The following is a 48,810-nucleotide window of genomic DNA, read 5'->3' on the forward strand; positions in this document are numbered from 1 at the left end:
AGTGGCCGTGACCTAAATAACGGATATGTACTCGGTCTGATCCAAGATACTGGCCAGCCCTGAGGCCGCCATCGGGGGCAAGCCCCCTCCCACATTTGTTTTGTGCCCTCTCGCTTAACTCCTACACTCCCTAATCATGTGGCATCACGCCACGGGCTTTGCTGTGCGCGCCATTGACCCGCATCAAGACAAACGGCATCGGGCCGACGCTTGACAACCCAAGGTCGTAAACGTATGTTTCAAACACCTGTTTGACCGCCATCATCCTTTCACGCGGTTGCTCATCCCAGATACATCAGCAGAGGTTTATCGCTATGCCTGACTACAAGGCCCCCTTGCGTGATATTCGCTTCGTTCGTGACGAACTGCTCGGTTATGAAGCGCACTATCAGAGCCTGCCGGCTTGCCAGGACGCTACCCCGGACATGGTTGACGCCATTCTCGAAGAAGGCGCCAAGTTCTGTGAGCAAGTGCTGGCGCCGCTGAACCGCGTGGGTGACATCGAAGGGTGTACCTGGAGCGAGTCAGGCGTTAAAACCCCTGCCGGTTTCAAAGAAGCCTACAAACAGTTCGTCGAAGGCGGCTGGCCAAGCCTGGCCCATGACGTGGAGCACGGTGGACAAGGCCTGCCGGAGTCCCTGGGCCTTGCCGTGAGTGAAATGGTCGGCGAAGCCAACTGGTCGTGGGGCATGTACCCAGGCCTGTCCCACGGCGCGATGAACACTATTTCCGAGCACGGCACGCCGGAGCAGCAAGAGGCCTACCTGACCAAGCTGGTGTCGGGCGAGTGGACCGGCACCATGTGCCTGACCGAGCCGCACTGCGGCACCGACCTGGGCATGCTGCGCACCAAGGCCGAACCTCAGGCTGACGGTTCCTACAAAGTCTCCGGCACCAAGATCTTCATCTCGGCCGGTGAGCACGACATGGCCGACAACATCGTCCACATCGTGCTGGCGCGCCTGCCGGATGCACCGGCCGGTACCAAGGGTATCTCGCTGTTTATCGTGCCCAAATTCCTGCCCAACGCCGATGGCTCGATCGGTGAGCGCAACGCGGTGACCTGTGGCTCCCTGGAGCACAAGATGGGCATCCACGGCAACGCCACCTGCGTGATGAACTTCGACGCGGCCACCGGTTACCTGATCGGCCCGGCGAACAAAGGCCTGAATTGCATGTTCACCTTCATGAACACCGCTCGCCTGGGGACCGCGCTGCAAGGCCTGGCCCACGCCGAGATCGGTTTCCAGGGTGGCCTGAAATATGCGCGTGACCGCCTGCAAATGCGTTCCCTGACCGGCCCGAAAGCGCCGGAAAAAGCCGCCGACCCGATCATCGTGCACCCTGACGTGCGCCGCATGCTGCTGACCATGAAAGCCTTTGCTGAAGGCAACCGTGCGATGGTGTACTTCACCGCCAAGCAAGTGGACATCGTCAAGTACGGCACCGATGACGAAGCCAAGAAACAGGCCGATGGCCTGCTGGCCTTCATGACCCCGATCGCCAAGGCGTTCATGACCGAAGTCGGTTTCGAGTCTGCCAACCACGGCGTACAGATCTACGGCGGTCACGGCTTCATCGCCGAGTGGGGCATGGAGCAGAACGTTCGCGACAGCCGCATTTCGATGCTGTACGAAGGCACCACCGGTATCCAGGCCCTGGACCTGCTCGGCCGTAAAGTGCTGATGACCCAGGGCGAAGCGCTCAAGGGTTTCACCAAGATCGTGCACAAGTTCTGCCAGGCCAACGAAGGCAACGAAGCCGTCAAGGAATTCGTTGCACCGCTGGCGGCGCTGAACAAAGAGTGGGGCGAGTTGACCATGAAGGTCGGCATGGCCGCGATGAAAGACCGTGAAGAAGTCGGTGCCGCCTCGGTGGACTACCTGATGTACTCCGGCTACGCATGCCTGGCTTACTTCTGGGCCGACATGGCGCGCCTGGCTGCCGAGAAACTGGCCGCCGGCACCAGCGAAGAGGCGTTCTACACCGCCAAGCTGCAGACCGCGCGCTTCTACTTCCAGCGCATCCTGCCGCGTACCCGCACCCATGTAGCGACCATGCTGTCGGGCGCCAAAAACCTGATGGACATGAAAGAAGAAGACTTCGGCCTGGCTTACTAAGCCTTACCGGGTTCAGAAAAACCGCTTCCTTCCGGGGAAGCGGTTTTTTTTGTGTGTGCGAAGGCCGCTGACCAAGCATTGAAATGCGGTGAATGTGGGAGGGGGCTTGCTCCCGATTGCAGTGTGACAGCCGCCAAATCGTGTAGCTGACATACCGCAATCGGGAGCAAGCCCCTCCCCACATGCGTTCTGTGCCGATCCGAAAAATGCGCGCTGACGCTAAGGCTTTAATGAAGCGTGCCGTTACAGTGATGGCAATGTGATACAGGTCGGACGGGTTGTGTTTAACTGGCTGTGTAGAAGCACCATGCCATTACTTTTTGCGGGTCGGAGTTCTACCCTTGTTACGCGTGTCCGCTGTGCGGTTCAGTCATTTCCTACCCTCGTTGCTGCTGTTGATGGCTGGGCTCTCGGCTGCTTATCTCAAGGACCTCAACGTTTTCTTCACCTCGCTGTTCAACGTGCTGCCGACCCTGGTGCTGTTGCTCGGCGGAGCGTACTGCGCGGTGTATCGGCGCCAGCGTGAGTTGTTCCTGATGGTCACGGTGTACGTCGTCTATTTCCTGCTGGACACCCAGACCGATTTCTACCGCGACAATGGTCGCGTGCGCGAAGACGCCGCCGTCGTGTTTCACCTGTGCTGCCTGCTGCTGCCGTTGCTGTTCAGCGTGTACGCGCTGTGGCAGGAAAAGACTCACCTGTTCCGTGACTTCGTCGCACGTTGCGCGGTGCTGTTGGCCGTCGGCAGCGTGGCGTTTGCGCTGGAGCAACGTTACCCACAGGGCGTGCTGGACTGGCTGGCCGAGATTCGCTGGCCGGCGCTGCATGGCGCGTGGATGAGCTTGATCCAGCTTTCATACCCGATGTTTCTGATTGGCTTTATCACCCTGGCCGCCCAGTACTGGTATCAGCCGCGCCCGCTGCACGCTGCGCAATTGGTGGGGTTGCTGGGGATGTTCTGGATGCTGCCGCAAACCTTCATCCTGCCGTTTACGCTCAACATCATGTGCAGCCAGGTGATGCTGATGATCGCTGCCGGTGTGGCGCATGAGGCGTATCAAATGGCCTTTCGCGATGAGCTGACCGGCTTGCCGGGCCGCCGCGCCCTGAACGAACGCATGCAGCGGCTGGGGCGCAACTATGTGTTGGCGATGAGCGATGTGGACCACTTCAAGCGTTTCAACGATACCCACGGCCATGACGTGGGCGACCAGGTGTTGCGCCTGGTGGCGAGCAAACTGTCCAAGGTCAGCGGCGGCGGGCGCGCCTACCGTTACGGCGGTGAAGAGTTCGCCGTGGTGTTTGCCGGCAAGAGCCTGGATGAATGCCTGCCGCACCTGGAGGCGATCCGCGAAAGCATAGCCACCTATGCGATCAAGTTGCGCAACCCGGACCGCCCCAATGACGACCATCAAGGTCGCCAGCGTCGGGCCGCCAGTGGTGCGTCCAGTGTGTCGGTGACGGTCAGCATCGGCGTGGCCGAGCGTCAGGCCGAGCAGCGTAGTCCTGAAGAAGTGCTCAAGTGCGCCGATCAGGCGCTCTATGCCGCCAAGGGCGCCGGGCGCAATTGCGTGATCGCGGCCGGGCAGAACCGTCGCGGCGCCGTGCGCATGGAAAACGCTGCCGGTTGAGTAATGGCGCTGTATTCAGCAGCGCTACAGTGATTGTTCGCGGCGTTGGCCGGCAGTAGGTTGAGTCTATCTGCCGCCGGAGACATCGCCATGCCTGAGTACAAAGCTCCCCTGCGCGACATGCGCTTTCTGATCGATAACGTGTTCGATTTCCATGGTCACTACGCGGCCCTGGGCGCGACGGACGCCAGCCCCGACATGGTCAGTGCGATTCTCGAAGAAGGCGCGAAGTTCTGCGAAAACGTCCTCGCGCCGCTCAATCGCAGCGGCGACGAGGAGGGCTGCCATTTCGACAATGGCGTCGTGACCACACCCAAGGGCTTCAAGCAAGCCTTCGCCCAGTACGTCGAAGGCGGCTGGCACGGCGTGGCAGCGGACCCGGCCTACGGCGGCCAGGGGTTGCCGCAGTCCCTCGGGCTGGTGCTGAGCGAGATGATCGGCTCCAGCAATACGTCCTGGGGCATGTACCCGGGCCTGACTCACGGCGCAATGTCGGCGATCCACGCCCACGGCACCGACGAACAGAAAGCCACGTACCTGCACAAACTCACCGCCGGCGAGTGGACCGGCACCATGTGCCTGACCGAGGCCCACTGCGGCACCGACCTGGGTTTGATCAAGACCCGCGCGGTTCCCCAGGCCGATGGCAGTTATGCACTCACCGGCAGCAAGATCTTCATCTCGGCCGGTGAGCACGACATGAGTGCCAATATCATCCATCTGGTGCTGGCCAAGCTGCCGGATGCACCGGCGGGGACCAAAGGCATCTCGTTGTTCATCGTGCCCAAGTTTCATGCCGATTCCGGCGAACGCAACGCCGTGCAGTGCGGCTCCATCGAACACAAGATGGGCATCAAGGCTTCGGCCACCTGTGTGCTGAACTTCGACGGCGCCAGGGGTTTCCTGATTGGCGAAGCCAACAAAGGCCTCAACTGCATGTTCACCATGATGAACCACGCACGCCTGGGCACCGGGATGCAGGGGCTGTGCAATGGCGAGGCAAGCTTTCAGGGCGCGATCAAATATGCCGGGGAGCGCCTGCAAATGCGCTCGCTGACCGGCGCCAAGGCCCCGGACAAACCCGCCGACCCGATCATCGTGCATGCCGATGTACGCCGCATGTTGCTGACCATGAAAGCCTTCAACGAAGGCAATCGTGCGCTGACCTACTTCACCGCCCAGTTGCTCGATACCGCGCACCTGAGCAGCGACGCCTGCCAGCGCCAGGAGGCCGAGGACCTGTTGGCCTTCCTCACGCCGATCTGCAAAGCCTTCATGACCGAAACCGGGCTGGAGGTGACCAACCACGGTATGCAGGTGTTCGGCGGCCATGGCTATATTCGCGAGTGGGGCATGGAGCAACTGGCGCGTGATGCGCGGATTGCGCCGATCTACGAAGGCACCAACGGCATCCAGGCGCTCGATCTGCTGGGGCGCAAGGTGCTGGGCAGCCAGGGCAAGTTGCTGCGCGGCTTTACCAGAATCGTGCATAAGTTCTGCGCCGCCCATGCCGAGCATGCGCAACTCAAGGCCCATGTCGAACAGCTCAACCAGTTGAACCAGCAATGGGGTGAGCTGACGTTGAAGGTCGGTACGGCAGCGATGAGCAATCCCGACGAAGTGGGAGCGGCGGCCATGGACTACCTGATGTACAGCGGCTACATCATCCTCGCCTACCTGTGGTTGCGCATGGCGATTGCGGCGCAGGCGCACGACGACCCAGGGTTTGCCCAGGCCAAGCAGGCCACGTGTGACTTTTATTTCAAGCGCCTGTTACCGCGCACCACGATGCACAGGGCTGCCGTGGAGGCGGGCAGCGAATGCCTGATGAGCCTGCCGGCGCAGGCATTCGCATTGTAAACGTGCGGCAACAGCCTGGTTCGTGACTTACAAATACTTGTCGGTCACGAACGGACCCTATGTGTCTTAAACGTTGTTCGGGTACACTCGGAGCCTGTAAAACCGATCCTATCGAATCACTTTTCACGTTCTCACGAGGTTTGCCATGGCTGATTACAAAGCGCCGTTGCGTGATATGCGCTTCGTCCTCAACGAAGTTTTTGACGTCGCCACCACCTGGGCGCAGTTGCCTGCCCTGGCAGACACGGTTGACGCCGAAACCGTTGAAGCCATCCTCGAAGAGGCCGGCAAGGTCACCGCCAAGTCCATCGCGCCGTTAAGCCGTGGCGGCGATGAGCAAGGCTGCCGCTGGGTGGACAGTGTCGTCAGCACGCCGGACGGTTTCCCACAGGCTTACGCGACCTATGCCGAAGGCGGCTGGGTGGGCGTCGGCGGCGACCCGGCGTACGGCGGCATGGGCATGCCCAAGGCGGTGTCGGCGCAGGTCGAGGAGATGATCAATTCGTCCAGCCTGGCGTTCGGCCTGTACCCGATGTTGACCTCGGGCGCTTGCGTGTCGATCAATACCCACGCCAGCGACGAACTCAAGGCCACCTACCTGCCGAAGATGTATTCCGGCGAATGGGCCGGTTCCATGTGCCTGACCGAAGCCCATGCCGGTACCGACCTGGGCATGATTCGCACCAAGGCCGAGCCGCAGGCGGATGGTTCCTACAAAGTCAGCGGCACCAAGATTTTCATTACCGGCGGTGAACACGACCTGACCGAAAACATCATCCACCTGGTGTTGGCCAAGCTTCCTGACGCACCGGCGGGGCCCAAGGGCATCTCGCTGTTCCTGGTCCCCAAGTTCATGGTGAATGCCGACGGCAGCCTCGGTGCCCGCAACCCGGTGACCTGCGGCTCGATCGAACACAAGATGGGCATCCAGGCCTCCGCGACGTGCGTGATGAACTTCGACGAAGCCGTCGGCTACCTCGTCGGTGAGCCCGACCGTGGCTTGGCGGCGATGTTCACCATGATGAACTACGAGCGCCTGGGGGTAGGTATCCAGGGCCTGGCTTCCGGCGAGCGCTCCTATCAGAACGCGATTGAATATGCCCGCGATCGGGTGCAGAGCCGTTCGCCATTGGGCGCCCAAGCCAAGGATAAACCGGCCGATCCGATCATCGTGCACCCGGACGTGCGCCGCATGCTGCTGACCATGAAAGCGGCGAACGAGGGCGGTCGTGCGTTCTCCACCTATGTGGCCACGCAGTTGGACATCGCCAAGTTCAGCGAAGACGCTGCTGCCCGTGAGCGCGCCGACAACCTGGTGGCGCTGCTGACGCCGGTCGCCAAGGCGTTTCTCAGCGACCTGGGCCTGGAAACCACCGTGCTCGGCCAGCAAGTGTTCGGTGGCCACGGCTACATTCGCGAGTGGGGTCAGGAGCAATTGGTGCGTGACGTGCGCATTACCCAGATCTACGAAGGCACCAATGGTATCCAGGCACTGGATTTGATGGGCCGCAAGATTGTCGGCAGCGGCGGTGCGTTCTACACCTTGTTCGCCGATGAGATCCGCCAGTTCATCGCCAGTGCCGGCGCGCAACTGGGCGAGTTCACCCGCCCGCTCGGCGCGGCGGTGGACAGCCTGGATGAATTGACCGCCTGGGTGCTGGACCGTGCCAAAACCAATCCGAATGAAATCGGCGCGGCATCGGTGGAATACCTGCACGCGTTTGGTTACATGGCGTATGCCTATATGTGGGCACGCATGGCCAAGGCCGCGTTGGGCAAAGAGACCGAAGACGATTTCTATGCCAGCAAGCTGGGCACGGCGCGCTTTTACTTTGCGCGCCTGTTGCCGCGTATTCATTCGTTGAGCGCGTCGGTGAAAGCCGGTAGCGAGTCGCTGTTCCTGATGGATGAAGCACTGTTCTAGGGGCGAAGCGTGCGTGTAAGCAATCTCTTACATGACGTGCTGCTAATCGTCCTCTATCGCCAAATTGGATCCACGGATAATCTACTTCACATGGACGTCGCGCAGGAAGCGCAAAGCAACAACACGGACACGTAGGATTCTGCCAGGATGGCGGAGTGAAATGGATGTCAGGGAAACAGTCTGCAAAGCCCCGCTTCGGCGGGGTTTTCTTTTGCCCGCGAAAAAGTCAGGCGCCTGCCTGCGGGGCATTCATCACGTCTTCGAGCAACGTGCGCAGCAACGCCACCGTCGCTTGCTGGCGCTGCACGTCACGGCACACCAAACCGACTTTCAACGGCACCCTGGGTTCGCTCAAGGGTTTCCACAGCAGCGACTGGCTGTTGTGTTCGTCCTGGGAACGCCCCGGCAACACAGTGGCCAACTGCGTATGAGGCAGGCTGTCGAGAATCCCCGCCATGGTATTGAGCTCGGCCTGCACCTGCGGGCGTCGGCCCAGGTTGGCCAACTGACCCTGCCAGATCTGCCGTACCTGGAATTCCTCCCCCAGCAGCAACATCGGCAACTCCGCTGCCTGTTTCAGCGAGACCTTCTTGAATTCCCGCAAGGGATGTTGCTCAGGGATGACCACCTTCAATTCATCCTCGTACAACAACACGCCATGCAGGCCCGGTTGGCGGGGTGGCAGGTAGCTGATGCCGATGTCCAGCGAGCCGTTGAGCAGCCGCCGCTCGATCTCAAGCCCGGTCAATTCGTAGATCTGCACGACCAGGTGCGGTTGAGCCTTGCGCACCCGCTCGAGCATTTGCGGCACCAGGCTGGTGTGCACGGTTTGCAGCACACCGATGGCCAAGGTGCGCATCGCCTGGCCCTTGAAGTTACGCAACGCCTCCACGGCTTGCTGCATGCCGTCGATCAGGGGCAAGGCGTGGTTGTACAGCGTGTGTGCGGCGAGTGTGGGGAGCAGGCGCTTGCTGCTGCGTTCGAACAGACTCACGTCGAGGTTCTGCTCCAGTTGGCGAACCTGCTGCGACAAGGCTGGCTGGGAGATCGACAGACGCTCTGCGGCACGCCCTACGTGGCCTTCCTCATACACCGCGACGAAATAACGCAGTTGCTTGAAATCCATAAGATTTGCTTATCGAAAAAGCTGGAAAATCGAAATGGCCGTTGGCCTCCGAGCGGCCTAGTCTAGCGCCTATTCGCAGGGCTTACAGGGCCGAATCGGGCAATGACTCACGTTTTTGGTAATGGCGTTTACATAGGCAAGACAAAACACCGCGTCGCGCTATTGGTGCCCGACACCTACCCAGGTGCGGTTGCTATCGGGGCTGAACTGTGAACCTGTTCCGGCGTCCGGCGCCCAGTCTTGACGACCTGGTACTTCATGCTCCGCCTGATGATTTTCCCAGCCAATGCCTGATGCCCACTGTCGCGCGTCCCTGCGAAGTGTTTGTCCAGGGTCAAGGCGCCTGGCTTTCGGACAGTAACGGCCGTGCCTACCTCGATTTCAGCCAGGGCTGCGGCGCCAACAGCCTCGGCCACAGCCCACAAGCGGTGCGCGACGCCATCACCGAACAGATGCAAACCGTGATTAACCCGGGCATGGGCTTGTACAACCGGGCGCAGCTCGACCTGGTTGATCGCCTGTGCCATCACACCGGCAGCGATCAGGCCTACCTGCTCAACAGCGGTGCCCAGGCCTGCGAAGCCGCAATCAAACTGGCGCGCAAATGGGGCCAACTGCATCGCGGCGGCGCTTATCACATCATTACGGTGAGCAACGGCTGCCACGGCCAGAGTTTCGCCGCGATGTCGGCTTCGGCCGTTGCCTGGGAAAACCGTTTCGAGCCGCAATTGCCGGGTTTCAGTCATGTACCTTTCAACGATCTGCCGGCTTTGCACGCCGCCGTCGATGCGCATACCGTCGCCATCATGCTGGAGCCGATCCAAAGCGCCGCCGGTGTCATCCCTGCGACCGAACACTACCTCAAGGGCGTCGAACGTCTGTGCCGCGAACTGGGCATCCTGCTGATTCTCGATGAAGTGCAAACCGGGATCGGCCGCTGCGGCAGCCTGCTCGCCGAGCAGCAATATGGCATTCGCGCCGACATCATTGCCCTCGGCAAAGGCCTGGGGGGTGGCGTGCCCTTGGCGGCGCTACTGGCACGCGGCACCGCCTGTTGCTTCGAAACGGGCGAGCTGGACGGTACCCATCACGGCAATGCGCTGATGGCCGCAGCGGGGATCGCGGTGCTCGATGCCGTGTTGACCGACGACTTTCTCGAATACGTACGCGAATCCGGCCTCTACCTGGCAGAAGGCCTCGCCCGCCTGGCCTACCGTTACGAGCATGGGCAACTGCGCGGCAACGGACTGATATGGGGCCTGACGCTGTCGGACGATTGCGCGGCTGCGGTGGTAAAGGCCGCGCTGCACGAAGGCCTGATCCTCACGGCTGCGCAGCCGGATTGTCTGCGTTTCACCCCCGCCCTGAACATCAGCAAGAACCACATTGACGAAATGCTCCTGCGCCTGGCCCGTGCCTTCTCTCGGGTACGCACCGCCCAACTGCAATGCCGCAAGGGCATTGCCGTCTGACCCCATTTCCTGAACCGTCTCGCGGGATACGCGGCGCCTCCAGCCTGATTCTTTTGGCTGGGGGCGTTTTTTTGCGTGGGTAATTTTTGGACTGAAAAGGTTGCTTGTGCGTCGTCGGAAACAATGGCTTTTTAGCGGGCTTCGGCAAGGAATGTCGATGGGGGCGCCCAACGCCCTCTTCTAATCTATACCACTGAGTGGTATGTTTTCGAGAAGGATTTTCATGAAGCTCAGATTGTTCAAAACTCGGAATTTTGCGAAAGCAGCCAGCAAAGCTTGGATAAGCGATTCTGAGCTAAAAGAAGCATTCAGCGATTTACTGAACGGGCAGGCTGAAAATTTGGGCGGCGGCGTTTGGAAGAAGCGGCTGAACCAAAATCGCCATCGCTCCATTGTCCTGGCTAAAGGCAGGCACTACTGGGTCTACCAATTGCTGTTCGCCAAGCAGAGTCAGAGCAATATCAGTCAGCGTGAACTGGATGGCTTTCGGTTGCTTGCCAAGCTCTACGAAGACTTAAACCATGTCCAGATTCAGCAATTGCTGGATTTAAAAGAGTTTGTGGAGATACATCATGACCAGGAAATATAAAAGTGAGGCGCTTGAGTCTATTCACCAGTCCGCCGAAGCGCTTTATACAATTGGCGCCATCAGCAAAACCACGCTTCGTGAGTTCGACGAAACGTGTCTGGCAACGGTGCCTGCACATATGCCAGCCGAGCAGATCAAACACTTGCGTGAAAGCAGCCACGTCAGCCAGCCCGTGTTCGCGCGCTACCTGAACACCAGCGCATCGACTGTTAAGCAGTGGGAGTCCGGCGAAAAACAACCCAGCGGCATGGCGCTCAAGTTGTTGAGCATTGTTCAAAAGCATGGCCTGCAGATTCTGGCATGAGATGGCCCAATGCCAGAAACCACTGAACCCTCACGAAGCGCCAATGTCGATTAGCTACACGGCTCACACGAGCCGATTTTCTGGAGCTGACCCATGGACATCATTCGTATCATCATCGCCATTCTGCTGCCGCCACTGGGTGTGTTCCTGCAAGTAGGATTTGGCGGCGCATTCTGGCTGAACATCCTGCTGACCCTGTGCGGTTACTTCCCCGGCATCATTCACGCCGTGTACATCATCGCCAAGCGCTGAGGCCCTCAGCCTTTTGCGATGAGGCGTGAATTGCGCTCATTGCGAAACGCCAGCTGTTCAATGGTCTGGGTGGCATGTTCGGCTTCTTCCCGCGCTTGCAGGATAATGCCGTGCTGCTCGGACTTGCTGCACACCGGGTCTGCGTTACTCGCATCCCCGGTGAGCATGAAAGCCTGGCAGCGGCAGCCGCCGAAGTCCTTTTCCTTCTCATCGCATGAACGGCACGGCTCGGGCATCCAGTCGTAGCCGCGAAAGCGGTTGAACCCGAACGAGTCGTACCAGATGTGCTGCATGCTGTGGTCGCGCACATTGGGAAACTGCACCGGCATCTGTCGGGCACCATGACAGGGCAGGGCGGTACCGTCCGGCGTGACTGTCAGGAAAATACTGCCCCAGCCATTCATGCAGGCTTTCGGGCGTTCTTCGTAGTAATCCGGCGTGACAAAAATCAACTTGCACGGGTGGCCTTCGGCTTCGAGCCTGGCGCGGTATTCGTTGGTGATGCGTTCGGCGCGCACCAGTTGTTTCCGGGTCGGCAATAACCCCACACGGTTGAGCTGTGCCCAGCCGTAGAACTGGCAAGTGGCAAGCTCGACAAAGTCCGCCTCGAGCGCGATGCACAGCTCGATAATGCGGTCGATCTTGTCGATGTTATGCCGATGGGTGACGAAGTTCAGCACCATGGGATAACCGTGGGCTTTCACCGCGCGGGCCATTTCCAGCTTTTGCGCGAAGGCTTTCTTCGAACCGGCCAGCAGGTTGTTGACCTGTTCGTCGCTGGCCTGGAAGCTGATCTGGATATGGTCCAGGCCGGCCTTTTTGAAGTCGCTGATCTTCTGTTCGGTCAGGCCGATGCCGGAGGTGATCAGGTTGGTGTAGAAACCCAGCTTGCGTGCTTCACCGATCAACTCGGCCAGGTCCTGGCGCACCAGCGGTTCACCGCCGGAAAACCCAAGCTGCGCGGCGCCCATCTCGCGGGCCTCGCGAAATACCTTGATCCACTGTTCGGTGCTCAACTCCTTGCCCTGCTCGGCAAAATCCAGCGGGTTGGAACAGTACGGGCACTGCAGCGGGCAGCGGTAAGTCAGCTCGGCGAGCAGCCAGAGCGGCAGGCCGATAGCGGGTTTTTCAGGCAAGGGTAATCCAGTGCTCGGCACGGGCGACCTCCATGAATTGCTCGATGTCATCACCGAGTTCCGGCACGCCGGGGAATTGCTGGTCCAGCTCGGCGATGATGGCGGCCACGTCGCGCTCGCCGTCAATCAGTCCACCAATCAGCGCGGCGCTGTCGTTGAGCTTGATCATGCCTTCCGGGTAGAGCAGCACATGGCCTTTCTGTGCGGGCTCGTACTGATAGCGATAACCCGGGCGCCAGGTCGGTTTTTTGCTGCGATCAAAACTCATAGGGTGATCCCTTTATGCCAGACCCGCTCTGCGGTCACGCTGTGGTATGGCGGGCGGTTCAGTTCGTAGGCCATGCTCATGGCGTCGAGCATGCTCCACAGGATGTCCAGTTTGAACTGGAGAATTTCGAGCATGCGCTCCTGGCCTTCACGGGTGGTGTAGTGCTGCAGGGTGATCGCCAACCCGTGTTCCACATCGCGACGGGCCTGGCCCAGCCGGGTGCGGAAATATTCATAGCCGGCCGGGTCGATCCACGGGTAATGCTGCGGCCAGCTGTCGAGGCGCGACTGGTGGATCTGCGGCGCGAACAGTTCGGTCAACGAACTGCTGGCGGCCTCTTGCCAACTGGCACGGCGGGCGAAGTTGACGTAGGCATCTACCGCAAAACGTACGCCGGGCAGCACCAGTTCCTGGGAGCGCAGTTGGTCGGGATCGAGGCCGACGGCCTGGCCCAGGCGCAGCCAGGCTTCGATGCCGCCGTCTTCTCCGGGCGCGCCATCGTGATCGAGCAGGCGCTGGATCCATTCACGGCGGATTTCCCGGTCCGGGCAGTTGGCCAGGATCGCGGCGTCCTTCAGGGGAATGTTCACCTGATAGTAGAAGCGGTTGGCGACCCAGCCCTGGATCTGTTCGCGGGTGGCGCGGCCGTCGTACATCGCCACATGGTACGGGTGGTGGATGTGGTAGAAGGCACCTTTGGCGCGCAGGGCCTGTTCGAATGCTTCAGGGGTCATCGGTGTATCAGTCATCTGAGGTCTCCTACAACTCAATGCTCATGCCGTCGTAGGCTACTTCGACATTGCGCCGCACCAGCTCGGCTCGCTCGGGGGAGTCTTCATCGAGGATCGGGTTGGTGTTGTTGATGTGGATAAGCACTTTGCGCTGCTTTGGCAACTGCTCCAGCACTTCGAGCATACCGCCAGGACCGTTCTGCGCCAGGTGACCCATTTCGCGGCCGGTGCGAGTGCCGACGCCACGGCGCTGCATTTCGTCGTCGTCCCACATCGTGCCGTCCACCAGCAGGCAGTCGCTGCCGGCCATGATCTCCAGCAGCGGCGCGTCGACCTTGCCCAGGCCTGGGGCGTAGAACAGTTTGCCGCCGGTGCGCAGGTCTTCGACGATCAGGCCGATGTTGTCGCCCGGGTGCGGGTCGAAGCGATGCGGCGAATAAGGCGGCGCCGCGCTGCGCAGCGGCAGCGGGGTGAAGCGCAGGTTGGGGCACGCGTTGATGGTGAAGCTGGCGTCCAGCTCGATACGGTTCCAGGCCAGGCCGCCGTTCCAGTGAGTGAGCATGGTGAACAGCGGGAAGCCGGTACTCAGGTCTTCATGGACCATATCGGTGCACCACACCTGGTGCGGACAGCCCTCGCGCAGGCTCAGCAGGCCGGTGGTGTGATCGATCTGGCTGTCCATCAGGATGATCGCGCCGATGCCGGTGTCACGCAGGGCGCGGCCCGGTTGCATCGGCGCAAACCCCTGCAACTGCGCGCGGATGTCCGGCGACGCATTGCACAGCACCCAGTTCACACCATCGTCGGAAATCGCAATGGACGACTGGGTACGCGCCTGGGCCCGCAGGCTGCCATCACGAAAACCTGCGCAGTTCACGCAGTTGCAGTTCCACTGCGGGAAGCCACCGCCGGCGGCGGAACCTAGAATCTGGACAAACATGGTCGCTCCATCAGCAAAGCTCAAAACAAAAACGCCCCGGGCGAACCGAGGCGTTGTAGTACCCAGCGAATTAACGGCTGGCGAAGTACATGGTGACTTCGAAACCGATGCGCAGATCGGTGTAGGCAGGTTTGGACCAGGTCATATTCATACTCCTATCAAGGGATGGGGATGTTCACTACCAAGTAGTACATATAGTCCACCTCCCATGGGAGATGTTCAGATATTGCGTGTGAATATTACGCAATTCTTTTCGAGTTAGCGCTGTCTTGAAAGAAAAAGCCTGTTGCAGGGTTGGCAACGATCAATCGGCCGAGTGCCACGCCCCTCGGGCGCACGGCCCGTTGGCGAGGCAACGCCAGCCGCCTGTGGCGTCGTTCAGCTGTTGAGCGGCGCGCTGTACATCTTCCCGTGAGCGGGTTTGTATCAAATCTTGTAATTGCTCCAGGTAGTCCGATGGGCGGCCCGCCAGGTGTGCGTGCCACAGCAAATCGGCGGCTTGGGTGATAGGCAGTGACTGGACCGTGAATTGCTGCGCCAGCGCCTCGTTACCCATGTCGGTGCTGCGCTCGATCAATGACGGCAGTTGTGCCAGAAAGGTCTGCACCTGTTCGACGATTTCATCCAGGGAAGCGCTGGGCGACTGCACGCCGAACAGCAAGCCGGTTTGCCCATTGAGCTGTCGGATGCCGCTGAAAACCGCGTAGCCGATTTTTAGTTCAACGCGCAGGCGCTGATAGAACGGCCCTTGAAGCAGATGACCGAGCAAGCGCCAGGCGGCTTCATCGCTCAGGGCCTGGGTGAGTGTCGGGCAGAACAGCAACAGCGCTGCTTCGCCGGAATCGGTGTTTATCTCGTGCCAGAGACGCTGGCCCTGAAGATTTTCAGGCGGATACTGAAGCGGTGCAGGCTGCCCAGGCAGTCGTGCCGAGGCGGTTTTGATGGCCGCTTCACAGGCTGCCGGTAAACCTGCGCCCAGCCCATGCCAACGCGCGGTGGCCCATGGGTCTGGCGTCGCCTGCGGCGTTGGCTGAACACCGGCACAGCAACCGGGCAATGCCTTGAGCAGTTCGCGGATGGCGATCATCGGTGCCGAGGGCGGTGGCGGCAGATGTTCATCGGCAGTGGTCAAGCAGTGCGCCAGCGCTTCGAGCACGGCGGGCATGGGTTCGTGGACGCCAAGCATTTTTACCTGCCAGTCATTGGCGATGGTTTCGAAACACAACTCGACACCCGCCTGAGCGGCACGCTCGCGCAGCGGCTGCAACAGGTTTTCCAGACCGGCAGGCACGCCGCAGTCAAATCGCCAGCGCAGGTACAGTGCGCCTTCGTCAGTGTCATTGGCCGAGGCCTGGCTGAAGGTCAGCGCCGACAGGTCCCGTCGTCCCCGTGAGCGATCCTGGGCGAATGTACGCAAGCCACGGTGGGCGCTGGTTTGGCCGCGAATCAAGCCGGCCCGCTCTTCTTTGACGGGCGGGCGCAGAAACGGGTTATTTGGTGGAAGCTGCCACCCGCGCGTGGCAGGCCGCAGATGCAAGGCGTCGAGCATGGCCCTGAGGGCTGCGAGGCTTTGCTCCGATAAATCTTCGGTGTCGTTGCGTGCCAGCGCCAGGGCGCCCTGGACCTGCTGCTGGCGCGCACTGAGCAAGGCGAACTCTTCGCGTAACGGCGTCCAGTCGCTGTGTGCGAAAAAACTCAGCCAGTCGTACAACAGCGCCTCGATCTGTGTGGTCGAGTCGCTTTGGCTGTCGAGGGTAAAGTCGATATCCAGCACGGCCTGTCCGGCAAAGTGATACCGCACCGAGGCGTGCACTGCCGTTGCCAGGCGTCGATCCTTGAGTTCAGCGAGCAAGCCGCCCGGCGCCGCACTGTTGAGCCAGGTACAGAGAAACGCCAGCGCTTCGCGCGGTGCATCACAGGTGATGACCTGGTGCAGATGATGATCGGCAACGTGCTGATAGCCCCGCGTTTGCCCGGCCATCAGCGCCGGTGGCGCAGCCTGGGGATGCAGCGGGCCAGGGCTCAACTGCGTACTGAATTGCTGCGCCAGCGCTTCCAGGTCTTCCTGGGATTGCGGGCCGGCCAGGCTCAATGTCATCTGCCCGCTCTGATAGAAGCGCTGATGAAATTCGCGCAGCGCCTGCTGAAAGGTCTCACGTTCCACTGGCAGGCTGTCGCGATTGCCCGCATGAAAGCCGCGCAGCGGATGATCAGAGGCCAGGCCCTTTAGCAAGGCTACCTGTTGCTGCGCCTTGGCATCCTGAGACCAGGCCACGAACTCCGCATGCAGCACTTCGCGCTCGCGCAGTTGGTCGTCAATGGCCAGGCGAGGGTGCGTCAGCATGTCGGCCAAGCGCACCAGCCCTTCGTCGAAGGTCGACACCGGCAGCTCGAAAAAGAACTCGGTGACGCGCTCCCGGGTACTGGCATTCACTTGCCCGCCATGGCGCTGCACGTAGGCCATCAGCCCTTCGCCTGCGGGAAAACGCTCAGTTCCCAGAAACAACAAGTGCTCCAGAAAATGCGCCAGCCCCGGCCATGCCAACGGCGCGTCATGACTGCCCGCCGCCACGCGTAAAACGGCGGCGCAGCGCTTCAAGCGCGGCGCAGGGCGCAGGCAGAGGTGCAGGCCATTGGCCAAAGTCAGGTGCAGAGGGTGAGGGTGAACCGGCGCAGGCATGGGCACTTCCGAAACGGGGCAAGTGCCTATGCTAGCAAACCCGGTGGGTCAGGGCTTGTGCAGTGCGCCGTAAAGCTCGGGGCGACGGTCCTGCAAGTAGTGATTGGCGGCGCGGGCGTCGAGGATCGCTTGCCGCTCCAGCGTGCCGACGATCAACGTTTCATCCAGGCCCGCCTGGGCGATGCGCTGACCATCGGGCGCGGCAATGCTGCTTTGGCCGCAGTAGTGAATATCACCCTCGTGCCCGCAGTAATTGGCGTAGGCCACGAAACACTGGTTCTCGAACGCCCGCGCCCGCACGGTGACGTCGGCGACAAAGTCGAACGGCACCATATTGGCGGTGGGCACCAGGATCAACTCGGCACCGGCCAGGGCCAGGCGGCGCGTGTTTTCCGGGAACTCCAGGTCGTAGCAAATCAGGAAACCCAGCTTCCAGCCGTTCAATTCCACCAACGGGAAGTCGTCGTCACCGGCGCTGAACATCGAATGGTCCAGATCGCCAAACAGATGCGTCTTGCGGTAGTTGCACAGGCGTGTGCCATGGGCGTCGATCAACTGCACGGCGTTGTAGACCTGGCCATCCTCGGTCCGCTCCGGATAACCGTACAGAATCGCCAACCCGGCACTTTGCGCGATGTCGGCAATGGTTTGGGCAGACTCGCCATTCTGAGCCTCGGCCAAGGCGCCTGCTGCCTCGGCGCCAATGTTGTAGCCCGTGAGGAACATCTCCGGCAACACGAGCACATCGGCTCCCGCTGCTTCGTGCGCCAGTTGCCGCAGACGTGTGAGATTTCCGGCGACATCCAGCGGCAGTGGCGGGCATTGGTACAGGGCGACACGCATGTCAGGCTCCTTATTCGGGCAGGGCGATGGGCCCAATCTCGTCAAACACATCGCCGGGCCCCGGGTTTTCCGGGTGGGTGCTGCCGCCGAAGTGGGTCATGATGCCCCACACCGCGTTCAGCGAGGTCTGCACCGCGCCTTCAACCCAGGCCGGTGTCCAGGAAACGTCGTCGCCGGCGATAAAAATCCCACGTTGCTCGGCGGGCATGTCCTTCTGCATGAAGTGCGCATACATGCGCTGGTTATACCGATAGTGGCCGGGCAACGCGCCTTTGAAGGCGCCGAGGAAATGCGGGTCGGCTTCCCAGGACACAGTAATCGGGTCGCCGATGATGCGCGCCTTGATGTCGACTTTCGGGTAGATCTTGGCCAGCGCGTCGAGTGCCAGCTTGACCCGCTTATCGATGGGCTGGGGCAGCATTTTCAGCGCGTCGCTCATCCACGAGTAGGACAGGCAGATCACGCCCGGCTTGTCGTCGCCGTTATCGAACAGATAGGTGCCACGGGTCAGGCGGTCGGTGAGGGTCATGCTCATCAGGTCGCGGCCGGTTTGCGGGTCTTTGTCTTTCCAGAACGGGCGGTCGACCATGACGAAGGTTTTCGACGACTGCATGTAACGAGTGCGGTCCAGGGCCATCCACATTTTTTGCGAGAACAGGGTTTCGTCGCATTCGATCTGGGTGGTCAGCAGCCAGCTTTGGCAGGTGGTCAGGACGGCGGCGTACTCGCGGGTGTCACCGTAGTTGTCGGTGACGGCGAAACGACCGTCGGCGGCGTGGGCGATGCGCTTCACCCCGGCCCGTGGCGCGCCTCTGTGCAATGAGCTCAGGCTGGTGCCGGCTGGCCAGTGGGCACAGCGCTCGGGTACGTGACGCCAAATGCCCATGGGCACTTGCGCCACACCGCCGACCACCAGGTGTTGATGGTCGTCACAGTTGGTCATTACCACGCGGAAGATTTCCAGCATCGAGTTGGGGAAGTCCGAGTCCCAGCCGCCGGTGCCGAAACCGACCTGGCCGAAGACTTCGCGATGATGGAACGACAGCTTGGCGAACGCTTTGGAGGTGGCGACGAAGTCATAGAAGGTGCGGTCGTCCCACAGCGGCACCAGCTTATTCCACAGTGCCTTGAGGCGCGGCACGTCGCGGTCGCGGATCGCTTGCTGGATATCGCTGAACTGCGAACCGGCTTCCAGGGCGTCGGCCCAGGCGTCGGCCACTTCCTGGAATAGCGCAGGCAAGTCGGACAGTTTTTGCGCGTAGTGGGTCTGGCCTTCCAGATCGATGACGGTACTGCCTGATGCCGGCGTCAGCGGGTTGGGGAAGGGTTTGGTTTCCAGGCCCAGTTTGTCCACATAGTGATAGAAGGCGGTGGACGACACTGGAAAACGCATCCCACCCAACTCGGCGATAATCCCTTCGGCGCCTTCAAAAGCCTGGGAGCGCAGGCGACCGCCCATCTTCGAGGCTTCGTACACCACCGGCTTCAAGCCCAGCTTCATCAGTTCGTAGGCCGCCACCAGCCCCGCAATGCCGGCGCCCACGATCGCCACTTCAGCGCCGTGATTGGCGGCAGGAATGCTGCCCAGGCCGGCGGGATGCTCGATCCAGTCATCAAAGGCAAACGGAAAATCCGGGCCGAAGATAGTGATGGGTTTTTTACCGTCAGTGGGGTGGCGATGGGGCTTGGCGATGCTGCTGGACGGAATGCTCATGGCTGACCTTACTGACGACTCGGCGGGAGAGGGCCCGTTGAGTATAGGAAAAGATGGCAGCCAGTTTAGGGAGCGTCGCGCTCGTTAATAAGACGCAATGTGTCGTCGGATTGCACTTATTTTAGTCATTATGACGAGCTGTTTGGTCAGATAGGTTGCCCGCGATCCAATTTGTTACTGAGAATGATCGAAGTCGTGGTTTTCTCCACACCATCGACACTGCCGATCTGATCGAGCAATTGATCCAGCTGCTCCGGCGACTCAGTGCGCAGCCACGCCACATAATCAAACTCACCGCTCACCGCGCACAACTGCTGGACCTGAGCCATTGCACTCAACCTGCGCAGCACTTCCTTGCCCGAGCGCGGCTGCACGGTAATCCCGACATAAGCCTGCAAACCGCCATCCGCCAAGCGCTGGCCCAGGCGCACGCCATAACCGGTAATCACCTGGGTTTTCTCCAGGCGCGCCAGGCGCGACGTCACCGTGGTACGCGCAATGCCGAGTTGCCGCGCAAGCATGGCCACGCTTTCGCGAGCGTTGAGCTGCAACGCGGCGATCAGTTGGCGATCGATTTCGTCCAGGGTGGGCAAGGGGAGAAGCTCCAGTGCGGGGGTAGTGGGCATGCATGTTACAGGCTTGGTTCGGCTTACAGAACCGCTATGCCAGACACACGAAAGCCGCGCAATGCGCGGCTTTTTTTGGCTCAAGTGCCACCCGCAACTGTGGTTTGGCCTCTCTGGCGGCCTATCTACTTTGAACTTATCCCAACCCCCATCCCCCTAAAGATTTGCAGATAACCCTGGCCCAGGCAGACCCTGGGTTTCCCACTTACACGCAAAGGTTTGGTGAGTTATGAAGAGTGAACAAGTCGAAGGCGTTACAGAGAAGCTTGCCGGCAAGGCACAGAGCGCCGTGGGTAAATTGTTTGGTGATTCGAAGCTGGAAGCCGAAGGTGCTGGACGCCAAGCTGCCGGGCAACTGACTCAGACTTATGGCGATGCGCTGGACAGCGTATCGACTTTCGTTAAGGAAAAACCGGTTGCCGCCATCGCGATTGGTGCAGTGGCCCTGTTGGTGCTGGATCGTTTGCTGCGCCGTTGAGGTGAGGGGAAACCTTCAACAATGAGTAAAATTCAACCGTGTGGGCGGTTTGTGGACGGAAGAGATTTTCTGGCGATTTTCAGTCAGGTTTCGTCTACTGCAGAAACGACAAAGGCCACGTAATACGTGGCCTTGAAGGTGGTGGGCCCACACGGACTTGAACCGTGGACCAAAGGATTATGAGTCCTCTGCTCTGACCAACTGAGCTATAGGCCCTTGTAACTGGACGCGGATTATAACGACGGTTTCCTCGCTGTGCCATCCGTAAAATCCCTCATCCGTGTACGAAGGAAGGTTTCGGCAAATAGCTCCGGTGGCAGGGGCAGGCTGACGATGTAGCCTTGCATCTGTTCACAGCCTTCTGCGGCGAGGAATGCTTGCTGTGCGGGGTTCTCCACGCCTTCGGCGATGATGGTGAATTGCATGCTGTGGCCGAGGGCGATGATGGCGCGCACGATGGCGGCGTCGTGGGGGTCGTCGGGCAGGCCGCGGACGAAGGATTGGTCGATCTTGAGGAAGTCCAGCGGCAGGCGTTTGAGGTAGCTGAGGGACGAATAGCCGGTACCGAAATCATCGATTGCCAGTTGTACGCCCAGTCTTTTGAGCTGGTGCAGCACCGCTAGTGCTTCTTCCGCCTGGCTCATGATGAAGTTTTCGGTGATCTCCAGTTGCAGGCAGCCGGGTTCCAGGCGGTAATCGCGCAGCAGTTGTTCGATGCGCGACAACAGGTTGGGGTGACGCAGCTGCGCGCCGGCGAGGTTGACCGACAGCGGCCCGAAGTCCTCGAAAGCGCCTTGCCATGCGTGCAGCTGTCGACAGGCCTGTTCCAGTACCCAATCGCCAATTTGCAAAATAGTGCCGTTCTCTTCGGCCAGGGCGATGAAGTGTTCGGGCGGAACGTCGCCGAAGGTGGGGTGGTGCCAGCGAATCAAGGCTTCGGCGCCGATCAGTTCGTGGGTGATCAGGCTGCGTTTGGGTTGGTAGTACAGGCTCAATTCTTCACGTTCGATGGCGCGGCGCAGCTCGTGCTCCAGCGCCACGCGTTCATTGGCCTGGGCCGTCAGGTCGCGGGTGTAGCTTTCAACGCGGTTGCGGCCCTTGGCTTTGGAGCGGTACATCGCGGCGTCGGCGTTTTTGACCAGGGTGGCGACGTCGGTGCCGTCCTGTGGGTACAGGCTGGTACCGATACTCGCGCTGATAAAGAACTCGTGTTCGCCGGCCTGGAAGGGCGGTGTGAAGCAATCGAGCAGTTTGTTCGCCAGGTATTGCGCGTCACTGGCCTGTTGCAGGCCGGGCAGCAGGATGATGAATTCATCGCCGCCCAGGCGGGCGACGGTGTCGATATCGCGCAGTTGATCCTTGAGGCGTACGGCGATGTCTTTGAGCAGCAGGTCACCGACCGGGTGGCCCAAGCTGTCATTGATGTGTTTGAAGCGGTCCAGGTCGAGAAACAGCACGGCGCCCTGATTCCCGCTTTCCTGCTGGCCATTGAGGGCGGCTTGCAGTCGGCTTTCAAACAGCGTGCGGTTGGGCAGGCCGGTCAATGGATCGTGATGGGCCTGATAGTCGAGACGCGCCTGGGCGAGCTTGAGGCTGGAGATGTCGGCAAATACCGCGACGAAGTGGGTGACCACCTGGTCGCTATTGCGCACCGCGCTGATGGTGAGCCAGCTTGGGTAGAGCTCACCGTTCTTGCGGCGGTTGGAAATTTCGCCCTGCCAGTGTCCCTGGGTCGTCAACTGGTGCCACATCGCGGCATAGAAGGCGCTGTCGTGCAGGCCGGAGGCGAGCAGGCGCGGGGTGTGGCCAAGCGCTTCGGCTTCGCTGTAGCCCGTGATTTCGCTGAACGCGCGATTGACGGCGCTGATGTTCTGCCGCGTGTCGGTGATCAAGACGCCTTCGGCAGTGCTCTCGAACACGGTGGCGGCCTGTTGCAGTTTTTCCTGCATTTGCTGGCGTTCGGTGATGTCGCGGGCGATGGTCAGCATGCAGTCGTCTTCGCCGATGGGCATCGGGCGGCTGGACAGTTCGCAGAGGCGAATCCGACCATCGACGTGGCGAATATGGCAGATGAAGTCGCGCACGAAGCCGTCGCGCTTCATCAATTCCAGCATGTGCTTACGTTCATTGAGGTCGACCCATATACCGAGGTCCAGGGTTGATTGATCGAGCGAGGTGGCGCTGGTGTAACCGGTCAGGTGGCTGAAGCCTTCGTTCACTTCTATCAGCAGGCCATCGCTTTGACGGCTCAGCAACAAGCCGTCGGGGGAGGCATGAAACGCCTTGGCGAACTTCTGCTCGGACAGCAGCAGTGCCTCTTCCGTACGTTTGGCCTCGCTGATGTCGATCATCAGGCCGCGCAGCACCGGTTCCGGGCCGTATTTGATCAGGCTGACAATGTCGCGCACCCACAGGCAGCGGCCGTCGGCGGTGATGACACGGTAGTCGATGCTGTGATCACGGTTGGCGCGGGTTTCACGGTAGCAATAGGTTTCGGCGCGCACCAGGTCGGCGGGGTGAATGATGTTGCGCCAGAAGCCGGGGATCAGCCAGTGGGCGCGGGGGTAGCCAAGCAGTTCCTCAGCATGGGGCGACACGTAGCTGTAGGTGAAATCGCTGATGCTGGCTTCCCAGGCGATGGCGGACAGGCTCTCCACCAGGCCGCGATAGTGGTACTCGCTGCTGCGCAGTTGCTGCTCAAGGGCCACTCGGCGGGAAATTTCCGAGCTGAGCCGGCGATTGATTCGAATGACTATGGCCAACACGGTACTCAGCAGCAACACCGCAGGCAGGCCGTACATCAACAGATCTGCCCAGAACGTGCGGTGATCGCTGAAACTGCCCACCCAGTGCTGCTGGATCGCATCGGTTTCGGTTGGGCTGAGATCGGCGAGGACCTTGTCCAGGATGCCCACCAGTATTTTTTCATCCCGTGGCACGCCCATTGCCAACTGATAGCGGTAGGGCGTTTCGCCGCTGACGTACAAACCATCGAGTTTCAGTTGGCGCAGGCTCCAGACGCTGGACGCCAGGTCACTGACTACCGCATCCACTTCATCGATGGCCAGGGCCTGCAGCGTGGAGGTGACGTTAGGCATCGCGACGAGATTGAGGTCCGGGTGGTGGGTGCGCAGTAATTCATGGGGCGCGTAGTTTTCCACCACGGCGATTTTCAGTCCGTACAAGTCCTTGAGGCTGCGTGGTTTCGCGCCGCCTTCATGGGCCAGTATCACGATGGGAAAGTCGATATAGGGGCGCGTGAAGGCCAGGAAGCTCTGGCGTTCCGGGGTGGACATGACGCCGGGTAGCAGATCGAGCTGATTGTTGCGCGCTTGTTCGAGCACGGCGGTCCAATTCGCCGGCTCGATCAACTTGACCCTGATGCCCAGGCGATCCTGGATCAGGCGTACATAATCGGCGGCCAGGCCCTGGTAGCGGCCATTTTCATCACGGTATTCAAAGGGTGGCCATGACGCATCCACCCCAAGGCGCAGCTCCTGATGGTCCGTCAGCCAGCTACGCTCATCATCAGTGAGAGTCATCGCGCCAGCCGTTGCGGTCCAGGTCAGCAGCGACAGCAGTATCACGGTCGGCAATCTGGGCATAACGGTCTCGTTATGGCACGGGGAATGTCTCGAGTGTAGACGGGCATTGCGAGGGCGGGGCGTTGCGGGGGAGTAAATGTGTAGAAAGAAATGGCTGGAAAGCAAAACCCCCGGCCTGGGCCGGGGGTTCTGGTATCACTCGTCGAGGAAGGAGCGCAGATGCTCGCTTCGCGTCGGGTGGCGCAACTTGCGCAGCGCCTTGGCTTCGATCTGACGAATCCGCTCACGGGTCACGTCAAACTGCTTACCGACTTCCTCGAGGGTGTGGTCGGTATTCATGTCGATGCCGAAACGCATGCGCAGTACCTTGGCTTCACGGGCAGTGAGGCCGGAGAGTACGTCGCGAGTCGCTTCCTTGAGGCTCTCAACGGTGGCGACATCGATAGGCGACTGCATGGTCGAGTCTTCGATGAAGTCACCCAGATGGGAGTCTTCGTCATCACCAATCGGCGTCTCCATGGAGATCGGCTCTTTAGCGATCTTCAATACCTTGCGGATTTTATCCTCAGGCATTTCCATGCGTTCGCCCAGCTCTTCCGGGGTCGGTTCGCGACCCATTTCCTGCAACATCTGCCGGGAAATACGGTTGAGCTTGTTGATGGTCTCGATCATGTGCACCGGAATACGGATGGTGCGGGCCTGGTCGGCGATCGAGCGAGTGATCGCCTGACGGATCCACCAGGTGGCATAAGTCGAGAACTTGTAGCCGCGACGGTATTCGAACTTGTCCACAGCCTTCATCAGGCCGATGTTGCCTTCCTGGATCAGGTCGAGGAATTGCAGGCCGCGGTTGGTGTACTTCTTGGCGATGGAGATCACCAGACGCAAGTTGGCTTCAACCATCTCTTTCTTCGCGCGGCGGGCCTTGGCCTCACCGATCGACATGCGACGGTTGATGTCCTTGATCTCGGCGATCGTCAGGCCTGTTTCGGCCTCCAGTGCGCTCAGTTTCTGCTGGCAACGGATGATGTCCGGCTGCAGGCGACCAATGGCTTCGGCGTATTTCGACTTGCCTTTGGCCAGGGCGTCACTCCAGGTTTCGTCAACTTCGTTGCCCGGGAACTGGCGCAGGAAGTCGGTACGCGGCATGCGCGCATCACGGACACAGAGCTGCATGATGGCACGCTCTTGTGCACGCAGACGCTCAAGGGCGCTACGAACCCGTTCAACCAGGCCTTCGAATTGCTTCGGCACCAGCTTGATCGGCATGAACAGCTCAGCCAAGGCCAACAGCTCGGCAATGGCCTGCTTGTTGCCACGACCATGCTTTTTCAGCGCTTTGCGGGTGATTTCCATTTGATCGGAAACCGCACCGAAACGCTGGGCAGCGACGACCGGGTCCGGACCGCTTTCGACTTCTTCTTCGTCGTCGGTGCTGGCTTCAGCCTCGTCTTCGTCGGTATCGTCGTCCGCTTTCGGCGCTTTTGGATCAACCGGCGGCGGTACTTCGGCGGCAGGTGGCGCAATGCCGTCGTCCGGGTCGATATAACCGCTCAGGACGTCGGACAGGCGGCCACCTTCGGTGGTGACGCGAGTGTACTCGGAGAGAATGTGGTCAACCGTGCCAGGGAAGTGCGCAATAGCGCCCATCACTTCACGGATGCCCTCTTCGATACGCTTGGCGATTTCGATTTCGCCTTCACGTGTCAGCAACTCGACGGTACCCATTTCGCGCATATACATGCGCACAGGGTCAGTCGTGCGACCGATGTCGGTCTCCACCGCGGCCAACGCGGCAGCGGCTTCTTCAGCGGCTGCCTCGTCGGTATCGGCGTCGGCCAACATAAGGGCGTCCGCATCCGGAGCACTCTCGTGTACGGGGATCCCCATGTCATTAATCATGCGGATGATGTCTTCCACCTGCTCAGGATCTGAAATATCCTCAGGCAGGTGGTCGTTGACCTCTGCGTAAGTCAGATACTTCTGCTCACGACCAAGGGTGATCAACTCTTTGATACGAGACTGCTGTTGCGCTTTTCCGGACATAACACCCTATCCACTGAAGGTCTTGGCGGGCAAAAAACAAGCCGAGGATTATACCCGAGCTATGACCTCACACGCCAGCTGAGGTCGGGTTTGATGTGCAAACGTTCTGTTTTAAAAGGTCGCGCATCTGTTTTGCTATCTGAATTTGCTCTTCAGCCGACAATCCCGGCTGTCTTGCTCTCTTAATGAGCTCATCGAGGGTCTGTGTGTGCTGACCCGCGGATAACCTATTAATGGTGTCTAAAAACTGTTGTTCAAGGTTATCGCCGTCAATTAGCCACTCCTTTTCCGCAAGTGCCTTCAACAAACGGCCCTGTTCCGTGCCATGCCAGCGAGCCATCAGCTGGATTGAGTTTAGCTTAGGATTTTTCTGCACGGCCTCGATCAAGGCGATAAGTACCTGAGCGTAGGTATTGCTCGCGTTGGCGAAATGGTCGGCGCTTTCAACCTTGCCCGCCAATTGCGGGTGATGGATGAGCGTGCGCAAGGCAATCAGCGTCGGCGCTTCCACGGCAACCGGAGTGCGCGGGGCATGGGCCTCATCGCGGTCGCCGCGTTTGCCATTCTTGCTCCAGGGCTTCTTGTCCCATTTTTTGCCGCCGGCGCCGGGCTTTTTCGGCGTCCATTCCTGCTGGGGCGCATACGCCTCCTGCGGTTGGTGGAAGTCGGAATAGTCCGGCATGGCGTCGTAATCCATGCCGGGGTCGTAGGCCGGTGGAGCATCTTGCGGTGCGTTATGCACCAGCTGGCTGACGGCTTCGCCGCTCAAGCCGGTGATTTCCAGCAAGCGCATGCGCATCAGTGATTTCAGGTTGGCGCCCGGGACTTTATCGATCAACGGCGCTGCGAGGGTGGCCATATGGGCCTTGCCTTCAAGCGAGCGCGGGTCGGCTTCTTCGGTCAGTTGCTGGAAGAAATAGTCCGCCAGCGGCTGTGCGTGTTGATTGATGCGGGCACGGAACGCGTCGGTGCCTTCGGAGCGCACCAGGGTGTCCGGGTCTTCGCCTTCGGGCAGGAACAGAAAGCGTGCGCGGCGCCCGTCCTGCAGGCTCGACAGCGTGGCCTCAAGTGCGCGCCAGGCGGCGTTGCGGCCGGCCTGGTCGCCGTCGAAGCAGAACAGCACGCTGGGCACCACGCGAAACAGGCGTTTCATGTGTTCTTCGCTGGTGGCGGTACCGAGCGTCGCCACTGCATTGCGCAGGCCTTGTTGGGCCAGGGCGATCACGTCCATATAGCCTTCAACCACGATGATTTCGTCGAGGTTGCGGTTGTTCTTGCGTGCCTCAAACAGTCCGTAGAGTTCCTGGCCCTTATGGAAAACCGGGGTTTCCGGAGAGTTCAGGTACTTGGGCTTGTCGTCCCCCAGCACGCGGCCACCGAACGCGATAATGCGGCCGCGGCTGTCGCGAATCGGAAACATCACGCGGTCACGGAAGCGGTCATAGCGCTTGCCGGTCTCGGCGTTTTCCACCAGCAGGCCGGCATCAATCATGGCTTTTTGCTGGAGCGTATCGCTGCTCAGGTGCTTGTACAGATTGTCCCAGCCGGGCGGCGCAAAACCGAGGCCGAAGTCCCGGGCGATTTCACCGGTGAGGCCGCGGCCCTTGAGGTAATCGACGGCGGCCTTGCGCTGCGGATGGCTTTTAAGTGCCTGTCGATAGAAGTCGGCAGCGGCGGTCAGCAGTGGATACAGCGGCGAGTCAGTGGGTTGTCGCGGTTTGTGCGCGCGGCCACTTTCTTCGCGGGGGATCTCCATGCCGGCGGCTTTTGCCAGGTCCTCGACGGCCTGGGGGAAATCCAGGTTGTCGTGGTCCATCAGGAAGCCGAGGGCGTTGCCGCCTGCACCGCAACCGAAGCAGTAATAGAACTGCTTGTCCGGGCTTACGCTGAACGACGGGGTTTTTTCTTTATGGAACGGGCAGCAGGCGGTGTAGTTCTTGCCGGCTTTTTTCAGTTGCACGCGTGAGCTGACGACATCGACGATGTCGGTGCGGTTCAGAAGGTCGTCAATAAAGCTCTGGGGAATCAGCCCGGCCATGGCGTTCTCGTCATCACTGCGTGTAAATGAGGGCCCGTGAAATGTTCAAGCGCACGTTGGGTGCCTGATCATTATCGTCTGCATGGGATGTCAGAGAGTGTATCTGCCGAACATTCGCTGACGTTAGTTTCTATCAGTGTTCGACGAATAAAAGTTGCCCGTGAGTCCGGTCTTGACCTGTGGGCGGTCTCGGAAGCTCAGCTATGGGCACAGTCGACACAGTATGATCGCCTGCTTGAAGAATTAGGTGTGCTCGTCAGTAGCCTTGTTAGGCTCGTCAGAAGAGACGTGCACCGCTGGCAAAAGAGCCAGTCCTGACGTTTGAAGCGGTGTCTCGGTCGCGTGTGCGGCGTCGACGATGAAGCATCAAGCGATATCCGCAAATGCCAACAGCCCGGCTGAGGGCCGGGCTTGGCAGAAGCTTGCTACGAACGTCTGTGTATTAGTACAGACGAACGGCGCGGCGCTGCTCGCGCTGAACTTTCTTGGCGTGACGCTTAACAGCGGCTGCTGCTTTACGCTTACGCTCAGAAGTTGGCTTCTCGTAAAATTCGCGGCTACGAACTTCAGCCAGAACACCGGCTTTTTCGCAGGAGCGCTTGAAACGACGCAGAGCTACGTCGAAGGGTTCGTTCTCTTTTACTTTGACGGCTGGCATCCAGAGCTACCTTCTTTCATTACCGGGATCAACGTTCTCGTCGCAAAAAATTCGCGGCTGAGGTCGTCGGTTTTTAAGGGTTGCGGATGTTAACCCCTCATTGGCAGGAATGCAAAGCCTCTGATCGAAAACCGCTAGTCGGGAGGGGGAGTGGCGACTATTATGCGCGCCTTCGAATTCAGCCTCTACAAGGCGCAAACCCATGCTAGTACTGGGACTTGAAACCTCCTGCGACGAAACCGGTGTCGCACTTTACGACAGTGAACGCGGGCTCCTGGCCGATGCACTGTTCAGTCAGATCGACCTGCATCGCGCCTATGGCGGCGTGGTGCCGGAGCTTGCCAGCCGTGATCACGTCAAACGTATGCTGCCGTTGATCCGCCAGGTGTTGGATGAAGCCGGCTGCGTGCCGACCGAGATCGATGCCATTGCCTACACCGCAGGCCCCGGATTGGTCGGAGCCCTGCTGGTTGGGGCTTCCTGTGCCCAGGCGCTGGCATTTGCCTGGGGCATTCCGGCCCTCGGTGTGCACCACATGGAAGGTCATTTACTGGCCCCGATGCTGGAAAAAACACCGCCGGCGTTCCCGTTCGTCGCTTTGTTGGTTTCGGGGGGCCATACGCAGCTGGTTCAGGTCGACGGCATCGGTCAATACACGTTGTTGGGCGAGTCGCTGGACGACGCCGCCGGCGAAGCATTCGACAAGACCGCGAAGATGATGGGGCTCAATTATCCCGGCGGTCCGGAAATCGCCCGGCTCGCCGAAAAAGGCGTGGCCGGCCGTTATACATTCCCGCGGCCGATGTGTGATCGCCCTGGTTTGATGTTCAGCTTCAGCGGCCTGAAAACCTCGGCGTTGAATACCTGGCAGCAGAGCGTCAGCGCCGGGGACGACGGCGAGCAAGCCCGTTGCGACATCGCGCTGGCGTTCCAGCAGGCCGTGGTAGAGACTTTAACCATCAAGTGCAAGCGTGCCCTGAAGCAGGCCGGCATGAAGCGGCTGGTGATTGCCGGCGGCGTCAGCGCCAACAAGGCCTTGCGCAGCTCGCTGGAGAAGATGCTCGGGGAGATGAAGGGCGATGTGTTTTACGCGCGTCCTGAGTTTTGCACCGACAATGGCGCAATGATCGCCTACGCCGGCTGCCAACGCCTGCAGGCCGGGCAGCATGAAAGCCTGGCGATCAGCGTGCAGGCGCGTTGGCCGATGGAGCAGTTGTCGCCGTTGTAGGGGGTAACGTGGACCCTGTTAAAAATGCCGTTCGCGCCCGGCAAACAGGTCGCGTAGATTGCCGCGGTGGCGCCAGACGATCAGCAGTGTCAGTACGCTCATCGGCAGCAGCGCCGCCGGTTCCTGCCAGGCCAGCAAGGGCAGGGTGAGCGGTGTGGCGATCAGTGCCGCCAGTGAGCTGGTACGGGTCAGGTAGAACGTCAGCAGCCAGGCAAGCACCGCCAGTAAGGCTGCCGGAGGGTAGATGCCCAGCAGCATGCCGGCCGCCGTGGCGACACCTTTGCCGCCGCGAAAGCGGAAGTACAGGGGGAACAGGTGGCCGAGGACGGCGCAGATGCCCACCCAGGCCTGCTGTTGCAGGGTAAGGCCCGCGAGGCTGGCGATCAGTACGGGCAGCAGGCCCTTGCAGAGGTCGCCCAGCAGCGTCAGTACGGCAAGTTTCTTGCCGGCCAGGCGCAACATATTGGTGGCGCCGGCATTGCCTGAGCCACTCATTCGCGGATCGGGATTTCCCGTCAGGCGGCTGAGCAAAATGGCAAAGGACAGCGAGCCGAGCAGGTAGGCGAGAATCGCCAGTGACCAAAACATGCTAACTATTCCGGGCGAGGACGCCCTGATTCTAACGGGGCATCGCGCCCTTGTCGTGCTGCGGAGAAGAGTGCTTGGACAGAGTGTTTATCGAAGGCCTGGAAGTCGACACCGTGATCGGCGCCTACGACTGGGAGCGCGGCATCCGTCAATGCCTGCGCCTGGACCTGAGCTTTGCCTGGGACAACCGTCCGGCCGCCGCCGGTGACGACCTGAGCCTGGCCCTGGATTACGCCAGCGTGTCCGCGCGTATCCAGGCCTTTGCCGAACAGTCCCAATACCAACTGGTGGAAACCTTCGCCGAGCGCCTTGCCCAAGTGCTGATGAGTGAATTCCGGATTCCCTGGCTGCACCTCAAATTGACCAAGCCGGGCGCCGTCCCGGCCGCCAAGGGCGTGGGCGTGGAGATCGAGCGCGGATGTCGCTGACTCAGGTTTACCTTGGCCTTGGCAGTAATATCGAGCGCGAGCTCAATTTGCGTGCGGGCCTTGATGCGCTGGCGAGCTTTTTGACGGACATGCGCTGTTCGGCGGTGTTCGAAAGCCAGCCGGTGGGTATCAAGAGCGGGCCGTTCTTCAATCTGGTGGTGTCGGGCTGCACCGACCTGCCGTTGATGGAGCTGGACCGCCGGTTGAAATCCATCGAAGCCGACAATGGTCGTTATGCGCCCGATCGCAAAGGCTTGCCGTTGGACATCGACGTGCTGCTGTATGGCGATCTGGTGGGTAATTTCGACGGTTTGATCCTGCCACGCGCAGAAATCCTGAAAAACGCTTTTGTGCTGTGGCCGCTGTCGATGATGGCGCCGGATCGTGTTCACCCGGAGGCGGGCAAGACCATGGCCGAGCTGTGGCGAGATGCGCAGATTGACCAGGTGCTGGCGCCCGTCGGGTTTGAATGGCAGGGCCGGAAACTCACGGCAGACGTGCTTCTGTAGGAGCCGAGCTTGCTCGCGAAGAACGTGAACGATAACGCGGCGCTCTCAGGTTTTTCGCGAGCAAGCTCGCTCCTACAATGGGCTTTGTTGTTCCTTGTAGGCTTTGAGTGCGTTAAGCCGTTCGCGCTTGAGCGCTTCGCCCAGCGCGGGGCCTTTGAAGCCTTTTTCCAGCAACGGTGCTACCTGCACCTCGCGCGCAACCTTCGCCGCGCCACGCAAATAATCGGCCTGTGGATAAGTTCGCTGTTCAAAGCCCTTGCGACCCCGCGCATCCATCTCGCAGGCGAGCACAAACTCCTCAAAGCGTTGCGGGCGACGGTAGACGTCAAAACTCTGCAGCAACTCCAGTAGTGTCGAGGCCTTCAGGTCCAGGGCTCGATGGCCGTGGGTGTGATATTGGCCCACCAGCAGCGCCAGCTCCTGGCAATCCCTTGGCACTTTGAAGCGTTCATTGACGGTCTTGATCAGCTTCAAGCCCCGATGTTCGTGGGCAATATGCTGCGGCAACTTATCCACAGGCGTCAGGCCCTTGCCTAAGTCGTGCAGCAGGCAGGCCCAGCGTACGGTCAGCGGTTGCTTGTACAAGGCCGCCTGCTCCAACACGCTCAATGTGTGCAGGCCCGTGTCGATCTCGGGATGATGGGCTGCGGGCTGCGGCACGCCGAACAGCGCATCCACCTCCGGCATCAAGGTTTTCAGCGCATTGCAGTCGCGCAGCACCTGGATAAACACCTGAGGCTGATCTTCCATCAGTGCCCGGGAAATTTCTTTCCAGCTGCGCTCCGGGGTCAGCGCCTCCAGTTCGCCGGATTCGCTGAGCTGACGCATCAGCGCCAGGGTTGGCGCGGCCACGGTGAATCCGAGGTGCGCATAACGCGCGGCGAAGCGCGCAACGCGCAGCACTCGCAAGGGATCTTCGGCGAAAGCGGGCGATACGTGGCGTAAGATACGCGCGTCCAGATCGCGTTGGCCGTGGTAAGGGTCGGTCAGATTACCCTCATCGTCTTCAGCCATGGCATTGATGGTCAGGTCGCGACGAATCAGGTCTTCTTCCAGCGTGACTTCGGGGCTGGCGTGAAATACGAAGCCGCCGTAACCCCGGCCACTTTTACGTTCGGTGCGGGCCAGGGCGTATTCATCGCCGTTTTTTGGGTCCAGGAACACGGGGAAGTCAGCACCGACCGGCTTGAAGCCTTTGGCCAGCATCTCTTCGGTGGTGGCGCCGACGACGACGCGGTCGATGTCGGTGACCTTGATGCCCAGCAGGCGATCACGCACCGCACCGCCGACTTTGTAGATTTTCATGAAAAAGCCTCCATTAGCGGCACAGGATACCGCCTGTGCCTGGCCAATGGAGGCTTTGCCGTTTCAGAGATGCACGACGGCCAGGTCCAGGCGGCCGTAGTCGTTATCGTTATGATCGCTGCGCGGTGGGACATGGTGGGTTTTCATCACCTGGTCGCCCTGCAGGGTTTCCAGGTGGATATCGAAGCCCCACAGCCGGTGCAAGTGCTTGAGCACTTCTTCGGTGGATTCACCCAGGGGTTTGCGGTCGTGCTGCTGGTGACGCAAGGTCAGCGAGCGATCCCCGCGCACATCGATACTGTAAATCTGCACATTGGGCTCGCGGTTGCCCAGGTTGTACTGCGCCGCCAGGGTCTCGCGGATAGTCCGATAGCCCGGCTCGTCATGGATGGCCGGCACCACCAGGTCCTCCTTGAGGTCGTCGTCCATGATGCTGAACAACTTCAGATCGCGAATCACCTGCGGGGACAGGTACTGCAGGATGAAACTCTCGTCCTTGAAGCTGCTCATGGCGAACTTGATGGTGGACAGCCAGTCGCTGCCGGCGATTTCCGGGAACCAGCGGCGATCCTCTTCGGTTGGGTGCTCGCACATGCGACGGATGTCGCGGTACATCGCAAAGCCCAGTGCGTAGGGGTTGATGCCGTTGTAATAGGGGCTATCGAACCCGGGCTGGAACACCACGCTGGTGTGGGACGTGAGGAACTCCATCATGAAACCGTCGGTGACCAGGCCTTCGTCGTACAGGTCGTTCATCAGGGTGTAATGCCAGAACGTCGCCCAGCCCTCGTTCATCACCTGAGTCTGGCGCTGCGGATAAAAGTATTGGGCGATCTTGCGCACGATGCGCACGATTTCCCGCTGCCAAGGTTCCAGCAACGGGGCGTGCTTTTCCAGGAAATACAGAATGTTTTCCTGAGGTTCGGCGGGGAAGCGTGCATTGTCCTTGTCACTGTTTTTGCCGGCACGCTTTGGAATGGTGCGCCACAGATCGTTGATCTGCTTCTGCAGGTGTTCCTCACGCTCCTGCTGGCGCAGGCGCTCTTCTTCTGCCGAAATCGGATAGGGGCGTTTGTAACGGTCGACGCCATAGTTCATCAGGGCGTGGCAGGAGTCGAGCAGGTCCTCTACCGCGTCGATGCCGTGGCGCTCCTCGCATTGCATGATGTACTGCTTGGCGAACACCAGGTAATCGATGATCGAACTGGCATCGGTCCAGGTGCGGAACAGGTAGTTGCCCTTGAAAAAGCTGTTATGCCCGTAGCATGCGTGGGCCACCACCAGCGCCTGCATGCAGATGGTGTTTTCTTCCATCAGGTAGGCGATGCATGGGTCGGAGTTGATCACGATCTCGTAGGCCAGGCCCATCTGGCCGCGGGTGTAGGACTTTTCGGTGCTGAGGAAGTGTTTGCCATAGGACCAATGGTGATAACCCAGCGGCATGCCGACGGAGGCGTAGGCGTCCATCATCTGTTCGGCGGTGATCACTTCGATCTGGTTGGGGTAGGTGTCCAGCGCATAACCGGCCGCGATGCGGCTGATTTCCCGGTCATAGGCCTGGATCAGTTCAAAGGTCCACTCGGACCCGGTGGAGATAGGTTGGCGCTTATGCTCTTTTTTGGCGGTCATGTCACTAACCTGCGCTGGAAGAGTTCACGGAAGACCGGGTAGATATCGCCGGCCGAGACCAGTTGCTGCTGGGCGAACGTGTCGGCAAAGGCTTCGCCGATGCGCTCGTATTCGAACCACAGCGCCTGGTGCTCACGGGGGGTAATTTCGACGTAGGTGTAGTACTGCACGAAAGGCATGATCTGGTTGATCAGGATATCCCGGCAGATCGGCGAATCGTCGTTCCAGTTGTCACCGTCGGACGCCTGGGCCGCATAGATGTTCCACTCATTTGCCGGGTAGCGTTCGGCCATGATTTCCTGCATCAGTTTCAGTGCGCTGGAGACGATGGTGCCGCCGGTTTCGCGCGAGTAGAAGAATTCCTCTTCGTCGACTTCCCGGGCGCTGGTGTGATGGCGGATAAACACCACGTCGATCTTGTCGTAGTTCCGTTTCAAGAACAGGTACAGCAGGATAAAGAAACGCTTGGCGATGTCCTTGGTGGCCTGGGTCATGGAGCCGGACACGTCCATCAGGCAGAACATCACGGCCTTGGAGCTGGGGTTGGGTTGCTTGACCAGCAGGTTGTATTTCAAATCGAAGGTGTCAAGAAACGGCACACGGTGAATACGCGCGCTGAGTTTCTCGATTTCGATTTCTATTTCCTGGATATCGCCGAAGTTATCCGGTTCTTCGCGCTTCAAACGCGCCAATTCTTCCTTGGCGTGCTTGAGCTTTGCACGGCTGCTGCCTGACAGGGCGATCCTACGGGCGTGAGCTGAGCGCAGGGTGCGGATGATGTTGATACGGGACGGGTTGCCCTCGTTGCTGATACCGGCGCGTACGGTTTTGAAGGTGTCGGTGCCGGTCAGGTTGCGTTTGACCAGGTTGGGCAGTTCCAGGTCCTCGAACATGAATTCGAGAAACTCCTCCTGGGTGATCTGGAACACGAATTCGTCCATGCCCTCGCCGGAGTTGCCGGCCTTGCCCGCGCCCTTGCCTCCACCGCCTCCTTGAGGGCGTGCAATGTGTTCACCCGTGGTGAACTCCTTGTTGCCGGGATGCACAACGGTCTGCTTGCCGCCCCGGCCGTGGTGCAGCACGGGTTCGTCGATGTCGCGTCCCGGAATGCTGATTTGTTCGCCATGCTCCATGTCGGTGATGGAGCGGCGGCTGACGGCCTCTTCAACCGCCTTTTTGATATGGTCACGGTAACGCCGCAGGAAACGCTGGCGGTTTACCGTGCTCTTGTTCTTGCCATTGAGGCGTCGGTCGATCACATAGCTCATGGGGAGCCCTCCGGGCAGCTTCACGTTACAAGCTTCAAGCCGCGAGCTGGAAGCTTAAGGACAAGCGGTCGACTGCCAGGCGTAACGCCTGGCAGTGAGCACCTGTCGCTGCCTTATTGCGATTTGCGCACCCGCAGGTACCACTCGGAGAGCAGTCGAACCTGTTTGTCGGTGTAGCCACGCTCGACCATTCGTGTGACGAAGTCGTTGTGTTTTTGCTGGTCCTCCTTGCTCGCCTTGGCGTTGAAGCTGATAACCGGCAGCAGATCCTCGGTGTTGGAGAACATTTTCTTCTCGATCACCACCCGCAGTTTCTCGTAGCTGAGCCAGGTTGGGTTCTTGCCGTTGTTGTTGGCGCGGGCGCGCAGCACGAAGTTGACGATTTCGTTGCGGAAATCCTTCGGATTGCTGATGCCGGCGGGTTTCTCGATCTTCTCCAGCTCTTCGTTGAGCGCCACGCGGTTGAGGATTTCGCCGGTTTCGGGATCACGGTATTCCTGGTCCTGAATCCAGAAGTCGGCGTACAGCACGTAGCGGTCGAAGATGTTCTGGCCGTACTCGCTGTAGGACTCCAGGTAGGCGGTCTGGATTTCCTTGCCGATGAACTCGATATAGCGCGGCGCCAGGTATTCCTTGAGGAAACGCAGATAGCGCTCGCGGGTTTCGGCCTGGAATTGTTCCTGTTCGATCTGCTGCTCCAGCACGTAGAGCAGGTGCACCGGGTTGGCGGCGATCTCGTGGGGGTCGAAGTTGAAGACCTTGGAGAGGATCTTGAACGCGAAGCGTGTCGACAGGCCGTTCATGCCTTCATCGACGCCCGCCGTGTCGCGGTATTCCTGGATCGATTTGGCCTTGGGATCGGTGTCCTTGAGGTTTTCACCGTCGTACACGCGCATTTTCGAGTAGATATTCGAGTTCTCCGGCTCCTTGAGGCGCGACAGCACGGTGAACTGGGCGAGCATCTTCAGGGTGTCGGGGGCGCAATGGGCCTTGGCCAGCGAGCTGTTGAACAGCAGTTTGTCGTAGATCTTGATTTCATCGCTGACCCGCAGGCAGTACGGCACCTTGACGATGTAGATACGGTCGATGAAGGCTTCGTTGTTCTTGTTGTTGCGGAAGGTGTGCCATTCCGATTCGTTGGAGTGCGCCAGCAGGATCCCGGTGAACGGAATCGCGCCCAGGCCTTCGGTACTGTTGTAGTTACCTTCCTGGGTGGCCGTGAGCAGTGGGTGCAGCACCTTGATCGGCGCCTTGAACATCTCCACGAACTCCATCAGGCCCTGGTTGGCCCGGCACAGCGCGCCCGAGTAGCTGTAGGCGTCGGCGTCGTTCTGCGGGAATTCTTCGAGTTTGCGGATATCGACCTTGCCCACCAGCGCCGAGATGTCCTGGTTGTTCTCGTCGCCCGGCTCGGTCTTGGCGACGCCGATCTGGTTGAGGATCGATGGGTAGAGTTTGACCACCCGGAACTGGCTGATATCGCCGCCGAACTCGGACAGGCGCTTGGTGGCCCAGGGCGACATGATGGTATTGAGGTAGCGCCGGGGGATGCCGAAGTCTTCTTCGAGGATCGCACCGTCTTCGGTGGCGTTGAACAGCCCCAAAGGCGACTCGAACACCGGTGAGCCCTTGATGGCGTAGAAGGGCACCTTCTCGATCAGTTGTTTGAGTTTTTCCGCCAGGGATGACTTGCCGCCACCAACGGGGCCGAGCAGGTAGAGGATCTGTTTCTTCTCTTCCAGGCCCTGGGCCGCATGGCGGAAGTAGGAGACGATCTGGTCGATGCATTCTTCCATGCCGTGGAAGTCTTCAAAGGCCGGGTAACGCCGGATCACCTTGTTGGAGAATATTCGCGACAGGCGCGAATTGTTCGACGTGTCTACCAGCTGCGGCTCGCCAATCGCCAGCAGCAGGCGCTCGGCGGCAGACGCATAGGTGCTGCGGTCCCGTTTGCACAGCTCAAGATACTCTTGAAGCGTGAGTTCTTCCTGCTGTGTGGACTCGAAACGTTGTTGGAAGTGGCTAAAGATACTCATGACGTCGTCACCTCGCTCGATACGTGGAGCCGACGCCGGATCAATCAGTCGATGCTGGCAGCCATTGGCGTTCCCCAATGGCTGTTTTCCCCCCAGAACACCCTGAAACGCTACCGATGACCCGCGCGCCGGTGTACCGGCTCTCCCCTGATTTGGATGGCCTGCACTTAAGGATAGTTGGTAATCGGGGAGTTCAAGGCGCGATACGTAATTAGTTTGGCTGCGCCGTTCGTCAGAAACGGCGCAAGCCCAAGCGTCACGCGGGGTAGCGGGGTCTGAAAAAAATTATTGCGAATCGCCTGAAGAAATTTCCGCAGGATAGGTCGCGCGCCACAGCTCAAAGCCGCCATCGAGGCTATAAACGTCGGAGAAGCCCTGGCTGACCAGATAGGCTGCGGCGCTTTGGCTGGAGTTACCGTGATAGCACGCCACGATCACCGGCGCGTCGAGGTCGGCGGCGCGGATGAAGTCGGCGATGTTGACGTTGTCCAGATGCCGGGCGCCGGCAATGTGGGCTGCAGCGTAAGTTGGCTGGTCACGGATATCGACGACCACGGCGCCTTGCTCGCGCAGGGCCTGGGCTTGTTCGGGAGGGATACGTTTGAATTCGCTCATTGCGGGCTCCTAGGGCTTGGCGGCGGCCGTCTGTGTAGTGGATACAGGGGATTCACACTGGCAACTGATAAGCTCGCCGGTGTCGACGTTCATCAGGGTCATGGCGCCGCCCCACACGCAGCCGGTGTCGAGGGCGAACACGCCGGGTTCTTCGCAGTTGCCTTCAAGGGCGGCCCAGTGGCCGAAGATGATTTTCGTGTCCCGGGTCTTGCGTTCCTTGTGGGCGAACCAGGGCTGGTAGCCGGGCAGGGCGGTGTCGGCGCCTTCCTTGCTCTTGAGGTCCAGCTTGCCCTGCGCCGTGCAGAAACGCATGCGCGTGAAATAGTTGGTGATCACTCTCAGGCGGGCGACGCCGGTGAGCTCGTTGTCCCACTTCACTGGCTCGTTGCCATACATGCCGTCGAGGTAGGCGGTGTACAGGTTGTCATCGGCCAGGGCGCTTTCGACTTCGGCGGCGCACTTGAGGGCTTTCTTCAAGGTCCATTGCGGTGGGATGCCGGCGTGGACCAGGGCGATGTTACGGGCCTCGTCGTAGTGCATGAGCTTTTGTCGGCGCAGCCATTCCAGCAACTCGGCGCGGTCCGGTGCTTCGAGGATCTCGCGCAGGGTGTCGCCTTTTTTCAGGCGCTCGATGTTCTGGCCGGCCGCGAGCAGGTGCAGGTCATGGTTGCCCAGCACGCAGACCAGCGAATCGCGCAGGTTATAGAGGTAGCGCAGGGTTTCCAGCGACTGCGGGCCACGGTTGACCAAGTCGCCGACCAGCCACAGGCGATCATTCACGGGGTCGAAGGCGACCTGTTCAAGCAGGCACTTGAGGGGCTCCAGGCACCCTTGCAGGTCACCGACCGCGTACGTCGCCATCAGTGCAGGGCTCCGGGCACCGCGAGGCGGAACGGCTTGATGGTTGCGTCGAACAAGTGGCCGTCGGTGGCTTTCATCTGATACGAGCCCTGCATGGTGCCGACCCTGGAGGTCATCACCGTGCCGCTGCTGTAGGTGTGGCTGGCGCCGATGTCGATCAACGGTTGCTGGCCGACAACGCCCGCGCCGCGTACTTCTTCAACCTGACCGTCACCGTCGGTGATCACCCAATGGCGTGACAGCAACTTGGCCGGCACCAGCCCGTTGTTTTTCACCGTAATGGTGTAGGCAAAGGCAAAGCGGTTGAGTTCGGGTTGCGATTGGTCCGCCAGGAAGCGGGTGACGACGCTGACGTCGATCTGGTAGCGAGGATCGGACATGCAAGAGGCCTTAAAAGCAAAAGCGGAGGACAGCAGATGCGGATCAGTCTAGGCCAAGAGGTGGGCACTAGGCCAGACATGCAGTCGGGTATGACAGGGTTCAAGTGTGGGAGGGGGCTTGCCCCCGATAGCGGTGGTTCAGTTAAACCTTCCTGCACTGACACAACCTCATCGGGGGCAAGCCCCCTCCCACATTTGTCCTTACACCTGCTCTGCTGCTGGCGCAGGCTGGATAGCCAACTGGTCGGCCAGGCGCACGAATGCGGCCAGGTCCAGTTGCTCGGGACGCAGGCTGCCATCGACGCCGGCAGCTTCGATCTCGGCATTGCTCAACAGCGCCTTGAGCGTGTTGCGCAGAGTCTTGCGGCGTTGGTTGAACGCTTCGCGTACGACGCGCTCGAGCAGTTTGTGGTCCTTGGCCGGGTGCGGCAGGACGGCATGGGGCACCAGGCGCACGATGGCCGAGTCGACCTTCGGCGGCGGGTTGAACGCGCCCGGGCCGACGTTGAACAGGTGTTCGACGCGGCAGTGGTACTGGACCATGATCGACAGCCGGCCCCAATCACCGCCACCTGGGCCTGCGGCCAGGCGCTCCACCACTTCTTTTTGCAGCATGAAGTGCATGTCGCGGATGATCCCGGCGTTGTTCAGCAGGTGGAAAATCAGCGGGGTGGAGATGTTGTACGGCAGGTTACCGACAACGCGCAGGCTGTTGGGCGCGGCGTTGAGGGTGTTGAAGTCGAACTTCAGCGCATCGCCCTGATGCAGATTGAAGTTGGGCTTGCCGGCAAATTGCTGATTGAGGATCGGGATCAGGTCCTTGTCCAGCTCCACTACATCCAGTTGGCCGCCACTGGCCAGCAGGCCTTGGGTCAGTGCGCCCTGGCCCGGGCCGATTTCCAGCAGGCGGTCTTCTGGCTTGGCATGGATGGAACGCAGGATGCGGTCGATCACGCCAGCGTCGTGCAGGAAGTTTTGCCCGAAGCGCTTGCGCGCCCGGTGTTGGTAATGCTCGGTCATATACGGGTCTCGGCCATCTGATAGGCGGTTTCCAGGGCCACGTGCAGGCTGCCGGTATCGATCTTGCCGCTGCCCGCCAAGTCCAGGGCAGTGCCATGGTCGACGGAGGTGCGGATGATCGGCAGGCCCAGTGTCACGTTGACTGCGGCGCCGAAGCCTTTGTATTTCAGCACGGGCAGCCCCTGGTCATGGTACATCGCCAGCACTGCATCGCAGTGCTCCAGATATTTGGGGGTAAACAGAGTGTCTGCGGGCAATGGGCCGCGCAGGTCCATGCCTTCCTGGCGCAGACGCTCTAATGTCGGTTCAATGATGTCGATTTCTTCATGGCCCAAATGGCCGCCCTCACCGGCGTGGGGGTTGAGCCCGCAGACCAGGATGCGCGGTTGGGCAATGCCGAATTTGTGTTGCAGGTCGGCGTGCAGGATGCGCGTGACGCGTTCTATGCGCTCGGCGGTGATGGCGTCGGCGATATCGCGCAGCGGCAGATGGGTGGTGACCAGCGCGACGCGAAGGCCGCGGGTGGCCAGCATCATCACGACTTGTTCGGTCCGGGTGAGTTCGGCCAGGAATTCGGTATGGCCGGAGAAGGCGATACCGGATTCGTTGATCACGCCTTTATGAACGGGCGCGGTGATCATGCCGGCGAAGTCGCCGTCGATGCAGCCTTGGCCGGCGCGGGTCAGGGTTTCCAGCACAAAGGCCGCATTGGCCTTGTCCAGTTGCCCTGCGACGACCTTGGCATGCAGCGGGGTGTCCCACACATACAGGCTGCCCGCCGGCGCCGGCAGGTCGGGCCAGTTGCCCGGTGCAACGCTCAGCAGGTTGACAGCCACACCCAGCTGCGCGGCCCGTTCAAGGAGCAGGTCGCGGCTAGTAATGGCAATCAGGGGATGTGGCTGGGGTTGCGAGGCGAGCAGCAGGCACAGGTCTGGACCAATGCCGGCCGGCTCGCCGGGTGTTACCGCGAAACGCTGGGGTTTCACTGCGCTGCCTGGTCGGTGCCTGTTTGCTCGGCGGCCGGCAGTTTGTTTTCCACGTAGGCTTCGTCACGGATCTGACGCAGCCAGGTTTGCAGCTCTTCGTCGTACTTGCGGTTGCGCAGTACGGTCAGGGCTTGCTGCTCGCGGGCCTGGTTGGTGTTGTCGGTGGCGCGACGGCCAAGGACTTCCAGCACATGCCAGCCGTATTGGGTCTTGAATGGCTTGGACAGCACGCCTTGCGGCGTATCGGCCATCACCTGCTGGAACTCCGGCACCAGGGCTTTCGGGTCGATCCAGTTCAGGTCACCGCCGTTGAGGGCCGAGCCTGGGTCTTCCGAGAAACTCTTGGCCAGGGTGGCGAAGTCTTCACCGCTTTCGATGCGGTCATAGATCTTCTGGGCCAGTTCCTTGGTTTGTGCTTCGGTGCGGATTTCGCTTGGTTTGACCAGGATGTGACGAACGTGTACTTCGTCCTTCAGCGAGGTCTCGCCGCCGCGCTTGCCGAGCAGCTTGAGGATGATAAAGCCGCCTGGAGTGCGTGCCGGCTGGGTAATATCACCCACGTTCATGGCACTGAGCTCACGGTCGAACGGCGGCGGCAGTTGAGCGGCTTTACGCCAGCCCATGTCACCGCCGTCGAGCGCGTTGTCGCTGCCGGATTGGGCAATCGCCATTTGAGCGAAATCAGCACCCGCCTTGAGGCGGTCGTAGATCGCCTGGGTCTTGGCCGCGGCGGCATTGAGCTGCTCGGCGTTGGCGCTGTCTGGCGTCGGGATCAGGATATTGGCCAGGTGCAGCTCTTCGGAGAGTTGCATCTTGCCCAGGTCCGAGGCCAGGAAGTTCTTCACTTCCTGCTCCGACACCTGCACCCGCTCCGCTACGCGACGTTGACGTACACGGCTGATGATCATTTCACGCTTGATCTGGTCACGCGCGTCCTCATAGGACAGACCATCGTGCGCCAGGGCTGCGCGGAACTGATCGATGCTCATGTTGTTGCGTTGAGCGATGGTGCCGACGGCCTGGTTGAGCTCTTCGTCCGAAATACGGATGCCGGAGCGCTCGCCGATCTGCAGTTGCAGGTTTTCGACGATCAGGCGTTCCAGCACCTGGGGCTCCAGGACGCTGGTCGGCGGCACACCACCGCCACGCTTGGCGATGGTCTGCTGAACTTCCTTGACCCGCTGGTCCAGCTGGCTCTGCATGATCACGTCGTTATCGACGATGGCTGCGACTTTATCCAGCTGTTGCACCGCGGCATGCGCCGAGGCGGCACCCAGGAACAGCGCGCCCAGCACTAGCGGGCGCAAACACTCAGAAAGCTTTGTCTTCACGTTCACGATAACCTTCAATGCCTTTGTCGAGGAAGCTCTCTACCTTGGCGCCGGTCAGGCCGCCGAGTCCTTTGAGGACGATCTGGAAGAAGAGCCCGTGGTCACCCTTTTCGTTAAGCGGGGCGATCTGGCTGTATTCGTCGTTGGAAACCCAGTAACGGTTGATGACGCGCAGTTTCCAGCAGCAGTTGTCGTACTCGAAACCACCAAAGGCTTCCAGGGTACGGTTACGTGCATAGTCATACTGCCAGCGGGTGATCAGGTTCCACTGTGGAATGATCGGCCACATCATCGAGAAGTCGTGTTGCTGGATTTTGTAGTAATCCTTCACGTAGTTCGGATCGCCCGGCTTGCCGTAGTCACCACCGAACTGCCATTTGTTGGCCAGCTGGTTATAGACGATCTGGTCGTTGCGATAGCGATAACCGAGGTTGATCACCTTGTTCGGGTCGTTTTCCGGCTGGTAGTGGAACATCGCGCTGCCGGACCGTGGGGAGTGGCTCTCGGGGTCCCAGTTGTAGTCGGCTGTGGCGCGCCAGTCGCGGTTGAAGTGGAATTCGTATTCCAGCGCGATAGGCGATACGTCGGTACGCGCGTCATCGCGATCGGCGGCCAATACGCCTGGCAGTTGAACCTCACGGTCCTTGAAGTACACGGCCTGACCTACCGAAACGCGTTGGCGCTCAAAACCGTTATCTTCGATCCAGCGGCTGGTTACGCCCAAGGACAGTTTGTTCTCGTCACCAATCCGGTCGGTGCCGCTGAAGCGGTTGTCGCGGAACAATGAGGAGTAGCTGAACGAGTATTCACTGGTATCGAAAACCGGAATATCGCTCTGGTCCTTGTTCGGTACGTAGAGGTAGTAGGCCCGCGGTTCGAGGGTCTGGTTGAAGTCCTTGCCGAACAAATTGGTTCTGCGGTCGAAGTACAGGCCGCTGTCTACACTGGCGATCGGTATCGCGCGGTCCTGGGAGCTCTTGAACGTATCGCCTGCAGCCAGCGTGTTTTTACCGATCGTATCAAGGTCAAGATCGTACTTGGTGTAGACGTACTTGAGCTTCGGCGTAATAAAACCGTAAGTCCAGTTCATCGGGTATTCGACAGCGGGTGCAACATTCAGGCGAGTACCGTTGGCCCGGGTAAGACCCAGCACGTTGCTATCCAGGCGAGCCGTTTTGTCGCCGTTCTCGTCTGTAAACATACCGTTTTGCAAGTCACGATCAAAACGTACGGCTTCGGTTTCATAACTGAAGTTCAAGCCGCCCGGATGAAACGGCAGTTGGCCGTCCAGCGTGAGCTGCGGCAAGCGGTCATACGGCGTGATTTGAGAGATTGTGGACAACTGGTACGCCTGGACATTCAAGCGAGCCTGATAAGAATCGCCCCGGTACGTCAGGGAACCCTGCTGGTTCAGGAAGTCCCGGTTCTGTACACCTTCCTCAAACGACTTCAGATCCTGGAAGTAATAAGGATCGCTGATCTTGGTGTAGTCCACCTGGGACGTCAGGCGCGAATCCAACCCACCCCTGTGCTGCCAGTTGAGCATGTAGCGGGTTTTTTCGTAATCGGTCTGGTTCTTGCGCTCGTCGTTGTCGTCGTTCAGGTACGCCCCGCCGAACTGGCCTTCGCTGGACTTGGTGAGGTAGCGGAATTCGCCTTCCATCAACAAGCCGCGCTTGGTCATGTATTGCGGGTACAACGTGGCGTCGTAGTTCGGTGCCAGGTTGAAGTAGTACGGCGTCACGAGGGTAAAGCCAGTCTCGCTGCCGGTGCTGAAGCTCGGCGGCAGGAAGCCGGACTGACGGCGATCGTCAATCGGGAAATAGATGTAAGGGGTGTACAGGATCGGGATGTTCTTGACCCGCAACGTCGCGTTGGTGGCCGTACCGAAACCGGTGGCCGGGTTCAACGTGATGTTGTTGCCCTTGAGCTGCCAGGCGTTGCTGTCCGGCTCGCAGGTGGTGTACGTACCGTCCTTGAGACGGATGATCGCGTTCTCGGCACGCTTGGCGTACAGCGCATTACCGCGGATACGCGACTTGTGCATCACGTACTCGGCGTTGTCGATCTGGGCCGCGCCGGTGTCGAGCTGGACCTGGGCACGGTCGCCCACGATCAGCGCGCCGTTGTCGCGCAGGCGCACGTTGCCGTTCAGCTCGCCACGGTTCTCGGCCTGGTACAGGCTGGCTTCGTCGGACTCCAGCTGCATGCTGCCCTGGCGCATGACGACGTCACCGGCCAGTGTGGCGACCTGCTGTTCCTGCTCGTAACGAGAAGCCTTGGCACCGATGAAGGTTGGCGCATCGCTCTTGTTCGTCTTGTCATTCATGCCAGGACGCGTCGGCTCGATGTAGGCACCGCCGCAGTAAGGGCCGGTTTCGGCCAACTGTGCTGCGGTCAGTTTCTCGCGAGGCACCCAGTCCAGGTGGCTGTAGTCTTTGCTGCGCGAACGCAACCCACGGCCCTTGGCTTCGGTGACCAGCATGGTCTTGGGCTCGGCGTCGACGCTGCCGCCAGCCTCGCCCTGCGGCGTGCTGTTGGCCGAGCTGACGGCAGAACCGTCATGCACCGGGCGCGGTGGCAATGGGGCTGCGGCCGTTTTCGGCGCGCAATCCCAGGCACCCGAAGCAGAGACTGAGCAGTCATACTGTTCCGCGGCGACCACGAATGAGGTGGCGAAAGGTTGCAAGGCCAGCAGACTGCCGGTTACCAGCAACGGAAATTTTCTACGAAACGCGGGGGATTTCAATGCCATCTTATTAGTCCGGGCTTCCTGCGTGCCATCTGCCCGCGGTTTGGGCCGCACGCCTCTCGATGGTCTGAAAAAGATGCGTGATAATAAAGCATGCCCCGCTTGACGGCTAGCGCCGTCGGAGACCCTTGTAATGCCCGAGCACGATCTACGTTTACAACAGCTGGAAGTCTGGCTGGATGAGCAGTTGCCGATTCTCTTCAACGCTCAGGACTGGGGCCCCGTACCCCCGGCCACATTGACCGCGGCCAGCAGCGACGCGAGTTTCAGGCGTTACTTCCGGTGGGAGGGTGGGGCGCATACGTTCGTCGTAATGGACGCGCCACCGCCCCAGGAAAACTGCAAACCTTTCGTCGATATCGCGTATTTGCTCGCGAAATCGGGAATTAATGTGCCAAAAATTTATGCAGAAGATTTGCCCCGTGGCTTTCTTTTGCTCAATGACCTGGGCCGAAAAACCTATCTGGACGTGATTGACGAGCAAAATGCCGATCAATTGTTCGCTGACGCCATCGATGCGCTGCTGGCGTTCCAGCAGTTGCCGATGGACGCGCCGCTGCCCAGCTATGACGTCGCCCTGCTGCGTCGCGAGCTTGAGTTGTTCCCTGAATGGTACGTTCGCCGGCACCTGGGTATCGAGCTTGATACCCGCCAGCAGGCCCTCTGGCAGCGCGTCAGTGACCGGTTGATCGACAGCGCCCTGGCCCAGCCCACCGTGCTGGTGCACCGCGACTATATGCCGCGCAACCTGATGATCAGCGAGCCTAACCCTGGGGTGCTGGATTTCCAGGATGCGGTCTATGGCCCGGTGACCTATGACATTACCTGCCTGTTCAAGGACGCCTTCCTCAGTTGGCCCCAGGCCCGCGTGCGCGGGTGGCAGCGCGGCTATTGGGAGCGCGCCGGGCAACTGGGCATCCCAGTGCAGGAGGATTTTGAAGACTTCCTGCGTGCCAGCGACCTGATGGGCGTGCAGCGTCACCTCAAGGTCATCGGTATCTTCGCGCGGATCTGCCACCGCGATGGCAAACCACGCTATCTGGCGGACGTGCCGCGCTTCTTTGCTTATATAGAAGCGGTGCTGGCCGACCGGCCGGAGTTGAGTGACCTGGGTGAGCTGCTCAGCAGCCTGCGCCAGCCGGCCGAGGCTTGCGTATGAAAGCGATGATCCTGGCGGCCGGCAAGGGCGAGCGCATGCGCCCGCTGACGCTGCATACGCCCAAACCGCTGGTGCAGGCAGGCTGCAAACGGCTGATCGAGTATCACCTTGAAGCGCTGGCCAAGGCCGGCTTCACCGAGATCGTGATCAACCATGCCTGGCTCGGTCAGCAGATCGAAAGCTACCTGGGTGACGGTGCCCAGTTCGGCGTGCGTATCCGTTATTCAGCCGAAGGCGAGCCGCTGGAAACCGGCGGCGGGATTTTCCAGGCGCTGCCGTTGCTGGGTGACGAGCCGTTCCTGGTGGTCAACGGCGATATCTGGACCGATTACGACTTCAGCCAATTGAAGCGACCGCTCCAGGGCCTGGCCCATCTGGTGATGGTCGACAACCCGGCGCATCATCCGTCTGGCGGGGATTTCTACCTGGACGACGGCGTGCTTCATGATGCGGCGCCCGGTGCCGATAACCTGACCTTCAGTGGCATTTCCGTGCTCGACCCTCAATTGTTCGCGGGTTGCAGTGCGGGTGCCTTCAAGCTGGCGCCGTTGCTGCGCGCGGCGATGACCAACGGTCGGGTGACGGGTGAACACATGAAGGGACGCTGGGTGGATGTCGGAACGCTTGAACGTCTGGCGCAGGTCGAAACCTTGCTGACAGCGGGACGATAGGATGCTGTGGCCAGGGACGCTGATCGGCGCCGGGGCTGGCTTTGCGATTGCCAGCATTCCGGGGGCTCTGTTGGGTGCATTGCTGGGGCAGGCGCTGGACCGGCGCCTGCAATTGCACAGCTGGGCGCAGTTGCGCGAACGCATGGGCGGACGACCCGCATTGCGCAACGACGAATTGTTGTTCGTGCTGCTGGGGCGCCTGGCCAAAAGCAACGGTCGCATTGTGGACGGGCATATCCAGCAGGCGCGCCAGGAAATGCGCGCACTGGACATGACCGAGCCGGCCCAGCGCCGAGCCATCATGGCGTTTAATCGTGGCAAGTCCGGCACTGATCGTGTGCGCAGTTATCTGCGCGTGCTCAAGGCGCAACCCCATGCCGCCGAGGGTGTTCTACGTGCGTGCTGGCGGATGGCCTGGGCGGATGGCCGGGCGGATGATGCCGAGCGTGACCTGATCGAACGGTGGGGCAAATGGCTGGGCTGGACGCCGCAACAAATCCGCGCGTTGGCCTCCGATTACGCGCCGACGCGCAAGCCGTTGGTGGACCGTGTCGGGGCTTATCAGGAGGCGCTGCGGATTCTGGGGGTGACGGCGACCGCTGAGCCGTCGGTGATCAAGCGCGCCTATCGCCGCCTGCTCAGCCGCCACCACCCGGACAAGATCGCCGGCAGTGGCGCCAGCCCCGCGCAAGTGCGTGAGGCGACCGAGCGTACCCGTGAGTTGCATAACGCTTATGCGTTGATTCGCGAGCGGCGGGACTTTCGCTGACATCGCCGATCAAATGTGGGAGGGGGCTTGCTCCCGATAGCGGTGTATCAGTCACCCAATGTTTGGCTGACACACTGTCATCGGGGCATGAGTATCTACACAACTTTTAGGTACTCTGCGGGACCCTGTGGGAGGGGGCTTGCCCCCGATGGCGGCCTCTGGGCCGACCAGGATGTTGGATCAGATCGAGTACATATCCGTTATTTAGGTAACGGCCACTTAGGGTTCCGCTTTTACAGCGGCTCACTTTTGAAAAGCGCAAAAGTAAGCAAAACGCTCTTGCCCCACCACTCG

The 48,810-nt window shown here is 60.3% G+C and carries 41 protein-coding genes and 1 tRNA gene; 15 read left to right on the forward strand and 27 right to left on the reverse strand.

Annotation, left to right across the window (positions count from 1 at the left end):
* Positions 1 to 314 precede the first annotated feature (314 nt).
* The 4 genes from BFP89_RS10850 (at position 315) to BFP89_RS10865 (ending at position 7,535) form a co-directional block, all read left to right on the forward strand.
* A complete protein-coding gene (locus BFP89_RS10850; protein WP_065885477.1) occupies positions 315 to 2,120 on the forward strand; it encodes a phenylacyl-CoA dehydrogenase in 1,806 nt (601 codons plus the stop codon).
* 341 nt (positions 2,121 to 2,461) lie between these two features.
* Positions 2,462 to 3,751, forward strand: coding sequence for a GGDEF domain-containing protein (locus BFP89_RS10855; RefSeq protein ID WP_065885478.1), 1,290 nt, complete (start codon positions 2,462 to 2,464; stop codon positions 3,749 to 3,751).
* Positions 3,752 to 3,841: 90 nt separating this feature from the next.
* The gene (locus BFP89_RS10860; protein ID WP_065885479.1) at positions 3,842 to 5,611 is read left to right on the forward strand and encodes an acyl-CoA dehydrogenase C-terminal domain-containing protein; all 1,770 of its coding nucleotides are present in this window, start codon (positions 3,842 to 3,844) and stop codon (positions 5,609 to 5,611) included.
* 145 nt (positions 5,612 to 5,756) lie between these two features.
* On the forward strand, positions 5,757 to 7,535 hold the full coding sequence (locus BFP89_RS10865; protein ID WP_065885480.1) for an acyl-CoA dehydrogenase C-terminal domain-containing protein: 1,779 nt from the start codon (positions 5,757 to 5,759) through the stop codon (positions 7,533 to 7,535).
* A 226-nt stretch (positions 7,536 to 7,761) separates the two neighbouring features.
* On the opposite strand, the gene BFP89_RS10870 is transcribed toward BFP89_RS10865, so the two are convergent.
* Complete coding sequence (locus tag BFP89_RS10870; RefSeq protein WP_065885481.1) at positions 7,762 to 8,661, reverse strand: LysR family transcriptional regulator; 900 nt, start codon at positions 8,659 to 8,661, stop codon at positions 7,762 to 7,764.
* Positions 8,662 to 8,870: 209 nt separating this feature from the next.
* Between BFP89_RS10870 and BFP89_RS10875 the strand changes: the two genes are divergently transcribed.
* The 4 genes from BFP89_RS10875 to BFP89_RS10890 all read left to right on the forward strand — a co-directional run bounded on the left by BFP89_RS10875 (position 8,871) and on the right by BFP89_RS10890 (position 11,278).
* On the forward strand, positions 8,871 to 10,133 hold the full coding sequence (locus BFP89_RS10875; RefSeq protein ID WP_065885482.1) for an aspartate aminotransferase family protein: 1,263 nt from the start codon (positions 8,871 to 8,873) through the stop codon (positions 10,131 to 10,133).
* 223 nt (positions 10,134 to 10,356) lie between these two features.
* Entirely contained in the window at positions 10,357 to 10,722 is a 366-nt protein-coding gene (locus tag BFP89_RS10880) for a type II toxin-antitoxin system RelE/ParE family toxin (RefSeq protein ID WP_065885483.1), read from the forward strand.
* A complete protein-coding gene (locus tag BFP89_RS10885) occupies positions 10,706 to 11,026 on the forward strand; it encodes a helix-turn-helix domain-containing protein (protein ID WP_065885484.1) in 321 nt (106 codons plus the stop codon). The genes BFP89_RS10880 and BFP89_RS10885 overlap by 17 nt, the downstream gene beginning before the upstream one ends.
* 93 nt (positions 11,027 to 11,119) lie before the next feature.
* Positions 11,120 to 11,278, forward strand: a complete 159-nt coding sequence (locus tag BFP89_RS10890) for a YqaE/Pmp3 family membrane protein (RefSeq protein WP_003194776.1) — start codon at positions 11,120 to 11,122, stop codon at positions 11,276 to 11,278.
* Between the two features lie 5 nt (positions 11,279 to 11,283).
* On the opposite strand, the gene pqqE is transcribed toward BFP89_RS10890, so the two are convergent.
* The 9 genes from pqqE to BFP89_RS10935 form a co-directional block, all read right to left on the reverse strand.
* Positions 11,284 to 12,465, reverse strand: coding sequence for a pyrroloquinoline quinone biosynthesis protein PqqE (pqqE, locus tag BFP89_RS10895; RefSeq protein ID WP_065885485.1), 1,182 nt, complete (start codon positions 12,463 to 12,465; stop codon positions 11,284 to 11,286).
* Positions 12,407 to 12,682 (reverse strand): pyrroloquinoline quinone biosynthesis peptide chaperone PqqD, encoded by a 276-nt coding sequence (pqqD, locus tag BFP89_RS10900; RefSeq protein ID WP_065885486.1) that lies wholly within the window; start codon positions 12,680 to 12,682, stop codon positions 12,407 to 12,409. Before pqqD ends, pqqE begins: the two co-directional genes overlap by 59 nt.
* A complete protein-coding gene (gene pqqC, locus BFP89_RS10905) occupies positions 12,679 to 13,431 on the reverse strand; it encodes a pyrroloquinoline-quinone synthase PqqC (protein ID WP_065885487.1) in 753 nt (250 codons plus the stop codon). The genes pqqD and pqqC overlap by 4 nt, the downstream gene beginning before the upstream one ends.
* Before the next feature lie 10 nt (positions 13,432 to 13,441).
* Positions 13,442 to 14,353: a pyrroloquinoline quinone biosynthesis protein PqqB gene (gene pqqB, locus BFP89_RS10910; protein ID WP_065885488.1), complete on the reverse strand. Its 912-nt coding sequence runs from the start codon at positions 14,351 to 14,353 to the stop codon at positions 13,442 to 13,444.
* Between the two features lie 70 nt (positions 14,354 to 14,423).
* Positions 14,424 to 14,498 (reverse strand): pyrroloquinoline quinone precursor peptide PqqA, encoded by a 75-nt coding sequence (gene pqqA, locus BFP89_RS10915; RefSeq protein WP_003194766.1) that lies wholly within the window; start codon positions 14,496 to 14,498, stop codon positions 14,424 to 14,426.
* 159 nt (positions 14,499 to 14,657) lie between these two features.
* Complete coding sequence (pqqF, locus tag BFP89_RS10920) at positions 14,658 to 17,033, reverse strand: pyrroloquinoline quinone biosynthesis protein PqqF (RefSeq protein WP_065885489.1); 2,376 nt, start codon at positions 17,031 to 17,033, stop codon at positions 14,658 to 14,660.
* Positions 17,034 to 17,081: 48 nt separating this feature from the next.
* Positions 17,082 to 17,876, reverse strand: a complete 795-nt coding sequence (locus BFP89_RS10925; RefSeq protein ID WP_065885490.1) for a carbon-nitrogen hydrolase family protein — start codon at positions 17,874 to 17,876, stop codon at positions 17,082 to 17,084.
* Between the two features lie 10 nt (positions 17,877 to 17,886).
* The gene (locus tag BFP89_RS10930) at positions 17,887 to 19,569 is read right to left on the reverse strand and encodes a flavin monoamine oxidase family protein (RefSeq protein WP_065885542.1); all 1,683 of its coding nucleotides are present in this window, start codon (positions 19,567 to 19,569) and stop codon (positions 17,887 to 17,889) included.
* A gap of 167 nt (positions 19,570 to 19,736) precedes the next feature.
* Complete coding sequence (locus tag BFP89_RS10935) at positions 19,737 to 20,183, reverse strand: Lrp/AsnC family transcriptional regulator (protein ID WP_065885491.1); 447 nt, start codon at positions 20,181 to 20,183, stop codon at positions 19,737 to 19,739.
* A gap of 262 nt (positions 20,184 to 20,445) precedes the next feature.
* Between BFP89_RS10935 and BFP89_RS10940 the strand changes: the two genes are divergently transcribed.
* The gene (locus BFP89_RS10940) at positions 20,446 to 20,694 is read left to right on the forward strand and encodes a CsbD family protein (protein WP_065885492.1); all 249 of its coding nucleotides are present in this window, start codon (positions 20,446 to 20,448) and stop codon (positions 20,692 to 20,694) included.
* A 139-nt stretch (positions 20,695 to 20,833) separates the two neighbouring features.
* Here the strand turns inward: BFP89_RS10940 and BFP89_RS10945 are convergent.
* The 5 genes from BFP89_RS10945 to rpsU form a co-directional block, all read right to left on the reverse strand.
* Positions 20,834 to 20,910, reverse strand: a tRNA-Ile gene (locus BFP89_RS10945).
* Between the two features lie 17 nt (positions 20,911 to 20,927).
* Positions 20,928 to 24,299: a bifunctional diguanylate cyclase/phosphodiesterase gene (locus tag BFP89_RS10950; protein ID WP_065885493.1), complete on the reverse strand. Its 3,372-nt coding sequence runs from the start codon at positions 24,297 to 24,299 to the stop codon at positions 20,928 to 20,930.
* Between the two features lie 135 nt (positions 24,300 to 24,434).
* Complete coding sequence (gene rpoD, locus BFP89_RS10955; RefSeq protein WP_065885494.1) at positions 24,435 to 26,285, reverse strand: RNA polymerase sigma factor RpoD; 1,851 nt, start codon at positions 26,283 to 26,285, stop codon at positions 24,435 to 24,437.
* A 67-nt stretch (positions 26,286 to 26,352) separates the two neighbouring features.
* Entirely contained in the window at positions 26,353 to 28,323 is a 1,971-nt protein-coding gene (gene dnaG, locus BFP89_RS10960; protein ID WP_065885495.1) for a DNA primase, read from the reverse strand.
* 442 nt (positions 28,324 to 28,765) lie between these two features.
* The gene (gene rpsU, locus BFP89_RS27380) at positions 28,766 to 28,981 is read right to left on the reverse strand and encodes a 30S ribosomal protein S21 (protein WP_002551877.1); all 216 of its coding nucleotides are present in this window, start codon (positions 28,979 to 28,981) and stop codon (positions 28,766 to 28,768) included.
* Positions 28,982 to 29,183: 202 nt separating this feature from the next.
* On the opposite strand from rpsU, the gene tsaD reads away from it, so the two are divergent.
* The gene (gene tsaD / locus BFP89_RS10970; RefSeq protein WP_065885497.1) at positions 29,184 to 30,209 is read left to right on the forward strand and encodes a tRNA (adenosine(37)-N6)-threonylcarbamoyltransferase complex transferase subunit TsaD; all 1,026 of its coding nucleotides are present in this window, start codon (positions 29,184 to 29,186) and stop codon (positions 30,207 to 30,209) included.
* An 18-nt stretch (positions 30,210 to 30,227) separates the two neighbouring features.
* Here the strand turns inward: tsaD and plsY are convergent, their stop codons facing one another.
* Entirely contained in the window at positions 30,228 to 30,797 is a 570-nt protein-coding gene (gene plsY / locus BFP89_RS10975; RefSeq protein WP_057723660.1) for a glycerol-3-phosphate 1-O-acyltransferase PlsY, read from the reverse strand.
* A gap of 74 nt (positions 30,798 to 30,871) precedes the next feature.
* Here plsY and folB point away from each other — a divergent pair, with 74 nt between their 5' ends.
* Together folB and folK are read left to right on the forward strand one after the other, a co-directional pair.
* Complete coding sequence (gene folB, locus BFP89_RS10980) at positions 30,872 to 31,225, forward strand: dihydroneopterin aldolase (RefSeq protein ID WP_065885498.1); 354 nt, start codon at positions 30,872 to 30,874, stop codon at positions 31,223 to 31,225.
* Entirely contained in the window at positions 31,216 to 31,734 is a 519-nt protein-coding gene (folK, locus tag BFP89_RS10985) for a 2-amino-4-hydroxy-6-hydroxymethyldihydropteridine diphosphokinase (RefSeq protein WP_065885499.1), read from the forward strand. Before folB ends, folK begins: the two co-directional genes overlap by 10 nt.
* Before the next feature lie 72 nt (positions 31,735 to 31,806).
* Here folK and BFP89_RS10990 read toward each other — a convergent pair whose 3' ends face one another.
* The 11 genes from BFP89_RS10990 to BFP89_RS11040 all read right to left on the reverse strand — a co-directional run bounded on the left by BFP89_RS10990 (position 31,807) and on the right by BFP89_RS11040 (position 45,920).
* Positions 31,807 to 33,039, reverse strand: a complete 1,233-nt coding sequence (locus BFP89_RS10990) for a multifunctional CCA addition/repair protein (RefSeq protein WP_065885500.1) — start codon at positions 33,037 to 33,039, stop codon at positions 31,807 to 31,809.
* 63 nt (positions 33,040 to 33,102) lie between these two features.
* A complete protein-coding gene (locus BFP89_RS10995; protein ID WP_065885501.1) occupies positions 33,103 to 34,668 on the reverse strand; it encodes a SpoVR family protein in 1,566 nt (521 codons plus the stop codon).
* Entirely contained in the window at positions 34,665 to 35,936 is a 1,272-nt protein-coding gene (locus tag BFP89_RS11000) for a YeaH/YhbH family protein (RefSeq protein WP_065885502.1), read from the reverse strand. The genes BFP89_RS10995 and BFP89_RS11000 overlap by 4 nt, the downstream gene beginning before the upstream one ends.
* A gap of 113 nt (positions 35,937 to 36,049) precedes the next feature.
* A complete protein-coding gene (locus tag BFP89_RS11005; RefSeq protein ID WP_065885503.1) occupies positions 36,050 to 37,972 on the reverse strand; it encodes a PrkA family serine protein kinase in 1,923 nt (640 codons plus the stop codon).
* A 285-nt stretch (positions 37,973 to 38,257) separates the two neighbouring features.
* Positions 38,258 to 38,587 (reverse strand): thiosulfate sulfurtransferase GlpE, encoded by a 330-nt coding sequence (gene glpE, locus BFP89_RS11010; protein ID WP_065885504.1) that lies wholly within the window; start codon positions 38,585 to 38,587, stop codon positions 38,258 to 38,260.
* 9 nt (positions 38,588 to 38,596) lie between these two features.
* Complete coding sequence (locus BFP89_RS11015) at positions 38,597 to 39,448, reverse strand: symmetrical bis(5'-nucleosyl)-tetraphosphatase (RefSeq protein WP_065885505.1); 852 nt, start codon at positions 39,446 to 39,448, stop codon at positions 38,597 to 38,599.
* On the reverse strand, positions 39,448 to 39,828 hold the full coding sequence (gene apaG, locus BFP89_RS11020; RefSeq protein ID WP_065885506.1) for a Co2+/Mg2+ efflux protein ApaG: 381 nt from the start codon (positions 39,826 to 39,828) through the stop codon (positions 39,448 to 39,450). Before apaG ends, BFP89_RS11015 begins: the two co-directional genes overlap by 1 nt.
* Positions 39,829 to 40,029: 201 nt before the next feature.
* Positions 40,030 to 40,848, reverse strand: coding sequence for a 16S rRNA (adenine(1518)-N(6)/adenine(1519)-N(6))-dimethyltransferase RsmA (gene rsmA / locus BFP89_RS11025; RefSeq protein WP_065885507.1), 819 nt, complete (start codon positions 40,846 to 40,848; stop codon positions 40,030 to 40,032).
* On the reverse strand, positions 40,845 to 41,834 hold the full coding sequence (gene pdxA / locus BFP89_RS11030) for a 4-hydroxythreonine-4-phosphate dehydrogenase PdxA (protein WP_065885508.1): 990 nt from the start codon (positions 41,832 to 41,834) through the stop codon (positions 40,845 to 40,847). The genes rsmA and pdxA overlap by 4 nt, the downstream gene beginning before the upstream one ends.
* Positions 41,831 to 43,165, reverse strand: coding sequence for a peptidylprolyl isomerase (locus BFP89_RS11035; RefSeq protein ID WP_082632017.1), 1,335 nt, complete (start codon positions 43,163 to 43,165; stop codon positions 41,831 to 41,833). The genes pdxA and BFP89_RS11035 overlap by 4 nt, the downstream gene beginning before the upstream one ends.
* Positions 43,146 to 45,920 (reverse strand): LPS-assembly protein LptD, encoded by a 2,775-nt coding sequence (locus tag BFP89_RS11040; protein ID WP_065885509.1) that lies wholly within the window; start codon positions 45,918 to 45,920, stop codon positions 43,146 to 43,148. Before BFP89_RS11040 ends, BFP89_RS11035 begins: the two co-directional genes overlap by 20 nt.
* 130 nt (positions 45,921 to 46,050) lie before the next feature.
* Between BFP89_RS11040 and BFP89_RS11045 the strand changes: the two genes are divergently transcribed.
* From BFP89_RS11045 to BFP89_RS11055, 3 genes are read left to right on the forward strand one after another with little or no spacing between them, the layout of a single operon-like run.
* The gene (locus BFP89_RS11045; protein WP_065885510.1) at positions 46,051 to 47,076 is read left to right on the forward strand and encodes an aminoglycoside phosphotransferase family protein; all 1,026 of its coding nucleotides are present in this window, start codon (positions 46,051 to 46,053) and stop codon (positions 47,074 to 47,076) included.
* The gene (murU, locus tag BFP89_RS11050) at positions 47,073 to 47,747 is read left to right on the forward strand and encodes an N-acetylmuramate alpha-1-phosphate uridylyltransferase MurU (RefSeq protein WP_065885511.1); all 675 of its coding nucleotides are present in this window, start codon (positions 47,073 to 47,075) and stop codon (positions 47,745 to 47,747) included. Before BFP89_RS11045 ends, murU begins: the two co-directional genes overlap by 4 nt.
* Before the next feature lies 1 nt (position 47,748).
* On the forward strand, positions 47,749 to 48,516 hold the full coding sequence (locus BFP89_RS11055) for a TerB family tellurite resistance protein (RefSeq protein ID WP_065885512.1): 768 nt from the start codon (positions 47,749 to 47,751) through the stop codon (positions 48,514 to 48,516).
* Positions 48,517 to 48,810 lie beyond the last annotated feature (294 nt).

The sequence above is a fragment of the Pseudomonas sp. 31 R 17 genome (assembly GCF_900004915.1).
Lineage (GTDB): Bacteria > Pseudomonadota > Gammaproteobacteria > Pseudomonadales > Pseudomonadaceae > Aquipseudomonas > Aquipseudomonas orientalis_A.

What these genes read in the sequence shown, in the direction of transcription:
- BFP89_RS10850 (WP_065885477.1), top strand. Translation starts at nt 315, where the DNA reads ATGCCTGACTACAAGGCCCCCTTGCGTGATATTCGCTTCGTTCGTGAC.
- BFP89_RS10860 (WP_065885479.1), top strand. Translation starts at nt 3,842, where the DNA reads ATGCCTGAGTACAAAGCTCCCCTGCGCGACATGCGCTTTCTGATCGAT.
- BFP89_RS10865 (WP_065885480.1), top strand. Translation starts at nt 5,757, where the DNA reads ATGGCTGATTACAAAGCGCCGTTGCGTGATATGCGCTTCGTCCTCAAC.
- BFP89_RS10870 (WP_065885481.1), bottom strand. Translation starts at nt 8,661, where the DNA reads ATGGATTTCAAGCAACTGCGTTATTTCGTCGCGGTGTATGAGGAAGGC.
- BFP89_RS10880 (WP_065885483.1), top strand. Translation starts at nt 10,357, where the DNA reads ATGAAGCTCAGATTGTTCAAAACTCGGAATTTTGCGAAAGCAGCCAGC.
- BFP89_RS10885 (WP_065885484.1), top strand. Translation starts at nt 10,706, where the DNA reads ATGACCAGGAAATATAAAAGTGAGGCGCTTGAGTCTATTCACCAGTCC.
- BFP89_RS10890 (WP_003194776.1), top strand. Translation starts at nt 11,120, where the DNA reads ATGGACATCATTCGTATCATCATCGCCATTCTGCTGCCGCCACTGGGT.
- pqqE (WP_065885485.1), bottom strand. Translation starts at nt 12,465, where the DNA reads ATGACATCGAGCAATTCATGGAGGTCGCCCGTGCCGAGCACTGGATTA.
- pqqD (WP_065885486.1), bottom strand. Translation starts at nt 12,682, where the DNA reads ATGAGTTTTGATCGCAGCAAAAAACCGACCTGGCGCCCGGGTTATCGC.
- pqqC (WP_065885487.1), bottom strand. Translation starts at nt 13,431, where the DNA reads ATGACTGATACACCGATGACCCCTGAAGCATTCGAACAGGCCCTGCGC.
- pqqB (WP_065885488.1), bottom strand. Translation starts at nt 14,353, where the DNA reads ATGTTTGTCCAGATTCTAGGTTCCGCCGCCGGCGGTGGCTTCCCGCAG.
- pqqF (WP_065885489.1), bottom strand. Translation starts at nt 17,033, where the DNA reads ATGCCTGCGCCGGTTCACCCTCACCCTCTGCACCTGACTTTGGCCAAT.
- BFP89_RS10925 (WP_065885490.1), bottom strand. Translation starts at nt 17,876, where the DNA reads ATGCGTGTCGCCCTGTACCAATGCCCGCCACTGCCGCTGGATGTCGCC.
- BFP89_RS10940 (WP_065885492.1), top strand. Translation starts at nt 20,446, where the DNA reads ATGAAGAGTGAACAAGTCGAAGGCGTTACAGAGAAGCTTGCCGGCAAG.
- BFP89_RS10950 (WP_065885493.1), bottom strand. Translation starts at nt 24,299, where the DNA reads ATGCCCAGATTGCCGACCGTGATACTGCTGTCGCTGCTGACCTGGACC.
- rpoD (WP_065885494.1), bottom strand. Translation starts at nt 26,285, where the DNA reads ATGTCCGGAAAAGCGCAACAGCAGTCTCGTATCAAAGAGTTGATCACC.
- dnaG (WP_065885495.1), bottom strand. Translation starts at nt 28,323, where the DNA reads ATGGCCGGGCTGATTCCCCAGAGCTTTATTGACGACCTTCTGAACCGC.
- rpsU (WP_002551877.1), bottom strand. Translation starts at nt 28,981, where the DNA reads ATGCCAGCCGTCAAAGTAAAAGAGAACGAACCCTTCGACGTAGCTCTG.
- tsaD (WP_065885497.1), top strand. Translation starts at nt 29,184, where the DNA reads ATGCTAGTACTGGGACTTGAAACCTCCTGCGACGAAACCGGTGTCGCA.
- plsY (WP_057723660.1), bottom strand. Translation starts at nt 30,797, where the DNA reads ATGTTTTGGTCACTGGCGATTCTCGCCTACCTGCTCGGCTCGCTGTCC.
- folK (WP_065885499.1), top strand. Translation starts at nt 31,216, where the DNA reads ATGTCGCTGACTCAGGTTTACCTTGGCCTTGGCAGTAATATCGAGCGC.
- BFP89_RS10990 (WP_065885500.1), bottom strand. Translation starts at nt 33,039, where the DNA reads ATGAAAATCTACAAAGTCGGCGGTGCGGTGCGTGATCGCCTGCTGGGC.
- BFP89_RS10995 (WP_065885501.1), bottom strand. Translation starts at nt 34,668, where the DNA reads ATGACCGCCAAAAAAGAGCATAAGCGCCAACCTATCTCCACCGGGTCC.
- BFP89_RS11000 (WP_065885502.1), bottom strand. Translation starts at nt 35,936, where the DNA reads ATGAGCTATGTGATCGACCGACGCCTCAATGGCAAGAACAAGAGCACG.
- BFP89_RS11005 (WP_065885503.1), bottom strand. Translation starts at nt 37,972, where the DNA reads ATGAGTATCTTTAGCCACTTCCAACAACGTTTCGAGTCCACACAGCAG.
- glpE (WP_065885504.1), bottom strand. Translation starts at nt 38,587, where the DNA reads ATGAGCGAATTCAAACGTATCCCTCCCGAACAAGCCCAGGCCCTGCGC.
- BFP89_RS11015 (WP_065885505.1), bottom strand. Translation starts at nt 39,448, where the DNA reads ATGGCGACGTACGCGGTCGGTGACCTGCAAGGGTGCCTGGAGCCCCTC.
- apaG (WP_065885506.1), bottom strand. Translation starts at nt 39,828, where the DNA reads ATGTCCGATCCTCGCTACCAGATCGACGTCAGCGTCGTCACCCGCTTC.
- rsmA (WP_065885507.1), bottom strand. Translation starts at nt 40,848, where the DNA reads ATGACCGAGCATTACCAACACCGGGCGCGCAAGCGCTTCGGGCAAAAC.
- BFP89_RS11040 (WP_065885509.1), bottom strand. Translation starts at nt 45,920, where the DNA reads ATGGCATTGAAATCCCCCGCGTTTCGTAGAAAATTTCCGTTGCTGGTA.
- BFP89_RS11045 (WP_065885510.1), top strand. Translation starts at nt 46,051, where the DNA reads ATGCCCGAGCACGATCTACGTTTACAACAGCTGGAAGTCTGGCTGGAT.
- murU (WP_065885511.1), top strand. Translation starts at nt 47,073, where the DNA reads ATGAAAGCGATGATCCTGGCGGCCGGCAAGGGCGAGCGCATGCGCCCG.
- BFP89_RS11055 (WP_065885512.1), top strand. Translation starts at nt 47,749, where the DNA reads ATGCTGTGGCCAGGGACGCTGATCGGCGCCGGGGCTGGCTTTGCGATT.